Source organism: Limosilactobacillus reuteri, from assembly GCF_020785355.1.
Taxonomy (GTDB): Bacteria; Bacillota; Bacilli; order Lactobacillales; family Lactobacillaceae; genus Limosilactobacillus; species Limosilactobacillus reuteri_I.
In genome coordinates this window covers 1-57,671 of the sequence record NZ_JAJGVH010000063.1, presented here as the reverse complement: position 1 = coordinate 57,671, position 57,671 = coordinate 1, and the positions used below count along the sequence as shown (strand labels likewise).

Here is a 57,671-nt window from a genome sequence, read left to right as displayed (position 1 = left end):
TAATGGTGACGGCTTCGGATATTACAACACAGAGCCTTTCCAAACTGTAGAAGAAGCAGAGACGTTTAAAGAAGGCATGAAGCCTTACGGTCAGCTGTTCCCATTGTTTAATACTAAATATGCTTATGCCTTTCTTGAACTGGATAATCATTTAGCCCGTACCCGCACTGGTTATCAAATTGCATGGATAAAGGATGATGTTCCGTTAAAGGGAAATAATTATCTGAATTTAATTACTAATTATCAGTTGGATTATAAATGGAAAGTGCTTTTAAGGTACTTGGCTAAGTATGAAGAAAAATATGATTTGAAAGCAATTTATACCGATATGTTTCTAAATAGGTATAAGACTTTTTCCGGATTCAAGCAGTCAGTGAAGCGTTCAAAAAATAAGTTTATTAATCCTCTGGTTGTTATAAAAGAATCTTGGGAACAAAGCTTAAAAAAATATGAATGCTAAAAGGAATGATTACAATGGTAAAGTCTGTAGTTACTAAACAAGAATTAGAAAAAATGGGTTTTAAACCGAATCAAGCTAAAAATATATTACATACTGCGCGACAAGCTATGGTCAAAAATGGAAAGAAATATTGGGCTAATCCAAGACTACAAGTAGCACCCAGAGCTATCATTGAGGATGTTATCTTAGGTATCCCTTTAGAGAGTGAGGATCATAAGTGACAGCAACAAAATATCAATCCGTATACAAAGAAAATGATAAAAATGGGAGAAAAGGTCGTTACTATGTTAGTGTTTATTTAGGAAAAGATCCTTTAACAGGTAAACGTAAAATTAAGAAAACTTTTCGCGATCGTCAAGGTAATCATTTCAAGACAGCAAGAGATGCTTATAACGAAGCAGAGCGAATAAAAAAAGAATATCATGATGGGCAATTTACAACAAACTCAGCCAATGCCACGATGCTAGAATTTTATAAAAAGGTCTATAAACCTACTTATAAAGGCGAAGTAGAAGAAAGTACTTGGATTTCTCGAGAACCAGTCTTTGAGATGATTTTAACGTGGTTTGGAAACAAAAAGTTAAATCAAATTCAACCAGTAGATTGTTTAAATTTCCGAAATTGGCTTCTTTCCGATAAGAAAGGTTATTCTCAAGGGTATGCATCGTTAGTATATGGGCTTTTTCGACAACTTTTAGATAGTGCAGTAGACCTGGATTATTTGTCGCGAAATCCGTCGCGTATAAAGAATGCGACCGGAGCTATATCTAAAGGACATCACGTTATCCATTACTGGACGCTTGAAGAATTTAAGAAGGTAATTTCTAAATGTTATTTAGGCGATATTGAAGGTGCTTTAGCTTATGTAATGTTAAATCTTTACTACTTTACGGGCATGCGTGTTTCTGAAGCATTAGCCCTATGGTGGTCCGATATTAATTTAAAAGATAAATATATTAAAGTTAGTCATACATTAACTAACACTAAAGATCCAGAAAAGAAGCGTAAAGATTACACAAAAACAGCTAGTGGAATGAGGACAATTGATATTCCTAAAGATTTAGTTGATCTTCTAAAATGGTGGCAAAATATTCAGCTTGATAATTTACCTCAGAAAGGGAAAGATCATTATGTACTGAGTATTACTGATGAACCATTACATCGTTCAACAGTTAATAACATTGTTAATCGTTATGCTGATTTGGCAAATGTACACAGAATTCAAGCTAAAGAACTAAGAACTTCTCATGCCTGCCTGCTAATTAATAAATATAATGTAGATATTCTTGCAGTGTCGCAACGTTTGGGACACGCTAAGCCAACAACTACCTTAAAATATTATTCTCAACTCTGGCGTGGACGAAATCGTACTGTAGCCGATCAGTTAAATGGAGCAGTTGGTAATATAGAACACCCTAAACACTCACTAGTAAATTTTGCTGGTAATCAATATGTAGAAATATAGCTGTCTACCAAAAGTCTACCAAGACACATAATACAGTGTATAAAAGTTGGTATATCAAGAGCCTCTACAATTGAATACGAGTAGAATTGTAATGTTACTTAGAGTTGGAGACGCGGTATAACGGTATTTTGGTAGTTTTAAAACTAAGTCAGCTCAATTAAAAACAACATATTTGCCAATGGGAAGCATCCAGTGTAAAAGCTGGGTGTTTTTTTGCTATTAAAGGTAAATTTTAAACTAGTAATAAATACCAGCGATAAATTAGATCGTTCGTTTTTTGCTTGTTGCTAAGTTAGTTACTCTATGATATTTTTAAATAGACGAACTTATGTAGTTAATTTTACATTAAAGTTCGTAATTAGTGCGGAAAAGGAGTAGTGGAGATGCCAAAAACAAGAAATCGTTATGGAGTAGCTATTGCAGGAGTAATTCTGCATTTGATGATCGGTAGTGTCTATGCATGGAGTGTATTTACCAAACCAATCTCTAGTTATACTGGTTGGAAGGAAACTTCAGTATCGTTTGCATTTAGCTTAGCTATCTTTTGCTTGGGGATGTCAGCGGCCTTTATGGGGCGTTTAGTAGAAAAATTTGGACCAACAGCTACTGGAACTATTTCGAGCATTTGCTATGGAAGTGGCATTGCCTTAACGGGATTAGCAATTCAGTCCCATCAATTATGGTTGTTATATGTCGCATATGGGGTAATTGGTGGTTTAGGATTAGGATCAGGATATGTGACTCCGGTTTCTACTATCGTGCGCTGGTTTCCTGATAAGCGAGGATTAGCTACTGGTTTAGCAATTATGGGCTTTGGTTTTGCAGCAATGCTTACGGGACCGATTGCACAAAGTTTAATGGCGAACGTTGGCGTTGTAAATACCTTCTACATTCTCGGGGGCTTTTATTTTGTTGTAATGCTGATTGCTGCCCAATTTATCAAAAAGCCACGATCACACGAACTCCCTCCAGCAATTGCTAAGAATGCTGAACGGATAAGTTTGACTGGTCGCGAATTAACTGCTAATCAGGCTTTGCGAACACGGACATTTGCCTTCCTGTGGATTATGTTTTTTATTAATATCACTACCGGAATTGGCCTGGTTTCGGCTGCTTCACCAATGGCCCAGGACATGACGACAATGACAGCGAGTGCGGCTGCCGTAATGGTTGGTATTATTGGCCTATTTAATGGTTTTGGTCGGCTAGCATGGGCAACTTTATCGGACTTTATTGGTCGACCACTTACCTATAGTCTGATTTTTGTTCTTGATATTATGATGCTCTTTGTCCTTCTATTATTTAAGACACCATTTATCTTTGCATTAGCATTGTGCTTACTAATGTCTTGTTATGGAGCTGGATTCTCTGTGATTCCGGCATATCTTGGTGATGTCTTTGGGACAAAAGAACTCGGGGCTATTCATGGCTATATCTTAACTGCCTGGGCAATTGCCGGGATGGTGGGACCACTTCTTCTTTCTTACACGCACCAGGTTCTCCACAATTACTACGTTACCTTAATTGTTTTCATAATTATTGATACCTTAGCAATGATTGTTTCTCTTTTGATTCAACGTGATTTTGTTACTCATCGGCAAACGAAGCTCGTTACAAAATAGTTGTCATGAAAAAGATCGAAAATAAGAGTATACTAAACTAATTCAGTTTTAAAGATAAGGTAAATTCAACATGCATAATTTAATTTTTCTTACAGATCTCACAGGATCAGACTTAGATCCCTATATGCGGCTTAATGAAGCGCAACTTTTTCATGCCCTTGAACCTAATCCGGGTTTATTTATTGCGGAAAGTCCCAAAGTAATTGAACGTGCTTTGCGAGCAGGCTATCGGCCAGCGTCTCTTTTAATAGAAGAAAAGGAACTAGAGCGCGACTTGGCTGATTTGGATCATGAGATGGCAATTAACCAAACTAGGGGATTAGAACAAACGCCAATCTACGTAGTCAATAGTAAATTACTTCGGCAATTGGCTGGTGGGGGTTATAATCTCTTACGCGGAGCATTAGCGGCTATGCACCGAGTCGAGCGGCCAAGTCTAGATAACTTTTTAGCTACTATGCCCAGTGATCATCCGCGTATCGCAATCCTGGAAAGTGTTGTTAATCCCACCAACATTGGGGCAATTTTTCGCTCGGCCGCAGCTCTCGGAATTGATGGAGTAATTGTAACGAGTGACTCAGCAGATCCCCTTTACCGACGAGCATCACGAGTAGCTATGGGAACGGTTTTCCAAGTACCATGGACCTATGTTGATGCTAAAGCTTGGCGGTCGGAAGGAATTGATCTTCTTCATCGGTTTGGGTATAAAACAGCCGCGATGGCTCTCCGTCATAACACGGTTGATATTGATGATCCTCAATTAGCTGAGGTAGATAGACTAGCAATTATCCTTGGTTCAGAAGGTCCAGGATTAAGAGAAGAGACAATTACGCAGAGTGATTTTACAATTAAGATCCCGATGGCTACGGGCGTTGATTCCTTAAATGTGGCGGCTGCCTCGGCCCTCGCTTTTTGGGAATTGGGTAATCGAAAAGTTAAATAATTGCCCCAACTTGAGTAGCAATTTAGTGTCGAAGTGAAGTGTAGGGTAACGGAAAAGTACAAGAACAAAGTAGCTTCTGGAGCATGGAGTAACTTAACGGAGAGATCGACAAGTGAGCTCGCAACTAATCAATATTCTCCAATCTAGATAACTATAATTGTAATTTCAACTAATAATGTTTTACGAACATCAATCTTTTCTCCTTTCTCAGAAATATTTGCTAAAATTGTTGCGGATTGAAGTTGGTGAATCACCAACAGGATATTTCTGCTTGCAAAAATAATAAATTATTTCGTCCTTTAATGAAATTAATCATTGAGGGACGTTTTATTTTGGACGCTAGTGTTGGCAAAAAGTTCTAAAAAGTTCTAAAATAAAAATAGAGTTCTAAAAAGTTCTAAAATAAAAAGGAGGAGAGCAAATATGGCTAAAAATCCGTTTAATCCAACCTTTGGAGATGTTCCTAAGATTTATTTAGACACTGATGAACGTGCTGCTAAATTAGTTACCACAATTAAGGAGAGTGATTTTGCACGATCTTTTTTCATAACTGGCGTTCGTGGATCAGGAAAAACATCATTTATGACTCAAGTAGAGCATGAATTAAATAAGGACAAAAATTGCTTTTGTATCGATTTAGTTAATGATGAGAGTTTATTAAACAGTTTTATTGATCAGTTAGGAAAGATCAGTAAAACAAAATTACAACAGCTAGTAGAGGAATTAGGACTAAAATCTATTAATTTCAAAGATTTAAGTTTTAATTTCAATAAAGTGCAAGATGGGAATAAAACCGCTGAAGTCGCCAAAAAAATGATGGAGAATGTTCAAAAAAATAACCATTATGTATTGGTAGTAATTGATGAAGTAGATAATAGTCAACCTATTCGTAGTTTTGCGCAAATATTTAATGAATTAAAACGGCATGGTTTTCCTATTTTTGTTCTTATGACAGGACTTCCGGACCTAATTATGGATGTTCAAAATGAAAATAAGCTTACTTTTCTCCTTCGATCAGAAAAGGAGGTTATGACCCCTCTGCAAAATAGTAATATGGCCTTAGCGTATGAGAGAGTATTCCATTGTAATATGGCGTTAGCACAAAAAATGACTCAAATGGTAAAGGGATATTCATATGGTTTTCAACTTTTAGGATATTTAGCATTTGGAGAAATGGAAAAAGAAAATGGCCAATTTTCACTAGAAAAGCTATCAAGCGTTACGGATATATACAAAATGCGATTGTTCGATAATGCGTATAATAAGATTTTTTCTGATTTATCTGAAATGGATCAAAAATATTTGATAGCAGTTCTGGGGAATAAAAGATTAAAAGAAGTGGCTCAACAACTGGACGTTACTCCTTCATATGCATCCCAATATCGTAGGAGAGCAATTGCACGGCATCTTGTACGACCAGGATCATATGGGCATGTTCAGTATATTTTGCCATTTTTTAACGAATTTATTCGGGCAACGCAAGATCCCGACTCAATTTACTTTTATGGTCTCGAGTAAAGGTTATATAAAATGAAGTTGCTTTAATGAGCAATTAGTTTTATTAGCTTACTTGCAGGTGTGCCAGCCAAAGTAATTAGAACATTAACTGAATAAAATCGCTTAACTCACAAACCATTCTTTAAATGGACAGATAGTGCCCTTTTAAAGGTTGGTTTGTTTTTTTGTTTCCAAGACAAATGTCCTCAAAATCTCACTTTGAGATAGCAAAATCCCAATTTTCATGTATATTAAGAGACAAGTGACATAGAAAATTGTAAGCGCTAACCAATATAATAGTGATAAAGAGTGAGGGTGATACTCTTGAATATTAATGAAGTATACAAAGCAATTAATTCAAACGAGCGGGTTCGCCAGCTAGTAAAAACAGCACCACTAAACATTATTGAACAAATGGAAGTGAAAAAATTTGATACAAAACAGTTTGTTCTACATCAAGGAGAGAGTTATCAAAACACCTATTTACTTGTTAATGGGCGGGTGAAAGTTTTTTTGAATTCACCTAGTGGGAAACAGGTGGTTTTGGACGTTTATGATTCTGGGATGTTTCTGGGCGAACAAGAAGCAATTATCAATCGTCCTTACAGTGCATCAATTATCAATATTTCACCAATTACGGTTCTAAGTATTCGGAATAGCGATTTTGTTGAGTGGTCACACAGAGATCATCGTTTTGCTGATAGGCTGATTCATAATCTTTCCGAACAGATTTACCATCTCACAAAACGGATGGAGCGTTACAGTATGCACTCTGCACTACAGCAAATTGGATTGTTTCTGCTTTATTGTGCCCATGAACATATTCCAATTACCCGGGAAAGGATCACATATGAAGTTGATACCTCATATCGGAATATAAATCGTGTCTTGAAGAAGTTAGCTGATATTAATGTAATTCAAATTAATCGCTCAATTATTAAAATCACCGACTTTCAAACCTTGCAACAGATTGTGGAAACGGAGGATTAATTATGATGGAAGAACAACAACCACATACACAATTGACAACAGAAATTAATACCGATAGCGCAGTAATTGTTGGTGACCCTGCACGAGTAGATAAAGCAACTGAATTTTTGGAAAATGTTCAAGGATGGGCATTTAACCGGGAATATAAGTCGATAATTGGTACTTATAAAAATAAACGAATTTTAGTAATGTCAACCGGAATTGGGGCTCCATCTGCGGGAATTGGAGTTGAAGAACTTCATAACGTTAATGTTAAAAACGTGATCCGTGTGGGGTCTGCTGGTGCAATGCAAAAAGGAATTGGCTTAGGTGAATTGATCATTGGCGAAGGAGCAGTCCGCGATGATGGATTAACTAAGAAGTATGTCCCGGGAAATTATCCTGCTGTCCCTTCATTTAAATTAATGGCCTTAGCACATAAATATGCTCCAAAAGCAGTTTATGGGATCATTCGTTCACATGATGGTTTTTATATGGATGACAATGCAGAACAAGAAGCTTTTTGGTCTGAAAAGGGGATTGTTGGCGCTGATATGGAATCAAGTACCTTGTTAACTGTTGGTCGTCAACGCGGAATGGAAACTTTATCGATCCTTAATAATGTCGTCCTATACGAAGGAGACCTTGCAACGGGAGTTAATGATCTGGTTAATGGGGATGACCTCATGACTGAGGGAGAAATGGCTTCGCTTAAACTTGCATTCGATATCTTAAGTGATCAAAGTCTGGAGGAAAATTAATATGACAAATGCAACTAATGATCATGGCTGGCTTTTTACGCAGCTTTTTAGTAATTGGAAAAAGTTTGAAATAATTTACGTAACAATTTTGCTCTTGCTCCAAGTAGGCGTTTATTTAATTGCGCCGGATAGTTGGATCGGCATGCTTTCTGGAGTCTTTGGAACAATTGCCCTTGTTTATGGAATGAAAGGGCGGAAAGTGACTTTTATTTTTGGTTTCATTCAGTGTGTTGCGATGACTTATATTGCTTGGCAAAGTCACACGTGGGGAACATTTGTAATGGACATTTTTTACGTGATTTCTCAACCAATTGGCTGGTTTATGTGGGGTCACGATGATGCAACTAAACGTTTTAGTCCGCAAGCACGGCGTTGGGTTTTTGCGGGGGTAGTAGTTGCTTATTTCATCGGCTGGTATGTGATTGGCCTCTTCCACGGGCAACTTCCATATTTTGACTCATTTAATTTAGTGGTTAGCTTTATTGCTCAATTGCTTTATATTCTTAAATACCAGGAAAACTGGTCACTATGGATTTGGGTTAATACAGCAAACATTATTTACTGGATTATTTTGGCAATTCGTTTCCAAATGGGTGTTCACATTGGGACTTTCGGGGGCGACCTATCGCAAATCGCCTTACAAGCAGCTTTATTATTTAATTCCATTTATGCAACCAAAGTATGGGCTAGTGGTGAAGCTGATAATGAAGGAGGTACAACAGATTAATGCGGAAGTACAAAAAATATCAACGTATCTTTGGGATTGTTTTAGATTCAGTTGGAACTGGGGCAGCGATTGATGCGGATAAGTTTAATGACACGGGGGCAGATACATTAGGTCACGTTGGCGCAGCTTATAAAGGAACCTTGTCGTTACCTAATCTTGGGCGGCTCGGGCTTAGCAATTTACGTAAAGAAGCAATTCCTGGAATCCCTAACGCCCCTCATCCTTTAGCTTATTATGGCAAGATGATCGAAATTTCGGCTGGTAAAGATAGTATGGATGGTCACTGGGAGATGATGGGATTGCCTGTTTTTAAACCATTGTCGACATTCCCACAAGGCTTTCCCAAATCAATTATCGATCAGATTGCAGAATTTTCTGGACGTAAAGTAATTGTTAATCAACCATATTCCGGTACCGCTGTAATTCATGACTATGGTGAACAACAAATGGACACTGGTGAACTGATTGTCTATACTTCTGGCGATTCAGTAATGCAAATTGCAGCTCATGAGGATGTAGTTTCTGTCGAAGAACTTTATAAAATTTGTCGCTTTGCTCGAACACTGCTGAATGGTCCGGATTATCAGGTTGGTCGGGTGATTGCACGTCCATATATTGGCCCAGATAAAGATCACTTTATTCGAACTGCTAACCGCCGTGATTTCACCTTAGAACCACCGTCACCAACAGTCATCGACCAGCTTCATCAAGCCGGCTATACGACGATTGCGATTGGTAAAACTAATGACATTTTTTCAGGACATGGTTTTACCAAAACTTATCATAATGAAAGCAATATGGATGGAATGGATCACGTTGATGAGGTGATGAAACAAAATTTCACCGGTTTTTGTTTTACCAATTTAGTTGACTTTGATACGATGTATGGTCATCGTCGTGATCCGCAAGGTTTTGGACAGGCGTTAATGGATTTTGATCGGCGGCTGGGCAAAGTCTTGCACAACCTTAAAAATAATGATTTATTAATTGTTACTGCTGACCATGGAAATGACCCTGGCTTTCGTGGCACAGACCATACTCGTGAAAACGTTCCATTACTGGTTTATTCACCATCAATGCAAAAAAGCGGGCCATTGGGTACTCGTCCGACATTTGCTGACTTTGGTGCAACTGTGCTGGATAATTTTAATTTAGCTCGCGGTGAGTATGGAACTAGTTTCTTGGAGCAGTTGGTGTAGGTTTAAATACAATATTTAGAATAATTTTCTGGTTTAATTAGAAAGCAAAACTACTGGCAATTTGTTGCATGTTAGTTTTGCTTTTTAAATTATTATTAAAAAATTAACTGCATTTCCTCATAATTATCTAATGATTAGTGTATAATGTAAAAACATTATTACATTTAATGGAAGGACGAGCGCTCATGTTAAGTAAATTTGGGAGAAAGATTATTAATCAAAATCAAGATAATCTCTTAAACAGTTTTTTAATCGGGCTGGAAGTTGAACGCCAGCGAACTGACGCACAAGGGCAAATTAGCTCATACCCATATCCACAAAATATTGGTAACCAGCAAGATAACCCATGGATTACTAATGATTTTATGGAAACGATGACCGAAGTAGTAACGCCAGTGACCACTACTATCGATGACGCATTGTCCTACCTTGAAAAGTTAAGTAACGTCCTAAGAAGGGGGCTTCATTCTCATGAGTACTTATGGCCATTATCAATGCCTCCAGAATTACCGCAAGATCGTCGAAAGGTTGAAATTGCACATGCTAATGCTGAAAAACGGCACTATTTTTTTACTTGGTTAAAATCGCATGAGTTACAAGAAGCGACCCCTTGTGGAATGCATATCAACTTAGGATTGACTCCGCAACTTACTAACGGGTTAACGATTGCGGAGAAGAATCAGTTATACATCATTCTTGCTCAAGGGTTCTTACGTTACCGATTTATGCTGACTTATTTCTTTGGAGCCAGTCCGCTTGCCGAACGTAACTACTTCTTAAATAACCAAGGACCGCAAAGACTAGTTCGCAGTATTCGCCAGAGTGCTTACGGTTTTGGAACTAAATTCACGGGCAACTTTTCTGATATTGAGCACTATCAAGAACGAATTTTAGCAGGAATTCGCGATGGAAAATTGTTAGCAGAACATGATTTTCATTCACCTGTTCGTCTTCGCAAGCAAGGGAGCATTAAAGATATTGCTGTTAAGGGAACTTCATACTTAGAACTACGGATGCTTGATCTTAATCCATGGGCAAGTGTGGGAATTAATAGTGATGAGCTGAAATTAATCTGCTTAATGGCCGCATACTTTCTTGTAGAAAAACCGGCCCCTTATAATCTCCAGCAATTTACTGATATGAATGAGCACGTTGCTTTAGAATCGCCTTATGAACATTGTAAATACCAAACTGAAATTCTTACATTTTTAACGGAACTAAGGAAATTTGCAGGTACTATTCAAGCTAATCAGAGTATTTATGACTTGCTTGATCGACTGGCAATAATGGTTTGGCATCCATCTTTAACAATTAATGGGCAGTTAGCTCGCCACGTTAACAACGGATCATTAATATCGTTTGCAGTTTGGCAAGCAAAGAAATTTCAATCTCGTGCTGCACTAGCAACAAATGTTTATGACGGATTTGCTAGTGGATATGTTCCAGCGGCAGACGAATTAGCACAATATTTATCGGCAAAATAAAGAGGCTAGGGAAAAGATTTCCTCAGCCTTGTTTTTGTTTATAAAGATTATTTTAACCAAACGGATCCCATTCGTATTTTGCGCGCGCACCACCAATCAATTTTGGTCGATTGCGGAGATAAGTCGTATGAGCTAGTCCAATTTGTTTTATCGAAGTACGAACTGGAACTTGAACAAACTTAACATGCATGCCAATCGAGGTATCGCCGATGTCCATGCCAGCTTCAGCAGTAATGTGTTCAACTTCAACCGGATCATTAAAGTTCTCAAAAGCAGCAATTTGTCCTGCACCACCTGCATGGAGCGAAGGGAAGACAGTAACTTGTTCAAAGCCGCGCTCCTTAGCTACACTTCGTTCGACAACAAGTGCCCGGTTAAGGTGTTCGCAACCTTGGACTGCTAAATGGAGTTGGTGTTTTCGTAAGATATTAACAACTGTCGAAACAATCGCCCGGGCAATCTCAATGTTAGAGTCCTTTCCGATTACTCCGCCATGGACTTCGCTAGTTGAAAGACCTAACACTACGAGGTCATCTTTTTCTAACTGAGCTTGATCCAATAATTCGGTTAAACCTGTTGCTGTTTGTTCTTTAATTTTATCAAGATTAATTCCATCTACTGTCATTAATTATCATTCCTTTCTAATTTGGGAAAGTTGAATTTTATTGCATTAATTATTGTTAGACTATTAGAATAGTAAGTTTAAGAAAATACAATTACAATTTCAGTGAAAAAATAAGAATCCACTAGGGCTTTTCAACTATGTAAAAATGATTGACTAATAATCAATTGATTCATGTTTATGACTGTATTTTTAGGAATATCAAGGTTTCCTATTTTCAGTTTAAGAAGTAATTGTACAATTACAGAATAACTCGCTTTTAGTTTTGATACAATTTAAAACTAAATGTTACGATTTTTGCCTTAAAAGTATATTGGTAATATGAATGACATGACACTTGTTGCACTTATTAATATAACAGTAAAAACATCTTAGAAGCTGATAGATCTAAGATGTTTTTTATTTTAAAAGACATTTTTTGAAAACGATTTCTTAAGAATTAAAACATTAATATATAAATTTGAATTTTAGTTATATTCTTCACAATCGCTACGATCACCTGCGGTCATTTTATATCTTTTGTTATTTTTAACTAAACATAAACCTTTACAAATGCTTATTTAATAGCATTGACAAAAAAAAAAGTTATAACATTATAGATGGTTGATCAACTGAGTTTAAGACTAATTGGAGGCTATCTTTATGACTGAAAAAAGCCACACTGGTTTAAACCTAGACGCACTTTTTATTGGGGATAAATCAGAGAATGCTGATATTTTTAAGAAAACTATGAACAAGCTTATTAATGAACATATGGGATGGCGTTTAAACTATATGCCTCAAGATAAGCCACTTATTACAGAAACTGATAAAGGGAGTGAATCATTTAAGAAAACAAGTGAACGGATGCAAAGTATTCTCGATGATTTATCGGTTCGGCTTCGCTCTAATTCAGTTCCTTGGCACTCACCACGTTATTTTGGACATATGAATTCTGAAACATTAATGCCAGCTATTCTTGCTTACTCTTATGCAATGCTCTGGAATGGTAATAATGTTGCCTATGAATCCTCACCGGGCACTTCTCAAATGGAAGAAGAGGTAGGGCAAGACTTTGCAAAATTAAATGGTTACAAAGATGGATGGGGTCACATATCTGCTGATGGATCGTTAGCGAATATGGAAGGCTTATGGTATGCACGAAACATGAAGAGTTTGCCACTTGCAATGAAGGAGATTAAACCAGAATTAGTAAGTGGAAAGAGTGAGTGGGAATTATTGAATATGTCTGCGGAAGAAGTCCTCGATATTCTGAATAGTGTAGCTCCAGAGGTTGCATCAGACATTAAAGCTCATTCAGCACGTGCAGGTCATAATATGGATAAGCTTGGGAAATGGATTGTACCGCAAACCAAGCATTATAGTTGGTTAAAAGCTGCTGATGTTACTGGTGTGGGATTAGATAATGTTATCTCATGTCCGGTTGATGACCATTATCGATTAGATGTTAGTGCCCTTGAAAAAATCATCCGTGATTTAGCAGATAAAGAAATCCCAGTACTTGGTGTAGTTGCAGTTGTTGGCTCAACTGAAGAAGGTCAAATTGACCCAGTTGATAAAATTGTTAAATTACGTGACAAATTACAAAAGGAAGGAATTTATTTTTATCTCCATATTGATGCTGCATATGGTTCATATGGTCGATCTCTCTTCCTAGATGAAGATAATAACTTTATTCCATACGATGAGTTAAAAGGTATTCACCAGAAATATGGTGTATTTCAAGAAGATAAAGAATATATTTCTCGTTATGTTTATGACGTATACAAAGCATTTCCGGAAGCACAGTCTATTACTGTTGACCCACATAAGATGGGGTATGTTCCGTATGCTGCTGGTGGTATCACAATTCGTCATAAGAGTATGCGTGATATCATTGGTTACTTCCCAGTCTATGTTTATGATAAGCGTTCAGGAGCGCCTGCAACTTTAACGCCATATATTCTTGAAGGATCAAAGGCTGGTGCTACTGCAGCAGCTGTATGGACAGCTCACCGTGTCCTACCATTAAATGTTTCAGGTTATGGTAAGCTAATTGGTCGTTCTATTGAAGCAGCTAACCGCTATTACCACTTCTTGAAAGATTTAAGTTTTAACATTAATGGAACTGAAGTTACAGTTAATCCATTAACTCAGCCAGACTTTAATATGGTGGACTGGACTTTCAATGTTAAAGGTAATACTGATCTTGCAAAGATGAATGAACTAAACTTGAAGTTTTACCAAAAAGCATCATTTGTTGATGGTCCAGTTTATAACAATGATTTTCTAACTTCACATACAGATTTTGCAACGGATGGATACGGAAATAGTCCTATTCCTTACGTTAAGAGTCTTGGATTTTCAGAAAGTGAATGGGAAAAGGTACAAAGTGTAGGTATTTTACGTGCATGCATTTTAACACCGTTCCTTTACGATCGTGATAATTTTGCAAGTTATGCTGAAAAAATTAAGAAAGCAATGGAAGAAAAATTAACCGCCATCTTAGGTTAATTTAATCACGAGAATAACTAGCACAAAAGCTCAGAGAGAATAAACTCGCTGAGCCTTTGTATATCCTTGTGAAGAAGGGAAATTAGAATAATGAGTGAAAATACAAAAATTAGTTTAGGAACCTTCGTTGGTATTGGTATGGCAATGATTGCCACTGTTCGAAGCGTTCCAACGTTAGCTGCAGCAAGTTGGCAAATGTTCTTCTATATGACATTTGCTGTTATCTTTTTTGCCTTGCCAGTTTCATTAATGTCAGGTGAATTTTCAGCAATGCTTCAAGATGCTGGTGGTCCACAACTATGGGTACGTACTGGTTTAAACCAAAAGTGGGGATTTACTACTGCATGGTTACTATGGGTTCAGATTTTCCCTGGTATGGTTATGGTTGCTTCAACCCTTGGACCGTTGTTAGGAAATACTATTGGAAACGTTTCACTAGGACAAAATCATTGGTTTACGTTAGGATGTATTATTGTTATTTATTGGATAATTACATTTCTTAATTTGAAGTTTGATATGGTTAAAATTGCTGGAAACTTTGGTGTTTGGTTTGGAGTATATATTCCATTTGCAGTAATGATCATTATGGGAATTGCTGCAGTAGTTAAAACCGGAATTGATACAAGTAGTGTATTAGGAACCTTTGCTCCTAAAAAGCTTCTTCCAGATGTAAGTACTTTTAAATATGTTGCTGCAATTTCTTTCATTTTTACTGGTATTGAAACGTTAGGTGTTTATGTTCCACGAATGAAAGATGCAACTCATGACTTTGTTTCCGGGGTTATCTTTGCTTTAGTAGCTATGGTTGTCTTAAATATTTTAAATGCTATCTGTGTTGCTGATGTTGTTCCAAAGGGTACCACAGAATTAACTAATATTACTCAGCCAGTTATCTTATTCTGTAAAATATTACACTGGCCATTATGGATTGCCAATGTATTTAGTCTTTTAGCTGCTGTTGGTGTTATTTTACAATTATCCGGTTGGGTTACTGGTCCATCTCAAACTATGATTCAAGTGGCCCGCGAAGGTTTAATTCCTTCTAGTTGGGGATTCTTTAAGCATAATGAGATTGGAGTAGCACGAAATGTTATTTTAACTCAATCAACTTGCATCACATTATTTGCATTAATGTATGCATTTCCAGATATTAATGGCATTTTCTTGATGCTTACTAATACGACAACATTACTTTACTGTGTACTATATTTCTTAATTGCAATTGCATTTATTCGTCTTCGTTACACTGAACCAAATATGAATAGACCTTATCGAATTGGTAAGCATGGGAATTTTGCAGCTTGGGTTTGGACGATTTTCTTTATCTTTGGTATTTTTAGCATTGCAATTGTGACATTAGCTACAGCTGGCGTAGTTAGTGCTGTCTCAATGATAGTTATTACAATTATTTTAACTATTATTCCATTATTCATTAACGCTCATAAAAAAGAACAGTGGCTTAAAGATGCTCAAGCATATGCTGATAGTCAAAAATAATGTTTAATAATTAAAAGTTTTATAAGAGGTGCCCATTATGGCAAAAAAGAAAAGTGGGAAACCGCATATCAGTTTTTCAGAAAGCCTAATAGTAATTATCTGCATTTTGTTAATATTGGGATACCTAATTATTATTAAGGCACAATCTCCGCAGGTTCCATTATTTTTTTCTGTAATTTTGTTAATGTTCTATGGCTTTATAAGAGGATTTAGTTGGGAAGTTATAATGGATGGAATTGAAGAAGGAATAAAACCAGGAATAATTCCATTGGTTATCTTTTTAATGATTGGAATTTTAATTGCGACTTGGATTTATGCTGGAACTATTCCAACAATTATGTATTTTGGCTTTAAACTAATTTCAATTAAGTTCTTTTTACCAATGGTATTTGTAACCTGTTCACTTATTGCTTTGGTATGTGGGAGTTCATTCACAACTATTTCCACTTTAGGAATTGCCTTTATGGGTATTGGGGAAACCTTAGGAATTAGCCTTGGCTTAACAGCAGGAGCTATTGTTTCTGGAGCATTCTTTGGTGCAAATGTATCACCGTTATCGGGAACGGCTAATTTGGCTGCAGCAATTGGTGATGTTGATTTATATGATCATATAAAATCATTAATTTGGACAGATTTACCAGCTTGGTTAATTTCAATAGTCATTTATTTTATAACTGGGTTAAATCATGGTAATGCTAATCTTAAGATGATTATATCGATGTCAAATGAACTACAAAATAATTTTTGGATTTCGTGGTGGGTATTATTACCCGTAATATTACTATTAGTAACTGCATGGTTAAAGATGCCAGCTGTTCCTTCGTTAGCCTTTGGAGCAATTTTTGCAATAGTGATTGGGTGGATTCATAAACCAATTGGCATTAATAGACTTGCAAATTATATTATGAATGGTTATGTAGCGCATACTGGAAATGCCAACATGGATACACTTCTTTCAAAAGGTGGTATTAGTAGTATGCTAAGTTCCTTATCATTGATCATTTTTGCCTTAATTCTAGGTGGATTACTAATTAACTATGGAATTATTAAATCTTTAATTATAGGAATTGAAAAATTTATTAATAGTGCTGGAAAGTTAATTTTCGCTACGGCAATAACATGCATTGGGGTAAATATTTTAGTAGGAGAACAATATTTATCAATTATTTTGCCAGGTGAAAGTTTTAAGGAGTCATTTAAAAATCGTTCTTTACCGTCTACTTATCTTACTCGTGTATTAAGTGATGCGGGTGGGGCAGTTAATGCAATTGTTCCATGGAGCGTTAGTGGGGTATTTATTTCGGGAGCATTACAAATTAATCCGTTTAAATATATTCCCTTTGCTTTTTTTCCGATTATTGTAGCAATACTAACAATATTAATTGGCTTTATTTTAAGCCATAAAGATAAACGATCAAAAATAAATTCAATGAGGTGATCTTAATGGATATTTTAGAAGATTTAGAATGGCGCGGTGCTATTAATCAATGCACTGATTTAGAAGGATTACGTAAACTATTAAATGAAAAGAAAATTTCATTATATTGCGGAACTGATCCAACAGGTGATTCCCTACATATTGGTCATTTGATTCCTTTCATTATGTTGAAACGTTTCCAACTAGCAGGCCATCATCCATACATTCTTATTGGTGGAGGGACAGGATTTATTGGAGATCCATCAGGAAGAAACAGCGAACGTCAATTGCAAACGGCAGAGCAAGTTCAACACAATAAGGAAGGATTAACGAACCAAATGATTAAGTTGTTTGGGACGGAAAACTTTGATATTGTTGATAATTATGATTGGTTAAGCAAAATCAATTTACTTGATTTTTTACGTGATTATGGTAAAGCATTTAATATTAATACAATGTTAGCTAAAGAAGCAGTTGCAAGTCGTCTAAAAAATGGAATTTCGTTCACTGAATTTAGTTATCAGATCTTGCAATCGATTGATTTCTTACATTTAAATGAAGAGAAAGGTATTCAACTTCAAATAGGTGGAGCTGATCAATGGGGAAATTTAACTAATGGTGTAGACTTGATCCATAATAAAAAGCCAAATGAAAAGGCGTTTGGTTTAACAATTCCATTAATGTTAAAGGCAGATGGAACTAAATTTGGAAAAACTGCTGGTGGCGCTGTTTGGCTTGATCCAAATAAGACTTCGCCATTTACCTTCTACCAATTCTGGCTTAACCAAGACGATCGTGATGTAGTAAAATATCTTAAATACTTTACATTCTTAAGTCACGATGAGATTAATGAACTAGCCGAAAAAGTTAAGACTGAACCTCAAAAACGTGAAGCTCAGCGTCGTTTGGCAGAAGAAGTAACTAAGTTTGTTCATGGTGAGGAAGCTATGAAACAAGCAAAGAAGATTTCTGAGATTCTCTTTAAGGGTAATGTAGCAGAGCTTTCAACTAATGAATTACAACAAGCGTTTGAAAAAGTTCCTTCAATAAAAATAAGTAATACTTCTACAAATATTGTTGATTGGTTAGTAAATAGTAAGATTGAGACATCTAAGCGTCAAGCACGTGAGGACGTTAAAAATGGTGCAATTACAATTAATGGAGAAAAAGTTACTGACCTTGATTTTGTTGTTGACCCTAGTACTAATTTTGACGGTAAGTATGTGGTTGCAAGAAAAGGAAAGCGAAATTACTTTTTAGCTAAGGTTACTGAATAAGGCTGATTAATTAATTTGCATATAGTAGGCTATTCTTATTCTCCTTTTAAATCTAATTAAATCTAAAATTCCAATTTCCAATTAATGAAGTTTAAATAGTGAATTTTTGTAATTAATTTGATTACAAAGATTCATTATTTTTTTGATTTAAAAAAAACAATTTTTGATAAAAAATAGAAGTTATTATAGTATTTCTCTAATCAAATAGTTTAGTTGAAACTAAAATAATCCTTTGCTATACTACATTTTGTAGATATGCCTTTTGTTTATCAAAAGGTACGTTCGAAGGTAGGTTGCTGGAAAAATACTGATTTTATCGGTATTTTTTCCAGCATTTTTTTATACGAAAGGAGCTAAAAATATGTCTAAATTTCGCTTGCAGTCCGTTGTCTTTGTCTTAACCGCATTTTTATTAGGATGTAATGAATTTATGGTTGTGGGGGTTATTTCTGATATTGCCAAAAGCTACCATGCTTCATTATCAACGGTTGGTTTTTTAGTTACTAGTTTTGCAATTATTTATGCTATATGCACGCCTTTAATTACCACTTTGACAGGTAAGTTTGATCGTTTCAAGGTTCTGATAGTGTTGATGTTAATCTTTTTAATCGGTAATACTTTAACCGCAGTTGCGCCTAATCTATTTTGGCTATTTGTTTCACGGATTGTGACAGCTGCCGTCGCAGGGACAATTATTTCACTGATTCTTGTATTTGTAAGTATGATTGCACCAATTGAAAAACGGGCAATGCTGGTTGCTTCAACCTTTGCGGGCTTCAGTATTGCTACGATTGTGGGGGTCCCTGTTGGAACGGCAATTAGTAATGCTTTTTCTTGGCGGGATAGTTTTGCCTTAATCTCGGTTTTAACCGTAATTATTTGTGGCTTCTTGTATTGGCTAACACCGCGCAACAGCCGTCAAGAGAACGCGTCATTGGGTAACCAAGTTCAACTTTTTAAGGATCGGCGAATAGTTCTTGGGGTTATCGTAATGGTAACTTTGATGTCTGCCGAATATACCTTCTATACTTATATTCGTCCAATCATTACTACTGTTCTTGACTTTAGTACGACCGATTTGACATGGTTATTAGGGCTTGTTGGGGTTACGTTTATTCTTGGTAATATATGTGCCGGCGTAATCGCAAACCGGTTTGGAATCACTAAACTTACTGTTATTAGTAGCACTGTCCTTATTTGTTTATTGTTGATGAATGCAATGTTCCATGTTGCATGGTTAGGAATTCTGTTATTGTGTGTTATTTGCTTTGTTCTAGGAATGCCCGGTTCAATTCTGCAAGTAATGTTTCTGAATATTGCTGATCGGGAGTATCCAGAAGCAATGAATCTGGCTTCTTCATTAAACCCAATTTGTACTAACGTTGGGGTATCGATTGGTTCATTGACGGCATCGATCAGTATCAATTTTGTTCAAATTAACCAGATTGGATATGTTGGGGCTATCTATGCCTTAGTCGCAGTTTTTGGTTCGCTTTATCTGATTAAAACAAGCGCCAAATAGAAGTGATTATATGCATTTGAAGAATTATTCCAATAGCAGTAAAATTATTTCTGTATTAATAGGTTTGATACTATTAGGGAGGATAATTTTATGAAGTTAAGTAAAAAGCAACTAGCAGCAACCTTGATGACTGCTGTTTTAGCGGGGTCAGTAATGATTGGATCTGTGGCAACTGTTGAGGCTGATAATGCTAGCGGATCACCAGAAGAGCAAGCTGATATTACTAATTGGATTGCTAATACCCCTGAACAAATTTCTAATAATATGGCGATGCAGCACATTAATACGAATAACCTTAATGGCACGCGTTATATTATTCAGTGGGGAGATACTTTATCGGGGATCTCAGCTGCAACTGGAATCTCGGTGGCTAAACTTTGCTATGATAATAACATTCAAAATGCTAATTTAATTTTTGCCGGGGATGTTCTTATCTTAAATCGTGAAGGAAGCGTTCCTGCTGGCTATGATCCCAACGTAAATCCAAATGTTGTTGCTCAGACAAAAATTACAATCAATAATGGACCAACAACAGTAAACATTGCTGTTCAACCACAATCTGTTGTTAAGAATTATGATAATTCCGACAATTCTGATCATTCGACAACAATTTACAAGGCGGGCGCGGTAAATTCATTTAACAATAACGACAATGATAATGAACAAAGCGATAGTCAATCCAGTTCAACTAAGTCTGCTAAGCATCAGAAGCATACTTCATCAGTCAGTGCTTCTGACATTGTAAGCGGCTTGAACGATGCTAATAATAATGACAAACTGTCCTTTGATGAAGGGGATGGTGGTAGTGACGCTGATGAACTTAATGTTGATTCAGCAGCTATCTTAAAGGATGCTAAAAAGAATGACTATGATGCGATCCTTAGTGAAATTGAAAGTGCCCTAGGATCAAAAGCCAAGAAGGATACGACAATTTACATTGAAAAAGATGGCAGCGAAATCCATGTCTATGCTAGTGTTAACGATGATGATAGCAGTAACAGTAGCAGTGCTAAGAGCGATAAAGATGATGATAGCAGCAGTAGCAGCGAAAGTGAAAGCAGCGATGACAGCAGTCAAAGCAGCAGTGACGATGAAGATAGCCACAGTCAAGCTACTACTAGCGATCAAGACACCGACACTTCTGACGATGAGTAATAGGGGATAAGAAATGCAAAAAAAGACAAAAATTATTATTTCTGTTTTAGTAGCAGTAATGGTTGTCATTGGTGGCTTTTACCTCTATGCTAGTCGGACAGTGGCTAAACGCCTTCCTGGTCACGTTTATGAATATACATCAGTGTCAGGTAATCAGAATGCTTATATGACCTTTGCCACAAGCGGGGATCAGGTTGTTGTTACTCCCGACAAGGATACGGCAATCAAAGCAAGCAATAGTGCCAGTGATTTTCAACAAGCCTACCAAGATAACGCTAAGGATGGTAAGTGGAATTATAAGGCACAAGGAAATCGCTTGACCCTTTCGAAACTCCAGAATGGGAAGGTTTCGATGTGGCAATATAATCATATGTTAGCATTAGGCAAAAAGATGCGGTCTGGTAACTTTACTTATCAGATTGCTAATGCTGGTCAAGGAATTGATCATAAAGCGACTAAGTTTGAACAAATTCGATGATATAAAGTTAAATAAAAAGGTCTCCCAATCCCAAAGGAGGCCTTTTTATTATGGATAAATATGAGATTTTCTTCTTAAAATGAAAGCGTTGTGACGAAACGCTTAAACTTATCTAAAGCCCCATTAATTCAATAATTAATCATGATAAAATGACCATACATTAATGTATTAAGATTTTGTTGTTTAGGAATGAGAGATGATTAAGGAGAAGGTATAATGGCAATTTACTTACGACAGGCAACCCAGGATGATCTTCAAAGGGTTATGGAAATTATTGAGCAAGCTCGAGCGCAACTAAAAGAGAAGGGGAATCCTCAATGGCAAGATGGTCATCCTTTCCAGAAAACGATGGAAAATGATATTAAAGCTGGCTATAATTGGGTGTTAATTGATAACCAAAAAATTGTTGGGACGGCTACTTTACAACTAACCCCGGAACAAACGTATGAAGAGATTAAAGATGGATCATGGTTAAAGCCGAATGAGCCATATGCGATCATTCATCGACTAGCAGTTCTTCCTTCTAAAAATGGTCAAGGTTTTGGAAAATACATCTTTTCTAACTTACTTACGGTTGGTTATTTGCAGGGAGTAAGGAATTTCCGCTATGATACGCATTATAAAAATATTCCCGTCCAAAAAATAGGCCAGGAGATTGGCTTTATAAAACGCGGAACGATTTATATTGATGACAAAATTGACAATAAACATATGGGGTTTGAACTGAATTTAAAATAAAAAGTCCACCTGCCCTAAACGGTTATTAGGACAAATGAACTTAATATTCTTTTCCTGTAATTATTTAGCTTAACTATTTTGCTTTAACTAATTTCATAACGCGACAGGTGCCCCATGTCATTGCGATGATGACAATGATGGTAGTAACGGTACTGCCGAGCGGAAATGAATAATTTAGCAGAATTCGGTAAATGATAAAACCAATCAACCAGAGAATTAGGTTAGTCCATTGGCAATTTTGTTGACGATAATCGACTTTCAAAATGAAGTAATCTGTAATTTGAATCGCAATCATTGGGGCAAAGACAGAACCAATAAGGTAAAGAAAATTACTGAAATTGTCCATGGGAAAAATCAATGCACTAATTGTTCCTAGAATTGTTGCACCAATTGCGGCCATTCTTCCTGACCATTTACTGAAAATCGTTTTTGAAGAAACACCGGCAGAATAAGCGTCCATGAAAGTTGTTGTGATTGTGGAAAAAATAATGATAAATAAACCGGCAATTCCTAATCCGGCCCGCAAAATAATCGTTGCAATATTAATGTCATGAGTAAGGAGGGCGGCTCCTAAACCGATGAAAGCCATCCAACAACTAGTCAGGCCATAGACAATTGCACTAACCCCGCTAGTTGGCACGGGTCGTTGAGCAACACTGGTGTAATCGCTAATAAGTGGCAACCACGATAATGGCATGGCGATAACTAACTCCATCCCCTGGGCCCATGACAATGTACCAGTTGATGAACTAACAGAATGGTGAGTAAAAATTGCTGCGCATAGGAGGCCACTTAAAATTACTAACGTCGAGATGGTTACAAGATTAAGATAATAAAGGTGCCGAACCCCAACGAGCAGCCAACCAATGATTAGGGCGCCGATTAAAATGACCCATAATGCTTGATTAAGGTGCCAGACCCCATTGGCTGCTAATGCACCGTCATAAATCATGATTCCAGTCCAGCCGATCAGTTGGAGAACGTTCAATAAGGCAAAAAATTTACTACCATTTTGTCCAAAGCTAATTTTTGCAGCATTCATTGAACTAAGACGTTGCTGACCGCCGATAATTCCAGCTAAAAAGAGCAAAAAACAGCCGATAATATGACCGATGATAATTACGGCAATCCCTTTTGTAAAACCAAGGGGAGCCAAGTAAGTACCGGTTAGGATTTCAGCAATTGAAATTCCAGCGCCACACCAAATCATGCTGTTTTCGGTAATTGTTGTCTGTCGTTGCATAATTCCACCATCCTTATGTTTAATTTGATTAAGATAGTGCAAAGTAAAAAGCGACCAGTAATCACTTTGATCCTGGTCGTCCTTTATTAATCCTTCCTACGTTGGCATTATCCAAATCAGGTTCATTGGGTCGAGACGCATAGTCCCCTCTCAGCCTGTCTGCAAGCTCCCCGTTTATGCAATTTAATTTAATCTTAGCAAATCTCGGTTGAATGTCAATTAATGATCTTAATTTACGGATTAAGCCGGACACTACTCCTGTGATGTGATATAGTAAGGGTGTAATTTTTTAAGTAAAGCGAGGGAAGATCATGGCTAAATACACTGTTGAATTAAGTGAAGAAGACATCCAAATGATCAAGGATTGTCATTCAAAGAATCCTTCGATCATGAAGGCAATGAACGACGCTAAAAAAGTTGAAGATTAATAGCAAGACTGGAAAGAAGAGGGAAGCATTCTTTCTGGTCTTTATTTACTTTTGGGGAGGATAAAATTGAAAAAATTAATGGAAGTTCTTGCGATTGCTAGTTTGGGCGTTGCCTTAACTGGTTGTGGAAACCAAAGCACGCAAAACAGTAGCAATACCACAAAGACTAATTCAGAAGCTAGTAACAATCAAAATACTACTAATAATAATACAAGCAGTAGTGAGTCGCATCACGATAGTTCATTATGGAATAATCAAAAGAACGAGCAGTTGGCATCATTTATGCAAAAGTGGGGACCAACGATGCACCAATCCTATGAACAATATGATGGTCAAAATGAATTGAAGGTTTCAACAGGAATAACCTATCCAGACGGCTTGAGTAAAGAATTAGTAGAAGGACAGTCTGGTTTGATTGGCTGGGCACCATCAGGCAAAGGCGATTACGAATATAATGTTGTCGCCATCTATAATCATGACGGGACAGAACCGCCACTACCAAACCGGATTACGTACTTCTTTGCCTTCCATAATGGCAAGCCGGTTGTATTAGTTGACCAATCCAATAATGGTGATCCAGATTGTCATCCAACGACTAATACGGATCTGGAAAGTAATTTTGAACGAATTGCAAATCAATAATAAAAGAAACAATCCCACCATCTGACGTCATGGTGGGATTGTTATTGGAAAAGCTGTCTCTAAATAGAGATTGTTTTGTAACTGTGTATTGTATTAATGAATATTCTATCTAGAAAACAACGAATCCTTTTTTGAAAGAAATGGCGTCATCAAGCAACGGCAAAGATTATTACTGTGCGCTCAACGATGCATTCAAATCGTCAGCCCGTGACCCCACTCCCTTAAAAAAGAAAGCGATAAGTAAAGCTAAAACCGTACTAATAACTTTATTTATCACCTCTATATTAACACGTTATAAAATATTTTATAGTGTAAAAATAATAAAAATGGATAGAAATAAATATTCAAAAACTGAATGGAAAAGGATAAAATTTAAATATTGGATTTTGAAATCAGATCGTTCTAAACTATTTTTAGAATAAAGGAGGCAATTTCAATGAAAAAAGCAATTTTTGAAAAAGCAGGTCAAATGAAGATTGTTGATGTTGATCGTCCAACAATTGAAAAACCTGATGACGTGATTATTAAGGTAGTGCGGACCTGTGTTTGTGGTTCCGACTTATGGAACTTCCGGGGAATTAATTCAGTTGAAAAGGATTCTGAAAACTCTGGTCATGAAGCAATTGGAATTGTTGAAGAAGTTGGTGAAGATATTACTACTGTCAAGCCTGGTGACTTTGTGATTGCTCCATTTACTCATGGATGTGGGCACTGTGCTGCTTGTCGCGCGGGCTTTGATGGCTCTTGCCAAAGCCACAGTGATAACTTTAGCTCTGGTGTTCAAGCTCAATACGTTCGGTTCCAACATGGTCAATGGGCGCTTGTTAAAGTTCCAGGCAAGCCAAGTGACTACAGCGAAGGAATGCTTAAGTCCCTCTTAACCCTTGCTGATGTTATGGCTACTGGTTACCACGCTGCACGCGTTGCTAATGTTAGCGCTGGTGACACGGTTGTTGTAATGGGTGACGGTGCTGTTGGTCTTTGTGCGATCATTGCTGCTAAGATGCGGGGCGCTAAGAAGATCATTTCTACTAGTCGTCATGCTGACCGTCAAGCTCTTGCTAAGGAATTTGGTGCTACGGACAATGTTGCTGAACGTGGTGACGAAGCAGTTCAAAAGATCATGGAACTCACTAACGGTGCCGGTGCTGATGCCGTTCTTGAGTGTGTTGGTACTGAACAATCTACTGATACTGCCATGAAGGTTGGCCGTCCAGGTGCCATCGTTGGTCGAGTTGGCTTACCTCATACGCCAAAGATGGACATGACGTTGCCATTCTACAACAACACTATTGTCGGCGGTGGTCCAGCATCAGTAACTACTTACGACAAGGACGTATTGTTGAAGGCTGTTCTTGATGGTGACATTAACCCTGGTAAGGTCTTTACTAAGAGTTTTGACCTTGACCAAATTCAAGAAGCTTATGAAGCAATGGATAAGCGTGAAGCAATCAAGTCTTACATTATTATGGATGGCTTTGAACGCGATTAATGTTTGAAAATGATTAAAACAAAAGAGGCTGGGGAACCAACCTCTTTACTATTTTAAAGTAAAAAATCAATAAGCGTGCTAAAATACTGTGGTAGAGAATAAGCGTAAACGGGATGATAAAAATGCGTCGGTATGTATTTCTTGCACTGGCGATTGTCTTAAACTCAATTGGTCATTCAATGACGATTGTAACAAATTTAGGGAGTATGCCCTGGCCAGCCTCAATCGTCAATATTATGCATATGATGGGCTGGAACATGACAGAGACGATTTTTACAGAAGGACTATTTGTCATTGGCCTGAATATTCTTTTAGTTGGCGAATTTGTTCCTAAAGAATTTGGCTGGGAATTAACGTTTTTAGTTCCGTACAGTATTTTTATGCAACTCTTTGCGAACTTATGGCGCTTTTGGGGAATTGATACAATGAACATTTTATTGCGCTTCGGTTTTGACCTGCTCGGCTTAGTGATTGCCTTTGCCGGGTATGCCCTTTACCAGCAGTGTGATTGTTGTTTTCATCCACACGATAAGTTAACGGTCTACCTAAAACGCCGCGCCAGTCTTAAATTCACGAAATACTTTAATATCGTCTTGCCCGTTATCATTATCTTGCTATGTTCTCTTAAAAATCATGCAATCTTTGCTTTTAATATTGGAACGGTGATCGGCTTTTTCTCTCAGAACTGGATTGTCAGTTTCTGGCAGGAACGCCTCGAACCGTGTTGTCATTTCTAACTTTATGGAATGGGGATGATTAAATGCGTCGATTTTTAGTAGCACTCTTAGTCGCTGGCATGATCGGAATTGGCGATTATCATGTTCTAGCTGATGCAGATGCGCCTTCCCAACCCTTCCAGTCATCATTTTTTAATCAGGATTCTTCTGATAGTAATGATTTTCAGTTTTCTAATGGCGGTCAACGACCAAATGCAGACCGGCTAAGAATTCCAGAAAATACACCGACACCGCTTGAAGGTTTTAAGTGGAAGAAAAAGAATATTACTATTTATATGGAAACGGCTGATCCAAAATTAAAATGGGCTTTTCGTGATGCGGTCAAAAAGTGGAACAAAACGAAAGCAGTCCATATCCGCTGGACTAAGAACGAAGATAAGGCCAATATTATTGCGGCCGATGGTGATCTAGCACGAAATAATACGGGAAACAATGGTGTTGGCTATACAACATCTGAACTCGGCTCAACCCGGACTGAATATGACCCGACTACGAATACCTTGCATAAGGCAACTTCAACTTTGGACCCTAACCAGTTAGACTATACTAACAAAGAATTCCGAAGTGAGGTTGCTCAACACGAACTGGGACATGCACTTGGATTGGCTCACGCTCCAGAATATGAGCATAGTGTGATGATCCCGCGAAACATCAAAAACGGAATAACTAAAAATGATGCTAAAACGTTAAGAATGTTATATCATGAATAATTTTGAAATAGGTGTTGACAATTAGTAAGGATAAGGATATTATAATTACAATTAAATTAGAAATTGCTTAGAAAAGATGAGTAATTATTTAATGCCATTACAGAGAGCTAGGAAAGATGAGAACTAGTATGGTAATGAATAATGAAGATGGTCTTGGAGCAGACTGATGCTGTGAGCATATATGTTAGCAGCAAGCGATTAGCACCCGTTACCGTGCTGGAGTATTTTTATGTACTTCTTGCGGGTCTTATTGTGAGATAAGGCTAAATTAGGGTGGTATCACGTTAATGAATATTAAACGTCCCTAGGAATTGGTTGAATTACCGTTCCTAGGGATTTTTTAGTTCCAAGATTTATCCTCATCAGGCAGAAAAGGAGAGTTTTATTATGGCTAAAGTTGAAAGTTTTACATTAGATCACACAAAGGTTAAGGCACCTTACGTTCGTTTAATTACCGTTGAAGAAGGGGCAAAGGGAGACAAGATTAGTAACTATGATTTACGGTTAGTTCAACCGAATGAAAATGCAATTCCAACTGCTGGGTTGCATACGATTGAACACTTGCTTGCTGGCTTGCTTCGTGACCGCTTGGACGGCGTAATTGATTGCTCTCCATTTGGCTGCCGGACTGGGTTCCACTTAATTACATGGGGTGAACACTCAACTACTGAAGTTGCCAAGGCATTGAAGTCTTCACTTGAAGAAATTGCTTACAAGACTAAGTGGGAAGATGTTCAAGGAACAACCATTGAATCTTGCGGTAACTACCGTGATCATTCATTATTCTCTGCGAAGGAATGGTCAAAGAAGATTCTTGATGAAGGTATTTCAGATAAGCCATTTGAACGCCACGTGGTTGACTAATAATAATTTTGGTAAACGCTGACTAAGGATTTCTCGAGAATAACGACATGTCGGATCCCGTTGGCTATTGCGATTAGTTATGACGAATAGCGAAAACAAAAGTAAAGGGGTAGTTATGATGAGAAAGAAAAAGCATACTGGTTGGTGGATTGTTGGTATTGTAGTAGTGATTCTAGTTGCGGCTGGACTTAGTGTGGGCGCTAATGGTGGGTTTACCCGCAACGATGAGATTACTGTTGGAACGATTGGCCCGGATGTGCAGGTTTGGCAACACATTGCAAATAGTAAGCAGGCCAAAGATGAAGGCTTGAAGATTAAGGTCAAGAGTTTTACTGATCCCGTAGCCTTAAACCGGGCGACTGCTAGTGGTGAAATTGACGTTAATGCTTTCCAATCATGGTCATATCTGCAAGCTTATAATAAGGAAAATAAGAAAGCACAGTTAGCGGCGATTGGAACTACCTATTTAGAACCAATGGGCTTATATTCGGATAAGTATAAGAGTGTTAAAGACATTCCAGATGGTGCCACAATTGCGATCGCTAATAATCCAGCAAACACGGCGCGTGGCCTCTTGCTCTTACAAAGTGCAGGGTTAATAAAATTGAAGCCGGGCTTTGGGGCAACCAGTGGAACCAATGAAATTGCGGCTAATCCAAAGAACCTTCAATTTAAAGAGATTGATGATACCACCGGACCACGGGTATTAAAGTCAACTGATTTAGTATTAATCGGTAATACGATTGCGTTAACTGGTCATTTAAATGTGTTGAAAGATTCTATTTATCACGAACAAGTTGGTCAAAGCACGAAGAATAATATTAATATTTTAGCAACTGCTAAGAAGAATAGTGATAATAAAGAATATAAGAAGTTAGTTAAGCTTTACCATAATAAGCAAATTCAACAATGGATTACTAAAAAGTATCAAGGAACAAAGGTTAATGTTGATAAGCCATTAAGCTATTTAACAAATTAATCATGAGGGAGCGAGAAAGAGGTCATGAGTGACTTCTTTCTCGCTCCCTTTCGTTCTGTTAAACAATTTGACCAAAATAGCGTATAATTAAAATGATAGAATCTTAGGTTTAACTACAAGGCATGATTTAAGTAAGGGAGCTAAAATTATGAAATGGGAAAGAAAACTTGCACAAAGCGTTGTCACAATTGTTTTACAAGCACTGGTTGCACGGTTTGTATATCACCTGTTCGAAAAAAAGCAGCCAAAAAAAGCAACGAAAAATAATGACTGATGCGTTACGGATGGTATTAAGCGTAAAGCGACCATTCGTTTTTTTATTAATTTTGCTCTTAACAATGCCAAGTATAAATTCTGTTGACCTTTAAATTAATAAGATGATAAAAAGTTAATTTAAAAGGATTTAGATTAGGCTATAATTATAAGAAGATAAATGATTAAGAGACGGGGGATATCTTATGGGTAAAAATAATCCTTTACGGAGCATGACTCCCAAAAATAAGAATTATAAATTATACAAAGCAAAAAAACAGTGGATTACTGCCTGTGCTACTTTTATGCTGGCTTTTGGGGCAACTGCAGTAGTAAATGCTAGTGTCCAAGCAGATACAACTACCCCAGCAACAACTCAAGCAAGTGGCAGTACTGTAACTGCAACTGAATCGGCGCAACCGCAAAGTTCAGGGGTTGAGACTGCCCAAAATACTGATGAAACGAAGGGAAATGTTGTAGCTGATACTACGGATGCTGCTAGAACCAGTGAACAAAAGACTACAACTGCTCAGGATGCTGAAAATTCAAGTTCCGCTTCTTCTGCAAATAAAACTAATAGTGAAGAAGAAAATAAAAATGCTTTTCTTGCTCTCAATGTAAATACTGCTGAGAATCCTGCCAATGAAACACTTCAAGAAAATAAGATTGCTGCAACAACAGCCGCTACCAATGGCGGATATGATTCTGCTACTTGGGGGACATTAGATACCTCTAAGTGGACAGGGCAGAATACAACCTTTGATGGAACTGATTACTACCAATTAACTGGTTATACCGGTGATCAAACTCATATTATTGTGCCTAACGAGGCCGACTTTGCGGCAGCTGGCACATCAACTAATGGCCTGCAAGTAGCAATTTCTAATGATTTGCTGAATCAATGGAAAAACGCCACTACGATAGCTTTTAGTAAGACTGAAGATAAGAAAGTTAAGCTAGCAAGCACTAACTTAAACAATACATTCCAAAATGATACGAGTTTGACCAATTTAGATGCCAATAGTTTAGACACCAGTAGCGTTACTTCGATGCAATCTACTTTTGATGGTGCTTATAAGCTATCTTCTTTAACTGGAATCAGTGATTGGGATGTTTCAAATGTAACCAATATGTATGCCTTGTTCCAAAATGCGACTGGTTTGACTAGCTTAACTGGTTTGGAAAACTGGGATGTTCAAAAAGTTACGAACATGAGTCGGATATTCAACAATATTAACAAAGTTACGGATCTTTCCCCTCTGAGCAATTGGAAGACTAATAGTTTACAAAAACTCAACACCGCATTTGCTAACAATAGTTTTACGAACTTACAAGGTCTAGAAAATTGGAATGTAAGTCATGTAACTGACATGGGTGTCATTTTTATGAGTGATGCTAATCTGACTGACATTAGTGCCTTAGCTAATTGGGATACTAGCAATGTAACTGATTTGAATCGGGCATTTAATGTTAATCCCGCATTAACAAGCCTGCATGGTTTGGAAAACTGGAATACCAGCAACGTAACTAATCTTAATGCAACTTTTGCCAATGAAGGATCATTGGTTGATGCAAGTGCGATTGCTAACTGGAACACGAGCAATGTTACCAATATGTCAGTTTTGTTTGCTGGTTCAAATGCTCAGTATATTGATTTTTCTAACTGGGACTTTAGTAAGGTGACTAGTGCATCGAATGTCATAAATAACACTAAGTCAGTCGTTTATCTCGGTAATAACTCCACACTTACTGCTGATAAGTTAAACACATTGGGGCTCAGCAACTTTGGTACTTTCAATCAGCCGATAGTTTTGACTAGTGGGGCTCTTTACACCCTTTTATCTGGCAAAAATAGTAATACACACACTATCACTATTAATAATGCCAGTGGTAGCCAACTTACTACTATTTCGGTACCGGTTGTTTACGATGCATCTTCGGCAAGTAATATGACAGATGCCATTAATAGTTACAAAGACATGGTTGATCAGAAACTTGAGGATTATATTACTGAACATAATTATGTATTAAAGAGAGTTTCAACTGCCCCTGTTGACGATGTAACTGGTCACAACAATCACTTGGTTAACTATGCAGATGCTACATATCAAGTTGTTACTATTCCGGCAGATCAAAAGAAAGAAATTCAGATTCAAGACAAGACTGTCTACAAAGGAAATAGCTTAACTGCTAAAGATTTAGTTGCTAATAGTGCAGATTTTCCAGCAGGAACGACATTCGAATTTGTTGATAATAGTGAACCAAATTGGAATCAATTAGGAACCTATGATGTTAAAGTTATTGCAACTTATCCAGTTTCTGTGAATGGTCAGCAATATACTGCCATAACTGCTCCCGCTACTGCTAAGGTGACTGTGACTGATCAAATGCAGTTTACCATTACTTACTGGGATGATACGGAAAATAAAGAGATTGTTCAATTTGATATAGCAAATGCTGGTAATGGGGCATATGACAATCAACTTTCATTTCCAAAAGGCGTAAATACAAACAATTATCAATCTGTCAGTGTCTCTGGAGTACCGGCAGGAGTAACGATTGCCGGGGATTTCTGGAAGCCGTTTACAGATCCAAGTTGTAATTGGACAGTACCAAATTATAAGTGGGATGCTGAGGCAGCTCCGTCGTTATTTGATGCTAACATTGTTGTCCACTTAGTTCATAAAACACAAGATGTAACCAATACGGACCCAGGTGCACAAGAAACACGCACAGTGACAGCTGATTTCGTTAAGATTAATGAAAATGGCACACCCGAAGAGACACCTTTTGATTCAGCAACTTTAGATGTTTACTATATTCGTCAAGCTACTAAAGATTTAGCAACTGGAAAAGTTACTTATGGCGATTGGAAATTAAACACAAGTAAGGGTACTAATGGCCTCCAAGTGGCAAATGGATCTTGGAATTTGCCAACAAATAGTAGTGCAGATGTTACTGTGAATGCACCAGAAGCTCCTGACGGCTATGTGAAAGTGGATTCTCAAGTTAATGGTCAATCAACTACTAACTTTGGAACGGCAGCTAATATCAGCAGTAAATTAACAACTTACTATGTACCTAAATCGTTAACCGAAAAAACAGTTAACCGCGTAATTAACGTCACACCACCAAATGACCCCGGCCAACCGTCAGTTACCCACACTACAACACAATCAGCTACGCTTACTAGACCTGTACGTGTAAATGCTGATGATAGTGGTGTAGTATTTGATGGCTTTACTGGAAGTGGCTGGACGACAGGTCAGTGGGTACGGTTTAGGGATATTTGGTCGCCTAACAATTACACGAGAATTATCAAACAAATTGTTACTAATCCTGATGGGACAACTACTGAAACAACGCTAAATCTTCCATTTCCTAGACCTATTCCAGACCAAACTGTCAATGGTGATACGCCTGATACGGTGATCAATATAACTTATACCGCAGTTGCAACAGCAACTTTGTCGGGCACTAATGAATCAACCTATACTGGCAGTCCAATTACTGTTGATGACCTTAATAATGGTTTTGGTGATGACTCAATCTATGCTACAGTTACAGGACCTACAGGTAATCTCTATAGCTTACAAGCTGGAGATGTTGAATTTTCATCTGATAATGGTCAAACTTGGTCGATTGCTTTGCCAACTAATGCTGGTACTTATGAGTTACGTTGGACAGCTCAAGGTAAACAAAATATTATAAAAGCATATGGTAATAACAGTATTAAGTGGGAAGAGGATGGTCAGTCAACTATTACTGGTACTGCCACTTATATTATTAATCCAGCGCCAGCTACCTCGACTTTAAGCAACCAGACATCAGGAAATTACACCAAAGTTTATGATGCTCAACCTACAACTAGCATTGACGCTTCTAAGCTTACAATTACCACTAACTTTAATAATACTGAAGTTACTTTAGATATGGCTGGTCTTAATAATGACAGTTATGAGTGGGTAGATGCAAACGGTAATCCAATCACTAATCCTGAAAATGTTGGTACTTATTATATCAAGCTTAAAGATAGTGCATTGGCTACTTTGCAAAAGGATAATCCTAACTTCATTTTGACTAATACAGGCTTAGCTATTTACACCATTACCGCTGCTGAAAATACTGTCAGTGTCGATGGAACACAAACCGAAACTTACACGGGCCAACCAATTAGCGTTGATTATAATGCGAATGGCACTAACAGCGTTCAAGTAAGTATTAGTGCTAAAGACGGCGCAACAGCTAGCTTAAGCAATGTTCAATTAGACTCTGATGACTTCCAAATCGTTGATGTTAGCGGTAATCCAATCACTGCAGAAAATGCTGGTGGGGTTTACCATATTATCTTGACCAATGATGGGACTGCTAAGATTCAAAAAGCGGTTGGTGATAACTACAAGATTAGCCAAGGTACTAGTTTTGGTACTTTAGTCATTAATAAGGCACAAGCTTCCGCAGAATTTAGTGGCAATCCTTCATCCACTTACACTGGCACTCCTAATAGTAATTACTTAAACGGCTTCTCAATTAAGCTGAATGAACCAAATAATCCAACTTATAACTTAGTGGCTGGTGATATTGAATTTAATGTCGATGGTACGTGGACTACCACTGTTCCGGTTAATGTTGGAAAACATGAAGTTCGCTTGTCACAAGCTGGTTGGGACCATATCAAGGCAATTAACAGTGATAACGTAACTTGGCCTGCTAGTGCTTCGGCTGGAACGGGAACTTACACTATTACAGCTGCTAGTGCTAACACTCAACTTAGCGGTCATAATTCAATGGTTTACAATGGCAATTCAGTAACAACAGCTGATTTGTATACGGATGGTTCAACGATCAAAGTAGCTATTAGTGGTAATAACATTGTTAACTTGCCATCTAGCTTTATTCTTGAAGATGGTGACTACACTTGGAATACTCAAGATGGTAAAGCCCCTGTTAATGCTGGTAACTATAGTTTGACTCTATCTAGTGCTGGCCTTGATAAAATTCAAGCTGCAATTGATGAGGCTGTTGGGAAAGGCAATGTTATCTTGTCTAAGGACAATACTGGCAGTGCTACTTTCCAAATTGCCCAAGCTATCTCACCAGACGTTCAGTTAGATGGTAATGAAAAGAGTGAATACAATGGCCACGCAGTAAGTTTTGATCCAACTAATGAAGAAACCAAGAAAAACTTTGGCTTCAATAATGTTCAAGGTTTAACTATTCCAAACTTAACTGCCGATGACTTTGAATGGGTTGATCAAGATGGCAATCAGATTAGTGCTCCAACTAATGCGGGTTATTACTACTTGCAATTAAATGAAAAGGGTAACTCAGCCTTTGCAGCGGCTAACCCTAACTATACATTTGTTAAGGATGGAAATAGTACCATTTCAGGTCACATTACTTATCAAATTTATCCAGCAAGTCTAGTTATTGGCGTAACTGGAACGGCATCAGAAGTTTATAACGGTCAAAATGCAGCCATTACCCAAACACAGCTTGATAATGGTGATATTAAACTAGTGTGGGGTAACTCAACTGATGAACCGATTGGATTAGGCGGCTTCACTTTAACGCCAGAAGATTTAGAAGTTGTCGATAGCGCTGGTAATCCAGTCAGCCATGCTAACGCGCAAGAAAACGATAAAACCGGTGACCCAGCTTACTACGTTCGTCTAACTAATGCTGCACTTAATAAGATTAAGGCCTTAACCGGTGCAAGCAATTATGACATTAGTTTAGGTGGAACTACTGGTAATTTCTTGATCTATGCTCGCAAGGCGCAAGTTACTTTAAGCGGTAATCAAACGACCACTTACGGTACTGATTTAGCCCTCGATCCAAGTGCTTACCATATTGAACTAACTAATTGGAATAGCAGTGTTCCTGTGCCAACTGATGCTGAAATTATCCAAGTAATTGGTGGTTTGAAGTCTGGGGATGTCTACATTAATGGCTTTACTAATGGTCAAATGCCAGTCAATGTCGGCACTTATCAAGTTAAGATTGCTGATCAATTGTTACAAAGACTACAGGCAGCTTTTCCAGATTATGATTGGGACGCTGTTAGTGGGACTAATAGTCCTGCTAGAAGTGGATCATCTGATGCGACTACTGTTGATGGCAAGCATGAACCAGCTACGTATGTCATTACACCTGCTGATACTACCGTTACGATTAATGGCGCAGAACATATTAAATATGGTGAAAATTCGACGATTCAATATGGTGACGATAATGGCTACACTATTACCATTACTGCACCGGTTAAGAATGCGACAACTGACAATGAACATGAGCCAATTTATACAGATTTGAAGCTTGAAACAGGCGATTTAGAGTTTGTAACTACTCCGGGCAATGTTGGTACTTATCAAGTGAAATTATCTGCTCAAGGGTTGAAGAAGCTTCAAGATTTAACTGGCTCAACTAACTATAATTGGACGCAAGCTTCTGAAGCACGGGCTAACTTCTTTGTTGACCAGATGCCAGTGACAATTGCTGTCGGTGGAAATGAGCAAAACGTAACTTATGGTTCCAATGATTGGTTAAGTGCTATTAAGAAGAACCCGCAAGGCTATACCATAACTGTAAAGACTGAAAACGGGACTTTAAACTACCAAGCTAAAGATGGCGATTTAATTTTTAGTCAAACACCAGGTAATGTTGGTAGTTACCAAGTTGTCTTATCATCTCAAGGTCTGGATAATATCAAGACTGCTTTGGGTACTAACTATGCCTATCCACAAGCTGCTGGTGATGTAACTACTTATGGCACCTTTAACGTGAGCCAAGGCGAAGTCACGATTAGCTTAGACGGTAGCGATAGTAAGACCTATGACGGGAAAACTACTACGCCAAGTGATTTGAATACTGGTAAGTATAATTTGACTTATTCAGCCACGGTTTATGCTCCAGACGGTACTGCACAAACGATTCAGTTAACTGCTGAGGACTTGCAGTTTGTTAATGGTGATCCTATTAATGCGGGTAGTTATACGGTTGAATTATCACCAGCTGGTCAAGCTAAGTTGAAGAGTTTAACTGGCAACAATGGCGATAACTACAAGTGGACATTTAATACCAATGCAACTTACACGATTAATGCAGCTACTGATGCTAGTGCAAGCTTGTCAGGTTCTAACCAAATGATATTTAATGGCTCAGTAGTAACTACCGCTGAAATTAACAATGGTGGTGACATTATTGTTAACTTGACCTTCCCTGGCAGCACTGAAAATAGCATTTATCACTTGCAAGATGGTGATTACATTTGGACTAATGGTGAGGCACCAACTAATGTAGGTACTTACACTATTGAATTAACAGCAGATGGTTTAGCTCATTTGCAGGCTGCCATTGATCAATATGCTGGTTCAGGGAATGTAAAAATTAGTGCAGACAGTTTAACTGGTTCAGCTACTTTTGAAATCGTTCCTAAGTCAATTACTGATGTCACTATCTCTGGCAAGGATCAAGCAAAGACTTACGATGGTCAGCCTGCTAGTTTAGATGTAAAAGACTTAACGATTAACGCTAATGATCTTGTGACTGATAACCAATTATCAATGAAAGGTATTACTGCTAGTGACTTTGATTGGTATGATGCACAAGGTAATAAGCTTGATGTGGTTCCAACTAATGCTGGTACTTATGAAGCTCGTTTGAAGTCTACTGCTCTCCAAACATTACAAGCTGACAACCCTAACTACAGCTTTAATACTGCCAATGGCACGATTAAATACACAATTAATCAAAAAGCAGCTACTGATACTTTAGGTGGAAATGGCAATAAGGTCTACAACGGTCAAAGAACTTCAGTTAGTGACGTTCTTGATTCAATTACTTGGACGTCAAGGGACTTAGTTGATGGTCAGAGTTTAGATCTTTCTAATTTAACCGCTGATGACTACGCTTGGTACACCAAGAACGCAGACGGTACTTACACTGAAATGACTGGCTTACCAACTAATGCCGGCACTTACTACTTAAAGCTTAAGGATAGTTCGATCGCTAAGATTCAGGCAGCCAACCCTAACTATAGTTTTGCTACTGGCGCAATTAGTGGTGAGTACACTTATGTAATCAATAAGGCTAATGCTGATGTTTCAATAAGTGGTTCTCAAACTACTAAAGACTTAGCGATTGATTCTAATAATTATCAAGACAGTGTAAAAACTAACAATGATCAAGATCTGACTATTCCTAAATTAACAGCAGATGATTTTGTCGTTGCTACAAAAGATGGTCAAAAAGTTAAGGCAAGTCAGTTAACTGAAGCTGGAACTTATAACGTTGAACTCAGCGAAGATGCGATTAATAAGATTCGTCAAGCAAATCCAAATTACGATATTGCCTTTAGTTCAACAGCAATATTTACTTTGGAAAATAGTAGCCAAACTATTAACTATGTGGATGCTGATAACAAAGTAATTAGTTCAACTAATATTAGCGGTCACATTAAGGGAACTAAGCTACCATTTATTCCTCAATTCCCTGCTGGTTGGATAGCAAGTGATCCAAGCAGTGTGCCAAGTGAAATTACGCTTGAAAATGGAATTACTACTATCAAGATTAAGCATGGCATAACCAATGTTGATCATACAAACCCAGTTCCAGACGGTGAAAAGACGGTAACCGGTGAAGTAATTGATGGCGCACATGAAAATGATTTGAACCAGACGATTACTAGAACGATTGTTGTAACTAACCCAGATGGAACTAAGCAGACGATCACTCAAGAAGGTAAGATTTACCGTGACGCTACTTACGATAATGTCACCGGTGAAGTAACTTATGGTGAATGGTCAATAGCTAAATGGGATGCATACACTCCAGAAAATATTCCTGGTTACACGGTAAGTGAAAGTGTCGTGCCAGCTGTTGAAGTGAAGAACGGTCAACAAGATGAGACAGTCAACATCACTTACACGGCTAATGAACAAACTGGTAAGATTTCCTACCAAGATACAGATGGCAATGCAATTGGCGCTACATCAATCTCTGGCAAGACTGGCGAAACCATAACTGTCACCCCAGAAATCCCAGCTGGCTGGCAATTAGTTCCAGGCCAAGAAATTCCAAAGACTGTCACTGCTACAGCGGAAGGGATTCCAACGGTAGTCATTAAGATTAAGCATGGCATAATCAATGTTGATCATACTAATCCAGTTCCAGACGGTGAAAAGACGCCAACCGGTAAAGTAATTGAAGGGGCTCATGCAAGTGACTTGAACCAAACCATTACTAGAACGATTATTGTAACTAACCCAGATGGAACGAAGAGTACAGAAGTTCAAACCGCTAAGCTTTATCGTGACGCAACTTATGATGATGTCACAGGTGAAGTAACTTATGGAGAATGGTCAACAGCTAAATGGGATGCATACACTCCAGAAAATATTCCTGGTTATACGGTAAGTGAAAGTGTCGTTCCAGCTGTTGAAGTGAAGAACGGTCAACAAGATGAGACAGTCAACATCACTTACACCGCTAATGAACAAAGCGGTAAGATTTCATATCAAGATGCAGATGGTAAGGAAATTAGAACAACACCACTTAGCGGAAAGACTGGTGAAACAGTAGCGATTACCCCAGACATCCCCGCTGGTTGGCAACTAGTTCCCGGTCAAGATATTCCAAAGACTGTCACTGCAACAGCGGAAGGGATTCCAACGGTAATAGTTAAGGTTGAGCACAAGAAAATTATTGTAACTCCAGATACCCCTACGGAAGATATTCCAAATGGTAAAGTACCTGGTGATCCAAATAAGACTTACGAGAAGATGGACGATCTTGTAAAGACTCCAACTCGTACAATTGTTGTAACTAAGCCTGATGGTTCTAAGCAAACAATCACTCAAAGTGTTGAATTTATTAGAACTGCAACATTTGACGAAGTAACTGGTGAGATAACTTACAGTGATTGGACATTGAATAGTAAGAGTAGTAAATGGGATGCATACACGCCAGAAACAATTCCTGGATACACGGCAAATCCAGCTCAAGTAGCTGAAGAAGATGTAAATCAAGAAACTGATAATACAACAGTCAACATCACTTACACCGCTAATGAGCAAAGTGGGATTATTTCCTACCAAGACAAAGCGGGTAATGAAATTGGGACAACACCACTTAGCGGAAAGACTGGCGAAACTATAACTATTACTCCAGAAGTTCCAGCTGGCTGGCAACTAGTTCCAGGCCAAGAAATTCCAAAGACTGTTACTGCTACAGCGGAAGGAATTCCAACGGTAATAGTTAAGGTTGAGCATAAGACGGTTGTTGTTACTCCAGAAACTCCTTCGACTGACATTCCAACTGGTAAAGTTCCAGGTGATCCATCCAAGAATTACCCGCTAATGGAACAACTAACGGTTACGCCAACACGGACAATCAATGTTAAATACCCAAGTGGCAAGGAAGACTCGATTCCACAAAAAGTTACATTTACCCGGACAGCGATCTTTGATGAAGTAACAGGTGAAATTAAGTACACTGAATGGCTTTCGCAAGGCACTGCGCAATGGGCTAGTTACCAACCTACAACTGTTACGGGCTATGTCCCTAGTCAAAAGATTGTTCCAGCAATGACGGTAAATCCTGAGACGTCAAATGAAACGGTCGACATCACGTACAATAAGATTCCGGAACCACAAGAAGGCCAAGAGATTATTAGTTACCAAGATGCCAATGGTCAAGTAATCCATACACAGACTGTTACTGGCAAAGAAAATAGTGATGTTTCCTTCAAGCCAGAAGTTCCGACTAATTGGCAACCAACTGGTGAACTTCCGCAGTCCGTGAAGATTACTGGTGGGACAACCGTGATTGTGATTGAGCCAATTACTGCGCCGGTTCAAGAGCATAAGAAGGTAACGCGGACAATCGTTGAGCACCTGCCAAGTGGTGATAAACAAACCGTGCAAACAGTTGTCTTAACCGGAACTGGGACTAAGAATTTAGTCACTGGCGAAGTTACTGACATTAAATGGGATCATGGTAAACTTGCGGCCTTTACTCCTACAACCGTACCAGGGTACACGACAAATATGAGTATTGTTCCTAAGGTGAATGTCACAGCAGCTAGTGATGACAGTATTGTCGAAATTAACTACATTCCTAATGAACAGACCGGATTTATCATTTACCGCGACGAAAATGGTAGTGATATTAGTCAAACTGTTCTCCAAGGTAAAACAGGTGAGAAGATTGCGGTCAACTTAACTGTGCCAGCTGGTTGGGAACTTGTCCCCGGCCAATCAATTCCAGCAACAGTCATGGCTACTCCTGCTGGAATTCCAAATGTTGTCGTTTTGATCAAACATCAAACGATCATTGTAAAGCCGGGAGAAGAAGCCCCAACAGGAAAAGTTCCTGGTAATCCATCAACAACTTACGAGAAGATGGAATCCCTAACCAAAGAGGTAACGCGGACTATTACTGTTAAGCTGCCGGATGGACAACGCCAGATAATTACACAGACTGTTAAATTTACCAGGACGGCAACATTTGACGCGGTTACTGGCAAGGTAACCTATAGTGGCTGGCAAGTTGATGGTAATGATGAGTGGCCAGCATATACGGCTCCAGAAATTAATGGCTATACCGCTAGTCAGGTCTCTATTCCAGCTGAAATGGTTATTCCTAGTGACGAAAATCAGAGTATTGAGATTGAATACACTAAGAATAATCAACCAGTAGAACCTGATAAGCCAGTAACGCCAATTACACCTGATCAGCCAACGACACCGACTAATCCTGATCAACCGGCACAACCAACTGAACCATCAGTACCGGCTAAACCAATAGCACCAACAAATAATGGTAATAAGGTAATGTCTGGTAATCAATTGCCAACTGAACCGGTTGAACAAGAAAAGCAACAGGTTCCAAATCAACATTTTATCTCACACCAATTAACTCAGACTTCATCAAAAGAAAAGTCAAAAGCTAATATTCTTCCGCAAACTGGTAATGATCAAAATAGTAGTTCTATATTAGGCTTCGCATTTGCTGCTCTGGCAAGTATCCTTGGTTTAACTGGTTTGAAGAAGAAACGTGAGAAATAACATTTTAATGTAATAAGAAAAATAAGCTCTCCACTATTTAGAAATTCTAAATGTGGGGAGCTTGTTTATATTTTGATCAAACAATTAAGAAAAGAAATTATTTATTAATATGAAAAAGCTTGATCACTATTAGAAGGAAAAGATTTTCGAGTCTTTATCGAGTGATATAGCAAAAGCAAAATGCTTAACGATTAACAAATGACAAAAGTTTCATTTGTTAAAAAAACTTAAACATTTTTTCTGACTTTAAAAATACTTAAAAATGCCGTTATATAAAGCCTCTATCAACTGATAATGAAAAATGCGATTTTTGGTTTTTGAAAATCGACAAAAGAATAGTTGTGTTTTAAAGCAAAACAAGTAATATAGAAAAAGTAAGCAAACAATTATTACAGTCATTTATTATATTTATTGCTGGCGCTATAAAAAAATATTAAGGGGGAAAAGTTGATGTTATCACGGAATAATCATCAGGAACAATTTAAGAAGTATGAACCTAAAAAACAACGGTTCACCATTAAGAAGTTATCTGTTGGTGTAGCCTCAGTTCTTTTGGGTATTTCTTTTGCAAATGGTGTATCAGCTGATACAACTGATGCTAGCGCAGACACAAATGCTAATAATGGTGATGGTTCAGAACAAACTGACCACAATTTAGTTCTAAATTCTGCTAATAATCAAACGTTAAAAGAAGCAACTGCTGCTAATCAAGCGAGTGGTGCAACTGCAACTTCACAAAATCCGGCTGGAGATGTACAAACCCCAGCTGCAAATGAATATGAAGCTGCCGTTAGTGCTGCAGTAGCTAGTCAAACAGCACAGAATAATACTGTTGAAAGTGCAGCTGTAAGTTCAACTAGTGCTGCTGTTGCAAATTCAGCAAACAGTGTCGCAACTTCAGCGGCCTCAGTAGCGCAACCAACTAGCACAAGTGCTGTCAGTCAACAATCTGCTGCATCACAAACTGCTGTTGAAACAAGTGCAGCTCCAGAAAGTACTGTTGCTGATACGCAAGACGCATCAACAGCTACGCAAACATTTAGCCCACGTAGTTTTGCGCTAAATGATACCGATATGGCCCGCTTGTTAGGAACGTCATTGGTGGCAACGAATAGTGCTACTCCTGTAGATATAGATTCCTACACTCCAAACTTCAATCTCACTGAAAACCCAGCATATCAACAATATTTTGCTGCTATTCCAACTGATCAATATGCCTTCCAAGCTTATGAAGTAGTAGGCACTGGTCAAAAGATTGTCGTTACAACTGATCGCAACAACATTGGTAACAATATTCGGTTCTACAATGTTCGAAATGGTAGTGCCCAACTTGTTTATCAAATGACCAGAGATACTCAGACTAATGCAAATGGTAGTGTGGTAAGAAATAGACCAACTTTGCAAGGGACCTTTACTACTGCCGGCGTGGCAAGCAACTCAACATATAAGGGTGGAACTTATAATTGGTCTCTTAACCAAACAAACTCGGTAAACTTTGCCGGAATTGGTAAGTTGAAGATTGGTCGAATTGATATTACAGCCGGTAATAGTAATTCTCCAGTAGATAATGGTACCGGTGCCTTTGTGACCGATGACGCTCATCGAATCACTGTTACTTGGGACCAAGGTCGGCCAATCACTGATAGTGTTATTCCAGGTAGTACTTGGAACAGTGCCGGTTCCAACATCCCAGATAAAGTTACGCAAAATATTTGGTATGTTGATGCTGAAACTGGTAATGTTCTTAGCCATAAGATCAGTGATGAAGCTTACAATGGCTCAAGTTATGATTCCACTGGTAATGAATTAAAAACGATTACTAAAGATGGCAAGACTTACCGATTAGTTGATAGAAATGCAGATGGCCTTTATGATTCAAGCAACTTTGCTGATATTTCAAATAAGCAATTAACTGATAATGACGGTACACGAATTACTAATAATGGTGTTCCGATTACTGTTGGTGACTTGCTTTCAACACCTCTTAAGGGAATCTTAGGGGATGGCCGCATTGGTAATATCAGAGCTTCAATTACTAATTATCAAAACACCCGTGCTTTTATCAGATTACAAACTAAAACTGATGGTACCATTGACTTGAACACTTATACTTTTGATGCCGGTTCTAATAGAGGTAACTTGAATACCGGATTAAGTCAAGCTGATGTTGCACCAGGCCAAACAGTGATGGGTGCTGGTGATAGTGATACTGGTGGAGGTGCCTTCTACAACGGAACTCGCCCAGGTAATCGGGATATTATCTTCCTTTACAAGGCTGCTACTCCGGTTGTTAATACGCAAAACGCTAACATTACTTTTGTTAACGATGATACTGGCGCAAGCTTGAGCGCACAACAAAATGCTAGTGGAGATGCAGGTTCACAAATTACCTTTAACAATGCAAGTACTACTGTTGCTAACTTGCTTAGACAAGGTTACATTTATAACGGTACAACTGGTAATGGTGTAACTAATGGTGCAGCTAGTGGTAGTTTCACTAGTGTTGGCTTCCCAGTTTATGACAATGATGACAACACGAACCAAGCATTCGTTGTTCACTTTAAGAACCCAGCTCAAACTACTACTTACCACCAAGGTGTTGAAGAATCTAAGACTATCCAACGTACTATTAACTACTACGACAAGGTAACTGGTGCACGGATTCCTTCAAGCTTAATTGCCCAAAACCCAATTACTGATTCCGTAACTTTCACGCGGACGCAAGTATTGGATCAAAATGGTAAGGTTGTCGGTTACGGTACTGTTGGCAGCGATGGTAAATCATTTAGAACTCAAGATTGGCACACTGCTGAAGGCTTGACTACTGATGAATTTGCTGCTAAGAAGTCTGCGGACCTTTCAGCATTCAACTACACTGCTCCTGAATTCCAAGATGGAACTAGTGCAAATGTTGTAGCAGCTCATGAAGTAACTCCAACTACTCAAGATCTTGTTTACAACGTTTACTACGGTCACCAAACGCAACAAGTTACAACTAACCAAGATGTAACCCGTCGTTTCCACTACATCTTTACTGATGGCACTACGCCAGAAAGCCACTTGACTCCTCAAGCAGACCAAAAAGTAACCTTTACTGGAACTGCTACTAAGGACTTGGTAACTGGCAAGACTGGTGATACTGTTTGGACTCCATCAACTGGTACTTTAGCGCAAGTTGCTGGTCAACAAGTAGCTGGCTACCACATTACTGGTAACGTAAATGCTAACGCTGATGGTAGTGCGAATGCCGTTACGGTAAATCCAACTTCTGGTGATATTGATGTAACGATTGTTTATACTCCAGATGCTAAGACTCCTGATACTCCACAAAAAGCTAAGGTTACTATTTACGATAAGACTGAAAACAATAAGCAATTATCTGCTTTTGAAAATAACAATGGTACAAAGGGTAGTGCAATCAGCTTTGACGGTGAACCACAAACCCTTCAAGCTTACTTAAATTCAGGCTACGTATTTGATAGTGCAACTGATGCCAATGGTAATTCAATTGGTACTGCCTCAAACATTACCTTTGGAAACTTTGATAGTGTTGATGGCAATGTTCAAAGCTTTAACATTTACTTAGTTCACGGAACTGATACTAAGACTGAAAGTGCAACAACTAATGCTCACGTTCACTATGTTGTTGCTGGTAATGAAGCTAATAAGCCAGCTGCCCCAGCTGATAGTCCAGTTCAAACAATCAATTGGACTCGTACTAACACTACTGACAAAGTTACTGGTGCAACTACTGAAGGAACTTGGACTCCAGACAAGAACGGCTTTACTAGTGTAACTTCGCCTACGCTTACGAACTACACTCCAGATCAAGCGGTTGCTAACTTTACTACTCCACAACCAAATCGTGATCAAGTAGTAACTGTTGTCTACAATCCAAACTCAGAAGTTGCGCAAAAGGCTGACTTAGTTATTTACGACAAGACTGATAACAACAAGCAACTTAACAGCTTCGATAATAGTGGTAAGACTGGTACCCAAATTTCATTTAGTGGTTCTGCAAATTACGTTGCGGACTTAATTGCTAAGGGTTACAAGATTGACAGTTTTGTAAATGATCAAAACCAAACTTCTAACCCAACTTCATATGATCAAATTAATTTCAGCAACTTTGATAACAACAGTGCTAGTGACCAACACTTTAAGTTGTACTTAGTTCACGATACTGAAAACGTAACGGACAAGAAGACTACTACCTCAACTGTTCATTATGTTGTTTCAGATGGTAAGACTAACCCACCATCCGATAACACGCAAACAATTACGTGGACTCGGCCAGGAACTAAGGATAAGGTCACAGGGGTAACTACGCCAACTGGTAACTGGACTACTCCAGATAACTACACCGATGTGCCTACACCAAACCTTGATGGATACACTCCAGACAAGACTAATGTTCCAGCACCGACTCCAGATCCAAATCAAAACCCAACAACTGTCGTTACTTATAATCCTAAGACTCCAGATGCACCAACTTACACTGGTACTACTGAGACTAAGACTGTAACGCGGACGATTAACTACTATGACCGGGTAACTGGTGAAAAGATTCCAGCTAACTTGATTGCTGGTAATCCAACAACTCAAAACGTGACATTATCACGGACGCACGTTGTATCATCAACTGGTCAAGACATGGGTTATGGAACTGTTAGTGCTGACGGTAAGACCTTTACTAAGGCTGCTACTGCTGATGGTTGGAACACTGGTGACTGGGCTCAAGTAACTTCACCAGATCTTTCAAATGCAGGTTACACTACTCCTGATTTAGCACAGGCTGATCAAGTAACTGTTGATGCAAATACTAAGGATACAGTGGTTAATGTTTACTACGGTCACCAAACTGAAGTGATTACGCCAAAGACTCCACATAACCCTGGTGGCAACATTAATCCTAATGATCCACGGAATAACCCAGCTGTTTACCCAGATGGTTTGACTAAGGAAGCTTTAACTACTGAAGTAACTCGTCATATTAACTATGTTGGTGTAAATGAAGATGGCACTACTACGCCAGTAAATGGGGCTCCAGACGGTAAGAGCACTTACACTCAAACTGTTTCCTTTGAACGTAATGCCGTAATCGATAAGGTAACTGGTCAAATCTTAGGCTACAGTACTGATGGCACTACTAATGTAACTACTACTGATAAGGATCGTGCTTGGACGCCAACAACCCAAAACATGGATTCTGTAGCTTCTAAGACACCTAGTGAAGTAGGTTATGACAAGGTTGATATTTCAACTGTTGGGGGCGTAACTGTTTACCCAGGTCAAAAGGTTAACGATGTCACTGTCACTTACACTAAGAACAAGACACCTGAAGTTACTCAAAAGGCAACCCTTGAAATCATTGATAACAATAACGCTAACTCACCTAAGCAATTAGCTTCATTTAGTAATGAAGGTAAGAGTGAAGATCAAATTAACTTCGCTAACTCAAATGAAATCCTTCAAAGCTACTTGAGTCAAGGTTACAAGGTTCAAAAGACTGCTGGTAACCTTAGTGGGGATGCTCAAAGTGGTTACACTTATCCAACTTACGGTAACACTGCTCAAGACTTCAAGATTTACTTGATTCACGATACTGAAGACAAGACTGAAACTGCTACAGCAACTGCTCAAGTTCACTATGTTGTTGCGGATAATGGGGTACAAGCTCCTAAAGATAGTGATCTTCAAACTGTTACTTACACTCGCACCAATACCATTGATAAGGTAACTGGTGCTACTGTAAAGGAAGGTACTTGGCAAGCGGACAAGAACGCATTTACTGATGTAACATCTCCAGACCTTTCTAAAGATGGTTACACGCCAAGTCTTGAAAATGTTCAGTTTAACGCTCCAGAACGTAATGTAAATCAACGCGTAACTGTTGTTTACAACCGTTCTGCTCAAGCTGCGGACTTACAAATCATTGATGATAATGATCCACAAAACCAACGAGTATTAGCTACTTACTCCGCTGGTGGCGAATCAGGTAAGCAAATTAGTTTTGATGGTTCAAATACGCAACTACAAAACTACTTGAACCATGGTTACACATTTGAAAAATCTGAAGGTCAAGGTATGAGTGGAGATGCTCAAAATGGCTTCACTTACCCAAGCTTTGATAACGATTCTCAATCTAACCAAAGCTTCAAGATTTACTTGAAACACGCAACTGGTAACAAGACTGAAACCGCCACTACGACTGCTCATGTTCACTACATCATGGCAGACGGTACCAAGGCTCCAGACGATAGTGCAACTCAAACTATTAACTGGACGCGGACTAACACTGTTGATCAAGTAACTGGTGCAATTGTAAATGATGGTACTTGGTCTGCTGATAAGAGTGCCTTTACTGATGTTGATTCACCAGCAGTAGCAGGTTACACTCCAGGGACTAAGACTGTAAAATTTGCTACTCCAGAACGCGGTGTTAACCAAGTAGTAAATGTTGTTTACACGAAGGATGCTCCAACTCCTGAACAACAAAATGCATTAGTTGTTTACCAAGACGTAAATGACCCAGCTCATCCTGTTGATTTAGGACAAAGTGATCAATTAACTGGTCAAGCGGGAGATGCAATTAACTACAGTACTGCCGACAAGATTGCTGAATATGAAAAACAAGGTTATGTATTAGTATCAAATGGCTTTGATGCAAATGGTACTAAGCCAAGCTTTGACAATGTGAAGGGCAATACTCAAACTTTCTACGTAACATTTAAGCATGGCATTCAACCAGTAACGCCAACAACCCCAGGTACACCAGACCAACCAATTAACCCTGATAATCCAGATGGCCCTAAGTACCCATCTGGCACTGATCAAACCAGCTTAACTAAGGATGTAACACGGACTGTTACTTACGAAGGTGCTGGTGATCAAACACCAAGTCCAGTAACTGATACGCTTCACTTCCAAGGGACAGGTTACTTAGACAAGGTAACTGGTAAGTGGACTGATGCTAATGGTAATGAATTAGCAGACCAAGCTAAGGGTATTACTTGGACGATTACTGATGGTACTAAGGATGAAGGTAGCTTTAACTTAGTTCCGACTAAGCACATCGATGGTTACACTTCCCAAGTTGTAACTGACGGTGCTAATGACGGCAACGGAAACGTTAAGAGTTACACTGGCATTACTCATGCGAGCGACAACATCAATGTTGTAGTTCAATACAACCCAATTGTAGCTGAACAAGGTAACTTAATCGTTAAGTTCCATGATGATACTGATAACAAGGACTTGACTGGTGTAGGTACTGATACTGGTACTCAAGATGTTGGTACTCAAGTAACTTACAACCCAAGTACTGATTTAACTAACCTTGAAAACAAGGGTTACGTTTATGTATCAACTGACGGCAATATTCCTTCATCAATTGTTAAGGGAACAACTACTGTAACTATCCACGTCAAGCATGGTACAGTTCCAGTAACTCCAGATAACCCAGGTACGCCAGATAAGCCAATTAATCCTAGCGACCCAGATGGTCCTAAGTACCCATCAGGAACGGACAAGGCTTCAATTGATAAGACTATTACACGGACTGTTCATTACGAAGGTGCAGATCAATACACACCAAATGATGTTCAACAACCTGTACACTTCACAGCGCGTGGTGAACTTGATAAGGTAACTGGTGAATGGACAAAACCATTGGATTGGTCAGCAGATCAAACGTTCAATGGCGTAACTACACCTAAGATTCCGGGTTACCATGTTGTAAGCGTTGATCGGGATACAACCGACAACCAAAATGTTGATAGTGCTAAGATTAGCCACACTGGTGCAGACTACACTGTAACAGTTAAGTATGCTAAGGATGCCGCACCAACTCCAGATACCACAACTGGTAAGGTAACTTACATTGACGACACTACAGGAAGCACTTTGAAGACTGATTCGCTTACCGGTAATGTTGATGCTAATATTGATTACACTACTCAAGATAAGATCAACAGTTACATCAACATGGGTTACAAGTTAGTATCTAACAACTTCACTGATGGTAAAGAAGTCTTTAATAAGGATGCTTCTAAGAACAACTTTGAAGTTCACTTGGTACACGATACTGTTCCAGTAACTCCAGAAAATCCAGGCACTCCAGATCAACCAATCAACCCTAACGACCCACGTCCACAAAATGAACAACCTAAGTATCCAAATGGTACTAGCGAAACTGACCTTACTAAGGACATTACGCGGACTGTTCATTATGAAGGTGCTGGTGAATACACACCAAATGATGTTCAACAACCAGTACACTTCACGGCAAAGGGTGTCCTTGACAAGGTAACTGGTCAATGGACTACTCCATTAACTTGGTCAGCAGATCAAACATTTAATGGAGTAACTACACCTAAGATTCCGGGCTACCACGTTGTAAGTGTTGATCGGGATGCAAATGGCAATGATGTAGCTTCAACTACGATTGCTCACACTGGTTCTGATTACACAGTTAATGTTGTTTACGCTAAGGATGATGTTCCAACTCCTAAGACGCAACAAAACGCTCAATTGATCATTCGCGATGTAACTCCTGGTCAAGAACAAGACTTAGGTAGTTACACTCAACCAGGTCTTGAAGGCGATGCAATTAGCTTTGGCAGTGCTCAAGAATTTGTTCAAAACTTATTGAACAAGGGTTACGTTTGGGATGGTGCATCATACAACGGTGCTAACTTAAACGCTACTAACTACGCTGGAATTAACTTTGGTAACTACGACAACACTGATGATAAGAATGGCATCAGTCAAAAGTGGGTAATCAACTTAGTTCATGGTGTAACTCCGGTAAACCCAGATCATCCAGATGACAAGGATGGTTACACTAAGGAATACCTTGATCGTACAATTACACGTGATGTAACTTATGTTGACGAACAAGGTAATGCAATGCCAGGATTAACTCCTGAACACCAAGAAGCTAAGTTCCAAGGTTCTGGTTACTTAGATAATGTAACTGGTAAGTGGGTAAATGTTGAAAATGGTAAGATTACTGGTCTTGCTGATGGATTGACTTGGACGCCAGATACAGACGCTACCTTTGATGCAATTGCTGCGAAGACTGCTGATGGTTACCACGTAATTTCTGTGAGCGGCAATGGTATTTCAGGATTTACTGTTGATGCCAATGGTGCGGTTACTGCACAAACTGTAAATCACAATACTGCAAGCTCAACGATTAAAGTTGTTTACGCTAAGACACCAGAAGTTCCAGTAGATGCTAATGGTTCAATTACTTACATTGATGACACAACTGGTAGCCAACTTGAAAAAGCAACGTTTGGTGGTAGTGTTGGTCAAAAGATTAATTACACTACGGCTGACCGAATTGCTAATTACGAAGGCCGCGGTTACAAGCTAGTATCCAATAACTTCAAGGATGGTAATGAATCATTTACGAATGGTGAAAACAAGTTTGAAGTTCACTTAACTCACGATACGACTACTAAGGACGTTACTAAGACCGTAACGCGTGATGTAACATACGTTTACGAAGATGGTAGTCAAGCAGATACGCCGGTTAACCAAAGCTTTACTTTCAATGGTCAGACAGTAACTGACCGCGTAACTGGTGCTGAAAAGACAAGTTGGGATACTGACGATCATAACTTCGATGCCACTAAGTCAATTGATACTACTAATTACCAAATTGTTGGTATCAGTAAGACAAATACTACTGCGAACGTTGATCGTGCTAATGGTGTGGTTGCAAGTGAAACAATTACGCCAACTAGTCAAAACAGCTCAATAGTAATTACATTGGCTAAGAAGGCAACTCCGCCAACACCTGTAAAGCAGGGGACGATTGAAGTTATCTACCATGACACAACAGATAACGTTGATATTCCAGGTTATGGTCAACCTCAAACAAAGGAAGACCAAGGAACAGCCTTTAACTACAATCCAAATGCTAAGGACTTGCCAGCTCTTGAAAGCAAGGGTTATGTCCTTGATGGTGAATTGCCAACGATTCCAACTGAATACACTGATGGCAATCAACGGGTAGTAATTAATGTTAAGCATGGTACGCGTCCTGTAACGCCAGAAAATCCTGCTAACCCAACTGATCCTGTTGATCCACAACATCCACAAACGCCAACACCAAGTAATCCAAACTTATCTAAGACTGATCTTGAAAAGACGATTACACGGACTGTTCAGTACCAATACGCTGACGGAACAAAGGCACATGCTGATGTTGTTCAAACCGTAAACTTTACTGGTGAAGGAACAATTGACTTAGTAACTGGTAACCTTGTCACGGTTGATAAAGATGGTAACATTCTTAACCAACGTGGTAAGATCACTTGGAACCATGACTCACAAGACTTTGCTAATGTAGCTGCAATTAACCATGACGGTTACTATGTATCAAACGTTAGCGAAAATGGAACTACTGCTAAGGTTGATGGTACGGCAGTTGCTGGTGAAACAGTAACGCCAACTAGTCAAAATAGTACGATTGTTATTACTTTGACTAAGAACCCAGAAGTTCCAGTAACCACTAATGGTTCAATTACTTACATCGATGACACTACTGGTCAAAAACTTGAAAATGCAACCTTTGGCGGTAATGTTGGTGACAAGATCAACTACACGACGGCTGATCGAATTGCTTACTACACAAACAAGGGTTATGACCTAGTATCAAACAACTTTAATGATGGTAACGAAACCTTCGCAAAGGATGGCAACGTCTTTGAAGTTCACCTTGTTCACGCAACTACGCCAATTACTCCTGAAAACCCAGGAAAGCCAGGGCAAGAAGTTCCAAATCCAAATGATCCAGAACATCCACACAAGATCCCGGCTAACTTTGTTCCACAAACATTGACTAACACTGTAACGCGTGATGTAACATACGTTTACGAAGATGGTAGTCAAGCAGAGGCACCGGTTCATCAAACATTTACCTTTACTGGTAACGGTGTGGTCGACCTTGTAACTGGTCAATTAGTAACAGTTGAAAATGGTAAGATTACTGGTGCGGGTCATATTACTTGGAACGCTGAAAACCATGACTTTGATGCAACTAAAGCTATTGATACAACTCAATACAACATTGTTAAAGTGAGTGAAAACAACACCACTGCTAATGTTAATATGAATAATGGGGTTGTAGCTGGTGAAACGATTACGCCAACTAGTCAAAATAGCTCAGTAGTAATTACATTAGCTAAGAAGCCAGTAACACCTACGCCAGTTCAAAAGGGTACCGTAATTGTTAACTATGTTGATAAGACAACGGGCAAGACCCTTGAAACGGCAACTTCAACTGGTAATGAAGGTTCAAATGTAAATTACAGCACGAAGGATACGATTGCTAAGTACACTAACCAAGGTTACAAACTTGAACATGATGGTTATCCAACAGGGACGGTAACTTACACGAATGGTACAGTTACTTACGAAGTTGACCTTGTTCACGATACTGTTCCGGTAAATCCAGATCAACCAGGTCCAAAGACACCTAATACACCAATTAATCCAGATAACCCAGATGGTCCTAAGTATCCAGATGGTACTCAGCCAGAACAATTAACTAAGACCATTACCCGGACGATTAATTACGTTGGTGACGGCCTCAATATTCCATCAGTTGAAAAGAGTCTTACTTTTGTAGCTAATGGAGTACTTGATAAGGTTACTGGTCAATGGGTAACTGTTGATAAGGACGGCAAGATCACTGGCAATGCTAATGGTATGACTTGGACAGTTAAGGATGGCAACGCTGATGAAGGTTCCTTTGATGAAGTAGCAGGACCTCAAACTGAGGGTTACCACATTACTAACATCTCTGCTTCAAACGAAGACTTGAGTGACATTAACAGTAGTACAGGTACAGTTGCTGGTAAGACAATCAACCATACTAATGGCAACATTGTAATTACCATTAACTACGCTAAGAACCCAGTAACACCAACTCCTACACCAGCTGATCAAACAGTTGTTGGTAAGCAAATTGTTCACTATGTTGATGGTGATAACAATAATGCTAAGTTATTAGATGACAATACTAATGACACGTTTGTATTTACTAAGTCTGGTGAAACGGGTACTTGGAATGCTGATAGTCATAAGTACGCTAATGCCAATGCCCCAGTAATTGATGGCTACGTTGCTGAACAAAAGACTTATGAAGGTCAAACGGCAACTCCAGGGGATGCTAATAAGGAAATTACCATTGTTTACCACAAGATTGGTAAGATCATTCCAGTTGACCCATCAGGAAACCCAATTCCAGATGCTCCAACACCTAGTTACCACAATGACCCAACTGATCCTACGAAGGTAACGCCAAATGAACCTACGCCAACTGTTCCTGGCTGGACAACTAATGTACCAAACGTAACGCCTGATACACCAACTGGCGACACGAAGGTACCTTACACCAAGCCAACACCAACGCAAGACAAGGGTTCAATCACAATTACTGTTCATGACATAACTGATAATACTGATTTACCAGAATACGGTAAGACGAGTGGTAGTCAAAACGTCGGTACTGAATTCAGCTATGACAAGACTGGTACGTTTACTTCCCTTACTAATAAGGGTTACAAGATTGTTAACCCAGATGTAACAATCCCAACTGGTATTACGAAGGGCGATCAAAACATTGTAATTTACGTTGAACACACAACGACACCAATTACACCTGAAAACCCAGGTAAGCCAGGTCAACCAATTAACCCTAATGATCCAACTGGTCCACAATACCCAGATGGTTCTGACCAAGTAACGAAGAACGTAACACGGACAATCACTTACGTTGACAATAACGGTAATAAACTTCATGACTCAGTTGAACAAACTGCACACTTTACTGGTACTGGAGTTATCGATAACGTTACTGGTAAATGGGTAACACCAATTACTTGGAATGGAAATGGCGACTTAAGCGGTCAAAATACCCCGGTAATTGATGGCTACCATGTAACAAGTGTTAGTCGTGATGGCGATGGTAACAATGTTGCTAAGGTTACAGTTAACCATGGCGACAGTGATTACACAGTTGTTGTTACCTACACGCCAAACGGTAAGATTGTGCCAGTTGATCCATCAGGAAACCCAATTCCAGATGCCCCAACTCCACAATACCCAACTGATCCAAGCGATCCAGCCAAGGTTACACCAGATGAACCAGTTCCAAGTATTCCTGGATTCACTCCAGAAGTACCAACTGTAACACCAACTAATCCTGGAGAGGATACACCGGTAGTTTACACACCTGATACTCCGGTTACCCCAGTTACAGTTCAAGGTAAGGTAACATATGTTGACGATACAACCGGTCAAACAATCTCTACTGATAACTTTAGTGGTAAGGTTGGCGATAAGATCACTTACACTACCGCAGATAAGATTAGTGAGCTTGAAGGTCAAGGTTATGAATTAGTATCTAATAACTTTAAAGATGGTAATGAAACCTTTACGAATGGTGAAAACAGTTTCGTTGTTCATTTGAAACATACTGAAACAATTGTTACTCCAGAAAATCCACATGATAGCGGAGAAGAGAGTTACACCACTCAAAAGACAACAACCTTTACTGTTCATTACGTTGGTGCCGGAGATAAGACTCCTGCTGATCGTGTTGAGACAATTCAATGGCATCGTGAAGTTACAGTAGATAGTGTCACTGGAAAGGTAATTAGCACGACGCCATGGACAACTGATGGTAGTTACACGGGTGCAAATACACCAGTTATTGATGGTTTCCATGCAGATAAGGCAGTTGTTAATGCTCCACAAGCGGATCCGGACAAGGATGTTGTCGAAACTGTTACTTATGCACCAAATGGTCACATTATCCCTGTTGATAAGAATGGCACACCAATTCCAGGTGCTGACCAACCGGTTTACCCAACAGACCCAACAGATCCAACTAAGGTCGTACCAAACGAACCAGTACCAACTATTCCGGGATACACTCCAGAACGTGAGACTGTAACGCCAGTTGATCCTGGTACTGATACACCAGTTGTATACGATCGTGGAAACACACCTGTTACTCCAGAAACGCCAACTACCCCAACAACTCCTGGAGATAATACGCCAAGCAATGAAACCCCAGTAACTCCAGAAACTCCGGTTGATAATGGCGGTCAAGAAGGCAATGATGAAGTAACACCAACACCACAAACACCAGAAAGCCCAGCTAATAATGGTTCTGTAAAGCCTGCAGCTCCACAACCAACTGTTGCTAAGCAAATTAATGCTCAGCAACCAGCTACAACTACTAAGGCGGAAGCTAAGAAGTTGCCACAAACTGGTAATGAGGATGCTAATAGTGCTGAAATCCTAGGACTTGCTGCGCTTGGTTTAACTGGTCTTGTTGGATTAGGAAAGAAACGTCGCAAAGAAGACTAAAAATTATGTTCAGACAGTAATAATGCAACAAGTTGAGTTAATTGCTATGACTTAACAATTATGTGAGGCGCAAGCAACTTGCTGCATTAATAAAAGAGGATATCTGTCAACTGGTATGGTTGACTAAAAATACTTCCTACGAAAATGTAGGGGGTATTTTTTTACGAAAAAATACAATCGATTCTTAAAAAGAAAAATTTTTGATTGGCAAAACCATAACAAGTTCGTTTTAGAGTTTTGATTTTGCGATTGATGCCTTCTAAAGGACCATTAGAGTATTCAAACTTAGCACTATTTAAGACATATTTTCTGTTTTGACGAAGGGTTTGGATAGCGGTATCCATTTCTGTATTGGTTTTTTGGTAGTCTAAGATGGTTGACTCTAGTAATTCACTATTGCGCTCGTTGAGGGCTTTCGTGATATCTTGGTAAGTTTGGTATACTTCAGCGAACTTAGAAAATTTACTAGTAATGAGATCCACAGCATTTTGGCGAGTCATATATTGCTTAACGCCGCGAAGAAAAACTACTTCTTCAGGGTGAAGATCTTCAGCTTTTTTATGGAATAGCTTCCAATGTGACTTCATAATTTTATATTCTCGGCTCTGTTTATCGAGTTGTTTTAGGATAGAAATACGACAATTGTCCAAAGCGCGACCAGCTAATTGCACAAGATGGAAGCGATCAATAATAATGTTGGCATTAGGGAAAAGGCGATAGATAAAGCTTTGATATTGAGCATTTAAATCAATTACAACTGATTGAACGTATTCGCGTTCGGCTTTTGAATAACGACTTTCAAAATAATCAATAATTGTAGGTGATAGACGATCCTGTAACTTTGTGACAATTTGGTGGGTTTCAGCATCACAACAGATAAAGGACATCACAGACTTAGTTGAACGAAACTCGTCAAAACATAAATGCTTAGGCAACTTAGCCACACGATAGTGTGGTTCCATGCGCTCTAAAATTGTTCGACGAACACTACTAGGAGAGCAGTGACACATTTCAGCAATTAGCTGACCGGATAGTCCTTTACGAGCCAAAAGCATGATTTGATTTTTGAGATCACTGGATAGGGTTTGATTTTCTTTGGTTAAATTAGTAATAGCACCAAACGTAGTATGACATGATTTACATTTATAGCGTTGTTTACGAAGCTCTAATTCATATCTTCTCCCGTTTAAACTAGCCAGTCGTACATGAGTTTTGCGAAAGCCATCCTTATTAACAGTGGGAAAGCCACAGTTGCGACAACGATTAATCGGATAAGAAAGAGTAGCTGTTATTAGCGTTATATACTCTTTAACAGAATCATTGTTGTGTTCAGCTTCTTCAACAGAAATAATTTTAATATTTTTATCTTTAATTCCAAGAATATTTAGGATAGAATCATTATGGGACATTTGTTTAACCTTCTTTCATGATTTTTGTGGTGAATTGATTGTATAACGAGGGGACAGCAAATGCCTCTTTTTTATACAAAAAAATCTGGCATGGAATCTCCATCCATACCAGAAAGTGTATACCCAT

Annotated in this window: 31 protein-coding genes, 1 riboswitch and 1 other annotated feature (1 of these 33 running past the window's edge); of the genes, 28 read left to right on the top strand and 3 right to left on the bottom strand. The window is 38.6% G+C overall.

Annotation, left to right across the window (positions count from 1 at the left end; translation table 11 throughout):
- From LMB56_RS03180 to LMB56_RS03130, 11 genes are all read left to right on the top strand, one after another.
- Nucleotides 1–460 carry the final stretch of a hypothetical protein gene (locus LMB56_RS03180; RefSeq protein WP_229283425.1) on the top strand. Its footprint begins 2,876 nt before the window's first position, so the window shows 460 of its 3,336 coding nt (coding positions 2,877–3,336); the start codon falls outside the window, past its left edge; it ends in the stop codon at nt 458–460.
- Between the two features lie 14 nt (nt 461–474).
- Nucleotides 475–681, top strand: coding sequence for a DUF3173 family protein (locus LMB56_RS03175; RefSeq protein ID WP_229283426.1), 207 nt, complete (start codon nt 475–477; stop codon nt 679–681).
- Entirely contained in the window at nt 678–1,925 is a 1,248-nt protein-coding gene (locus LMB56_RS03170; protein WP_229283427.1) for a tyrosine-type recombinase/integrase, read from the top strand. Before LMB56_RS03175 ends, LMB56_RS03170 begins: the two co-directional genes overlap by 4 nt.
- A gap of 383 nt (nt 1,926–2,308) precedes the next feature.
- Complete coding sequence (locus tag LMB56_RS03165; RefSeq protein WP_229283428.1) at nt 2,309–3,547, top strand: L-lactate MFS transporter; 1,239 nt, start codon at nt 2,309–2,311, stop codon at nt 3,545–3,547.
- 70 nt (nt 3,548–3,617) lie between these two features.
- Complete coding sequence (locus LMB56_RS03160) at nt 3,618–4,490, top strand: TrmH family RNA methyltransferase (RefSeq protein ID WP_229283429.1); 873 nt, start codon at nt 3,618–3,620, stop codon at nt 4,488–4,490.
- Nucleotides 4,491–4,913: 423 nt separating this feature from the next.
- Nucleotides 4,914–6,008 (top strand): AAA family ATPase, encoded by a 1,095-nt coding sequence (locus LMB56_RS03155; RefSeq protein ID WP_228342030.1) that lies wholly within the window; start codon nt 4,914–4,916, stop codon nt 6,006–6,008.
- 294 nt (nt 6,009–6,302) lie between these two features.
- Nucleotides 6,303–6,977: a Crp/Fnr family transcriptional regulator gene (locus LMB56_RS03150; protein ID WP_228342029.1), complete on the top strand. Its 675-nt coding sequence runs from the start codon at nt 6,303–6,305 to the stop codon at nt 6,975–6,977.
- A 5-nt stretch (nt 6,978–6,982) separates the two neighbouring features.
- A complete protein-coding gene (locus LMB56_RS03145) occupies nt 6,983–7,717 on the top strand; it encodes a nucleoside phosphorylase (RefSeq protein ID WP_183144977.1) in 735 nt (244 codons plus the stop codon).
- A gap of 1 nt (nt 7,718) precedes the next feature.
- Nucleotides 7,719–8,444 (top strand): nicotinamide riboside transporter PnuC, encoded by a 726-nt coding sequence (gene pnuC, locus LMB56_RS03140; RefSeq protein WP_229277978.1) that lies wholly within the window; start codon nt 7,719–7,721, stop codon nt 8,442–8,444.
- Entirely contained in the window at nt 8,444–9,643 is a 1,200-nt protein-coding gene (locus LMB56_RS03135; RefSeq protein WP_229277979.1) for a phosphopentomutase, read from the top strand. The genes pnuC and LMB56_RS03135 overlap by 1 nt, the downstream gene beginning before the upstream one ends.
- Nucleotides 9,644–9,828: 185 nt before the next feature.
- A complete protein-coding gene (locus LMB56_RS03130; protein WP_229283430.1) occupies nt 9,829–11,127 on the top strand; it encodes a glutamate--cysteine ligase in 1,299 nt (432 codons plus the stop codon).
- Between the two features lie 52 nt (nt 11,128–11,179).
- Here the strand turns inward: LMB56_RS03130 and LMB56_RS03125 are convergent, their stop codons facing one another.
- On the bottom strand, nt 11,180–11,752 hold the full coding sequence (locus LMB56_RS03125) for a TIGR01440 family protein (protein ID WP_229283431.1): 573 nt from the start codon (nt 11,750–11,752) through the stop codon (nt 11,180–11,182).
- A 639-nt stretch (nt 11,753–12,391) separates the two neighbouring features.
- On the opposite strand from LMB56_RS03125, the gene tdc reads away from it, so the two are divergent.
- The 8 genes from tdc to LMB56_RS03085 all read left to right on the top strand — a co-directional run bounded on the left by tdc (nt 12,392) and on the right by LMB56_RS03085 (nt 22,326).
- A complete protein-coding gene (gene tdc, locus LMB56_RS03120; RefSeq protein ID WP_229283432.1) occupies nt 12,392–14,242 on the top strand; it encodes a tyrosine decarboxylase in 1,851 nt (616 codons plus the stop codon).
- A gap of 90 nt (nt 14,243–14,332) precedes the next feature.
- On the top strand, nt 14,333–15,739 hold the full coding sequence (gene tyrP, locus LMB56_RS03115; protein ID WP_109884999.1) for a tyrosine-tyramine antiporter: 1,407 nt from the start codon (nt 14,333–14,335) through the stop codon (nt 15,737–15,739).
- A 37-nt stretch (nt 15,740–15,776) separates the two neighbouring features.
- Entirely contained in the window at nt 15,777–17,177 is a 1,401-nt protein-coding gene (gene nhaC, locus LMB56_RS03110) for a Na+/H+ antiporter NhaC (RefSeq protein WP_229283433.1), read from the top strand.
- 5 nt (nt 17,178–17,182) lie between these two features.
- Entirely contained in the window at nt 17,183–18,433 is a 1,251-nt protein-coding gene (gene tyrS / locus LMB56_RS03105; RefSeq protein ID WP_229283434.1) for a tyrosine--tRNA ligase, read from the top strand.
- 361 nt (nt 18,434–18,794) lie between these two features.
- Complete coding sequence (locus tag LMB56_RS03100) at nt 18,795–19,955, top strand: MFS transporter (protein WP_229283435.1); 1,161 nt, start codon at nt 18,795–18,797, stop codon at nt 19,953–19,955.
- Nucleotides 19,956–20,045: 90 nt separating this feature from the next.
- Complete coding sequence (locus LMB56_RS03095; protein WP_229283436.1) at nt 20,046–21,110, top strand: LysM peptidoglycan-binding domain-containing protein; 1,065 nt, start codon at nt 20,046–20,048, stop codon at nt 21,108–21,110.
- Nucleotides 21,111–21,123: 13 nt separating this feature from the next.
- Nucleotides 21,124–21,588, top strand: a complete 465-nt coding sequence (locus LMB56_RS03090) for a hypothetical protein (protein WP_003664784.1) — start codon at nt 21,124–21,126, stop codon at nt 21,586–21,588.
- Between the two features lie 216 nt (nt 21,589–21,804).
- Entirely contained in the window at nt 21,805–22,326 is a 522-nt protein-coding gene (locus tag LMB56_RS03085) for a GNAT family N-acetyltransferase (protein ID WP_229280403.1), read from the top strand.
- A gap of 73 nt (nt 22,327–22,399) precedes the next feature.
- On the opposite strand, the gene cytX is transcribed toward LMB56_RS03085, so the two are convergent.
- Entirely contained in the window at nt 22,400–23,569 is a 1,170-nt protein-coding gene (cytX, locus tag LMB56_RS03080; protein ID WP_229283437.1) for a putative hydroxymethylpyrimidine transporter CytX, read from the bottom strand.
- 74 nt (nt 23,570–23,643) lie between these two features.
- A riboswitch (TPP riboswitch) is annotated at nt 23,644–23,752 on the bottom strand.
- 311 nt (nt 23,753–24,063) lie between these two features.
- Here cytX and LMB56_RS03075 point away from each other — a divergent pair.
- The 9 genes from LMB56_RS03075 to LMB56_RS03040 all read left to right on the top strand — a co-directional run bounded on the left by LMB56_RS03075 (nt 24,064) and on the right by LMB56_RS03040 (nt 56,135).
- Nucleotides 24,064–24,639: a DUF4767 domain-containing protein gene (locus LMB56_RS03075; RefSeq protein WP_229283438.1), complete on the top strand. Its 576-nt coding sequence runs from the start codon at nt 24,064–24,066 to the stop codon at nt 24,637–24,639.
- Between the two features lie 436 nt (nt 24,640–25,075).
- A complete protein-coding gene (locus tag LMB56_RS03070) occupies nt 25,076–26,131 on the top strand; it encodes a zinc-dependent alcohol dehydrogenase family protein (protein WP_229283439.1) in 1,056 nt (351 codons plus the stop codon).
- 122 nt (nt 26,132–26,253) lie between these two features.
- Nucleotides 26,254–26,868: a sugar permease gene (locus LMB56_RS03065; protein ID WP_066035531.1), complete on the top strand. Its 615-nt coding sequence runs from the start codon at nt 26,254–26,256 to the stop codon at nt 26,866–26,868.
- Nucleotides 26,869–26,891: 23 nt separating this feature from the next.
- Nucleotides 26,892–27,578, top strand: coding sequence for a matrixin family metalloprotease (locus LMB56_RS03060; protein WP_153706410.1), 687 nt, complete (start codon nt 26,892–26,894; stop codon nt 27,576–27,578).
- Nucleotides 27,579–27,637: 59 nt separating this feature from the next.
- Nucleotides 27,638–27,887 (top strand) — a binding site (T-box leader).
- Between the two features lie 78 nt (nt 27,888–27,965).
- Entirely contained in the window at nt 27,966–28,442 is a 477-nt protein-coding gene (locus tag LMB56_RS03055; protein ID WP_003664767.1) for an S-ribosylhomocysteine lyase, read from the top strand.
- Nucleotides 28,443–28,557: 115 nt separating this feature from the next.
- A complete protein-coding gene (locus LMB56_RS03050; RefSeq protein WP_229283440.1) occupies nt 28,558–29,421 on the top strand; it encodes a MetQ/NlpA family ABC transporter substrate-binding protein in 864 nt (287 codons plus the stop codon).
- Nucleotides 29,422–29,569: 148 nt separating this feature from the next.
- Entirely contained in the window at nt 29,570–29,695 is a 126-nt protein-coding gene (locus LMB56_RS10385) for a hypothetical protein (protein WP_019253694.1), read from the top strand.
- 184 nt (nt 29,696–29,879) lie between these two features.
- A complete protein-coding gene (locus LMB56_RS03045) occupies nt 29,880–41,741 on the top strand; it encodes an MBG domain-containing protein (protein WP_229283441.1) in 11,862 nt (3,953 codons plus the stop codon).
- A gap of 450 nt (nt 41,742–42,191) precedes the next feature.
- Nucleotides 42,192–56,135, top strand: coding sequence for a mucin-binding protein (locus LMB56_RS03040; RefSeq protein WP_229283442.1), 13,944 nt, complete (start codon nt 42,192–42,194; stop codon nt 56,133–56,135).
- Nucleotides 56,136–56,296: 161 nt separating this feature from the next.
- Here the strand turns inward: LMB56_RS03040 and LMB56_RS03035 are convergent, their stop codons facing one another.
- On the bottom strand, nt 56,297–57,544 hold the full coding sequence (locus tag LMB56_RS03035; protein WP_229283443.1) for an ISL3 family transposase: 1,248 nt from the start codon (nt 57,542–57,544) through the stop codon (nt 56,297–56,299).
- Between the last annotated feature and the right edge of the window lie 127 nt (nt 57,545–57,671).

Coding starts and splice junctions, on each gene's coding strand:
- LMB56_RS03175 (WP_229283426.1), top strand. CDS start 475: ATGGTAAAGTCTGTAGTTACTAAACAAGAATTAGAAAAAATGGGTTTT.
- LMB56_RS03165 (WP_229283428.1), top strand. CDS start 2,309: ATGCCAAAAACAAGAAATCGTTATGGAGTAGCTATTGCAGGAGTAATT.
- LMB56_RS03160 (WP_229283429.1), top strand. CDS start 3,618: ATGCATAATTTAATTTTTCTTACAGATCTCACAGGATCAGACTTAGAT.
- LMB56_RS03155 (WP_228342030.1), top strand. CDS start 4,914: ATGGCTAAAAATCCGTTTAATCCAACCTTTGGAGATGTTCCTAAGATT.
- LMB56_RS03145 (WP_183144977.1), top strand. CDS start 6,983: ATGGAAGAACAACAACCACATACACAATTGACAACAGAAATTAATACC.
- pnuC (WP_229277978.1), top strand. CDS start 7,719: ATGACAAATGCAACTAATGATCATGGCTGGCTTTTTACGCAGCTTTTT.
- LMB56_RS03135 (WP_229277979.1), top strand. CDS start 8,444: ATGCGGAAGTACAAAAAATATCAACGTATCTTTGGGATTGTTTTAGAT.
- LMB56_RS03130 (WP_229283430.1), top strand. CDS start 9,829: ATGTTAAGTAAATTTGGGAGAAAGATTATTAATCAAAATCAAGATAAT.
- LMB56_RS03125 (WP_229283431.1), bottom strand. CDS start 11,752: ATGACAGTAGATGGAATTAATCTTGATAAAATTAAAGAACAAACAGCA.
- tdc (WP_229283432.1), top strand. CDS start 12,392: ATGACTGAAAAAAGCCACACTGGTTTAAACCTAGACGCACTTTTTATT.
- tyrP (WP_109884999.1), top strand. CDS start 14,333: ATGAGTGAAAATACAAAAATTAGTTTAGGAACCTTCGTTGGTATTGGT.
- nhaC (WP_229283433.1), top strand. CDS start 15,777: ATGGCAAAAAAGAAAAGTGGGAAACCGCATATCAGTTTTTCAGAAAGC.
- tyrS (WP_229283434.1), top strand. CDS start 17,183: ATGGATATTTTAGAAGATTTAGAATGGCGCGGTGCTATTAATCAATGC.
- LMB56_RS03100 (WP_229283435.1), top strand. CDS start 18,795: ATGTCTAAATTTCGCTTGCAGTCCGTTGTCTTTGTCTTAACCGCATTT.
- LMB56_RS03095 (WP_229283436.1), top strand. CDS start 20,046: ATGAAGTTAAGTAAAAAGCAACTAGCAGCAACCTTGATGACTGCTGTT.
- LMB56_RS03090 (WP_003664784.1), top strand. CDS start 21,124: ATGCAAAAAAAGACAAAAATTATTATTTCTGTTTTAGTAGCAGTAATG.
- LMB56_RS03085 (WP_229280403.1), top strand. CDS start 21,805: ATGGCAATTTACTTACGACAGGCAACCCAGGATGATCTTCAAAGGGTT.
- cytX (WP_229283437.1), bottom strand. CDS start 23,569: ATGCAACGACAGACAACAATTACCGAAAACAGCATGATTTGGTGTGGC.
- LMB56_RS03070 (WP_229283439.1), top strand. CDS start 25,076: ATGAAAAAAGCAATTTTTGAAAAAGCAGGTCAAATGAAGATTGTTGAT.
- LMB56_RS03065 (WP_066035531.1), top strand. CDS start 26,254: ATGCGTCGGTATGTATTTCTTGCACTGGCGATTGTCTTAAACTCAATT.
- LMB56_RS03060 (WP_153706410.1), top strand. CDS start 26,892: ATGCGTCGATTTTTAGTAGCACTCTTAGTCGCTGGCATGATCGGAATT.
- LMB56_RS03055 (WP_003664767.1), top strand. CDS start 27,966: ATGGCTAAAGTTGAAAGTTTTACATTAGATCACACAAAGGTTAAGGCA.
- LMB56_RS03050 (WP_229283440.1), top strand. CDS start 28,558: ATGATGAGAAAGAAAAAGCATACTGGTTGGTGGATTGTTGGTATTGTA.
- LMB56_RS10385 (WP_019253694.1), top strand. CDS start 29,570: ATGAAATGGGAAAGAAAACTTGCACAAAGCGTTGTCACAATTGTTTTA.
- LMB56_RS03045 (WP_229283441.1), top strand. CDS start 29,880: ATGGGTAAAAATAATCCTTTACGGAGCATGACTCCCAAAAATAAGAAT.
- LMB56_RS03040 (WP_229283442.1), top strand. CDS start 42,192: ATGTTATCACGGAATAATCATCAGGAACAATTTAAGAAGTATGAACCT.
- LMB56_RS03035 (WP_229283443.1), bottom strand. CDS start 57,544: ATGTCCCATAATGATTCTATCCTAAATATTCTTGGAATTAAAGATAAA.